Here is a 56503-nt window from a genome sequence, read left to right on the forward strand (position 1 = left end):
TGACCGTCTGCTCGGTGCCCGGCACCTTAGAGCCGAGAAACTGGTCGAGAATGGTTTTTGGATCGATCATTCAGATGCTCCTCAGTCCAGGGGAAGTCGGCGTTTCGATTGCAGATGGGCACGCTGGCCGCCGGTTGCAAACCGGAATGTGTCGGCTGGGGCACTATTTGTCGGTCGCGGAGACCTAATCAGCCAGAGCGCTGGCTTCTCGTGCCAGTTGCTCGATGCCGCTCCAGTCGCCGGCCTCGACCATCTCCGTAGGCGCCACCCATGAGCCACCGACGCAGATGACATTCGGCAGCGCCAGGTAATCCTTCGCCTTCGCCAGCGTGATTCCACCGGTCGGGCAGAACAACGTGCCGGCCAGCGGCGATGACAGCGATTTGAGATAGGCTGCGCCACCAGCCTGCTCGGCCGGGAAGAATTTCATCACGCTGTAGCCTTCTTCGCGCAGGCTCATCACCTCGCTTGCTGTTGCCGCGCCGGGCAACATCGGCACCTTTGACTTGCGCGCCGCCTGCAGCAGTTCCAGCGTCGTGCCCGGGGAGACGACGAACTGCGCCCCGGCATCCTCGCAGTCCTTGTAATCCGATCGCGTCAGCACCGTTCCAGCGCCGACGACCGCGCCTTCGACCCGCTCGGCCACGGCGCGGATCGCCGCAAGCGCGACCGGCGTTCGCAAGGTGATCTCGATCGCTTTCAACCCGCCCGCGACCAGTGCCCTGGCCAGCGGCACAGCCGCTTCCAGGTCGTCGATGACAAGCACCGGCACCACCGGCTGCAGTTTCAGAATAGCGCGAAGCTCGGCGGTCTTGTCAGCCATTGCGACTGTCCTTTCGGGCCTTTTGTCTTGCGCTTTCGAATAGCCGCTCGCCTCGCCCTTGTCCATCGCCCCGCGCCGCGGGCACCGCGTGAGCGGGCAGGAACTGCCTCAGCGGGCTTGTCTGGTCGATTGCCAGTCTGACGAAGACAGGCTATTGCGCAAAGCAATGAGTGACAAACCTTTAAACCCTGAATCCACGCCGCCGGTCGTCGTCGCAGCGCTGTATCATTTCGCCCCGCTCGATGATCATGCCGCCCTGCAGGCACCGCTTCTGAAGGTGTGCACGGACAACGCCGTCCGTGGGTCGCTGCTCCTTGCCGCCGAAGGCATCAACGGCACCATTGCCGGCGCCCGCACCGGTATAGACAAGGTGCTGTCGCATATCCGCACCATCCCAGGTCTCGCTGAACTCGACCACAAGGAAAGTCATGCCGCGACACCACCCTTCCGCCGCATGAAGGTGAGGCTCAAGAAGGAAATCGTCACTATGGGTGTTGCGGGCATCGATCCTCTCCAGGCGGCCGGCACCTATGTCGACCCGCACGACTGGAACGCACTGATTGCCGATCCGGACACGCTGGTAATCGACACGCGCAATGCATACGAGGTCGAGCTCGGCACCTTTCGTCGCGCCATCAACCCGCAGACCGAAACCTTTCGCGAGTTTCCCGCCCGGATTGCCAACTCGGACCTGCTTGGCGCCCCCGAACAGCTCGCCGGCAAGAAGATCGCGATGTTCTGCACCGGCGGCATTCGCTGTGAAAAAGCCACGGCCTTTCTCCGCCAACAGGGCCACGACAACGTCTTCCATCTCAAGGGCGGCATTTTGAAATATCTCGAGGAGATCCCCGCCGAAGACAGCCTGTGGGAGGGGAACTGCTTCGTTTTTGACGAGCGCGTTTCCGTCGGCCATGGCCTCCAGATCGGCCCGGAAATCCTTTGTCGCGCCTGTCGAATGCCCGTCACGCCCGATCAGCGCAATTCTCCGCTTTACGAGGAGGGCGTCTCCTGCCTGCGCTGTTACCATCAGCGCAGCGCTGACGATCGGAAGCGCTATCGCGCCCGGCATCGGCAGATGCTCAGGGACGCGGCAAAGACCGCCGCGCCGGAAGAGGTGCGATGAGCATCCCGCGCCGTCACTGCCTGGTCATTGGCGGTGGTGTTGTCGGCGTGCACATTGCCGCTCTGCTGGCGGAAGCCGGTCATCAGGTCGATCTGTTCGACCCGGCCGGTATCGCCGAGAGGACCAGCCGCGGCAATGCGGCGGCGCTGGCTTTCACCGATATCATTCCGCTGGCGACGCCCGGAATTCTCTGGAAGGCGCCACGCTGGCTGATCGACCCGCTCGGGCCATTGTCAATCCGCCCGGCCTACCTGTTCAGGCTGGCGCCCTGGCTGCTTCGTTTCGCCCTCGCCAGTCGACCCGCCCGGGTGGAAGCCGCCACCATGGCCCAGGCGGAACTGATGCGCATTGCCGAGCACGAGACACTGACGCTGGCCGAGCGCGCCGGTATTGCCGCCATGATCCGCCACGATGGCTGCCTCGAACTCTACGAATCGGAGGATGAACTCGCCGCCAGCCAGCCTGGGTGGGACCGCAAGGCCGCTGCAGGGATTGCCTATACCCATCTGCGCGGCGCAGAACTTGCCGCCTTGCAGCCCGGATTGAGCCCAAGATTTGTTGCCGGAACCTTCGTGCCCGCCTGGAAAACTGTCACCGAGCCGCAGCATTACGCGCGCGCTGTCTGGGCATATGCTGAACGCCTCGGCGCCCGCCTCGACCGCTGCCGCGTCACCCGGCTCGACCTCAGGCGCGAGCGCCCTGCCGCACATCTGTCTGATGGCCGCCGCATTGAAGCGGACCGCATCATAGTTGCTGCCGGTGCCTGGTCGAAATCCGTCCTTACCGGCACCTCGGCCGCCGAGTTACCGCTCGACACCGAGCGCGGCTACAACACGACACTGCCATCCACGGCCTTCGATCTGAAGCGCCAGTTGATCTTCCCCGGGCATGGCTTTGTCATAACGCCACTCGAAAACGGCATCCGCGTCGGCGGCGCCGTCGAATTTGCCGGACTGAAGGCACGGCCCAACTTCGACCGCGCCACGGCCATGCTCGACAAGGCGCGCCAGTTCCTGCCCGGCCTCGATCCCGCCAATGGCCGCCAGTGGATGGGGTATCGCCCGTCCCTGCCGGACACGCTGCCGGTGCTGGGTCGCCTGAAGGAACACCGCGATGTGATTCTCGCCTTCGGCAATGGCCATCTCGGCTTGACCCAGGCCGCCGCCATGGGTCGTCTCGTCACTGACATTGTCAGTGACCAGCCGCCGCCGCTCGACCTCGCTCCGTTCCGGCCGGACCGGTTCTGAGCCTGCGGCGCGCAAGCATAGCCGGCGCCATGCTCAAGACTGCGGCAATTGCTCGACGAAGGCGCGAATGATCTCCGACAGCTCCACCGGCTTTTCAACGCAGGGCAAATGCGCCGCTCCGGGGATCGGCTGATAACGCGCCCCGGGAATGAGCTTGGCCATGCCGCCGACCTGCTCGGGCGGTGTCGAGCCGTCCTCCGCACCGACCACGCAAATCGCTGGTTTTGCGAGCCCTGCCGCAATCGCCGTGAAGTCGGTATCGCGTATGGCTTCGCAGGTGCCGAGATAGCCGGGCACGGGGCAGCGTTCCAGCATCATTCGATAGCCGGTGAACTCGGCATTGTCGGCGCGGCGAAACTCCTTGGTGAACCAACGCTCCAAAATGGTGTCCGACAGCGCCGCCATGCCGCCTTCGGCAATCGCCGCGATGCGCGCATCCCACATGTCCTCGGTGCCGATGCGCGGCGCGGTATCGCACAGGATCAGGGCACGCACGAGATCCGGACGCCTCTCGGACAATCCAAGCGCGATCTGGCCGCCGACTGACAAGCCGCAGAGAATGACATCCTTGGCGCCGTAATGATCGATCACTGCCGCCAGGTCGGCGACATGGTCATCCATCTTCAGGCTGGCGCCGGTCTCCGACAGGCCGTGCCCCCGCTTGTCATATGTGATCAGCCCGTATTCACCCGCCAGCCGGATGATCACATCACGCCAGATGCGGAAATCGGTGCCAAGTGCATTGATGAATACTACTGTCGGGCGGTCCGGCTTGGCGCCGATGACCTGGTGGTGCAGCGTGACGCCGTTCAGGCTTGCGAATTGCATTGCGACCTCCTTGGGCACTGAGCTGGTCTCTGGCGGCACTCCGGGATGCGCCGCGACTTCCGCCCCGCTATAACCGCCACCAACGCGCTTGCCCATCCCCTCACCGGCTCCGGCCGCCCACGAGGCCTCGGCCCGATACTTGACGTGCGCAGGGCAATATGGCCTAACGCGCACCAAATTCCCGGATGCCGGTCAGACGCGTGATACGGCACCGCCGCAACGGCCGCGCACGTCAGGCGGCCGCAGAAAATCGAGCGACGATCGCAATGACAGACATCATCCCACGGGTGCGCATCGCCCCCTCCCCGACGGGCGAGCCACATGTCGGCACCGCCTATATCGCCCTGTTCAATTATCTCTTCGCCAAGAAGCATGGCGGCCGGTTCATCCTGCGCATCGAGGACACGGACGCCAGCCGCTCGACCCGCGAATACGAGACCAAGGTGCTCGATGCGCTGCGCTGGTGCGGCCTGGAATGGGACGAGGGACCGGACAAGGGCGGCGAATACGGGCCTTACCGGCAGTCCGAACGCAAGGACATCTACCGCCCCTTCGTGGATCGCATCGTCGACAATGGCCACGGCTTTGCCTGTTTCTGCACACCGCAGCGCCTCGACGAGATGCGCGCCGCCCAGCGCGCCGCCGGCCAACCGCCGAAATATGACGGCCACTGCCTGCATTTGGCGGCCGAAGAAGTCAAAAGCCGCATTGCCGCCGGTGAACCGCATGTCGTGCGCATGAAGATCCCTTCCGAGGGCAGCTGCAAATTCACCGACGCCGTTTACGGCGAGGTCGAGATCCCGTGGGACGCCGTCGACATGCAGGTGCTCTTGAAGGCGGATGGCATGCCGACCTATCACATGGCCAATGTCGTCGACGACCATCTGATGCGCATCACGCATGTGGCGCGTGGCGAGGAATGGCTGGCTTCGGTCCCCAAGCACATTCTCATCTACCGCTATCTCGGCCTCGAGCCGCCGGTGTTCATGCATCTTTCGCTGATGAAGAATGCCGACAAGTCAAAACTGTCGAAGCGCAAGAATCCGACGTCCATTCCATATTACGCCGGCCTCGGATACCTGCCCGAGGCGCTGATGAATTTCCTCGGCCTGTTCTTCATCCAGATCGCCGAAGGCGAGGAACTACTGTCGATGGACGATCTGATCGCCCGGTTCGACACCGACAATCTGTCGAGAGCCGGAGCCATATTCGACATCCAGAAGCTCGACTGGCTCAACGGTCGCTGGCTGCGCGAAAACCTTTCCGAAGAGGAGTTTCTCGCCCGCGTGCGCCAGTGGGCCCTGCAGGGCGACCGGCTTACCGAGGGACTGCGTCTCGCCCAGAGCCGCATTCAGACGTTCGGCGAACTGCCCGATCTGATCGGTTTTCTGCTGAAATCCGACCTCAAACTGACCGCGGCGCATTTCGACCGGCTCAAACCCAAGCCCGCCGACTGCCTGGCGATCATCAAGGAGGTCGCCCCGGCGCTCGAGACCCTGCCCGATTGGACCGCGGAAGCGATCGAGGCCGAACTGCGCGCCATCTCCGAGCGCATGGACAAGAAGCTGCGCCTCTTCCTGCCGCCTCTGTTTGTCGCCGTCAGTGGCTCGGCGCGATCGCTGCCCCTGTTTGATTCCATGGCACTGCTGGGCCGCGCCGCGGTACGCCAGCGCCTGAAAACGGCGCGTGAGGTGCTGCAAGCGTCGATCGAAGCCTGACCCTTTTAGACCGAGCGGATAACCAGATGACCCAGAAGCAGCCCGAGACCGGCCTGTCCTCCAACGCCACCGAAGTGCGCATGCAAAAGCTCGAGCAGTTGCGCGAGAAGCTTGAAACTGTTTATCCGGCGCACTTCCACCGCACCATCACCAACCGCGAACTGGCGGAAAAATATGAGGGCCTGGAGGCCGACAGCGAAAGCGGCGACATCGTCACCGTCGCCGGACGCGTGTTTTCATCCCGCAATTCCGGCATGTTCATGGATCTGCACGATGCCTCCGGCAAGATCCAGATCTTCACCCACAAGGACTATGCCGACGAGGACGCCCGCGATCTTCTGGCGTTGATCGACATCGGCGACATCATCGGCGTCACCGGGATGGTGCGTCGCACCAAGCGCGGCGAGCTGACCGTCAACACCCACCAGATCACCATGCTGACCAAGTCGCTGTTGCCGATGCCGGAAAAGTGGCATGGCCTGGCCGATATCGAACAGCGCTATCGGCGCCGCCATCTCGACATCATGACCAACGAGGATTCCAAGCGTCGCTTTCAGCAACGCTCGCAGATCATCTCCGGCATCCGCCGCTTCATGGAGAGCGAGGCCTTCATGGAGGTCGAAACGCCCATGCTGCATACGGTCTATGGCGGCGCCACGGCGGACCCCTTCCGCACGCATCACAACACCTTGAAACTCGACATGTTCCTGCGTATCGCCCCGGAGCTCTATCTCAAGCGGGCGCTGGTCTCAGGCCTTGCCGACAAGGTCTTCGAGATCAACCGCAATTTCCGCAACGAGGGTGTGTCGACGCGCCACAATCCCGAATTCACGATGATGGAGTGCTACTGGGCCTACGCCGACTACGAGGACATCATGGGCCTCGTCGAACGGCTGTTTGAAAGCCTGGCGCTGGCCATCCACGGCGCAACCGAATTCTCCTATGGCGAGACGCAAATCTCCTTCAAGGGACCGTTTCGCCGCGTGCCGATGCCCGACGCCGTCAAGGAGGCGACCGGCATCGATTTTCGTGCCATCGGGAGCGACGAGGACGCACGCGCGGCAACCCGCGCCGCCGGATTCACGATCGAGGATGACTGGACCTGGGGCGAATGCCTGGCTTTCGTTTTCGAAGAAAAGATCGAGCCGACGCTCATCGAACCGGCGCATGTCACCCATTTCCCGAAGGATATTTCGCCTTTCGCCAAGGAAGTGCCGGGTGAGCCGCGTCTCGTCGAGCGCTTCGAGACCTATTGCAACAGCTGGGAGATCGGCAACGCCTTCTCCGAACTCAACGATCCCGTCGAACAGCGCGCCCGGATGGTTGAGCAGCTCGAACAGGCGCATGGCCGCGGCGAAAGCGCCAAGCAACTCGATGAGGATTTCCTCGATGCCATCGACCAGGGCATGCCGCCGGCCGGCGGACTGGGCATCGGTGTCGACCGGCTGGTCATGCTATTGACCGACGCGCCATCGATCCGCGACGTCATTCTGTTTCCGGCGCGCAAATCGAAGGTTGAGTAGAAGCGGCGTGAATGCCGTGCAGCCAAGCCGGTAAGCGGCGTCTCAGTCGCTTGCGGCTGCAACCTTTTCCTCGCCGCAAGCATGAACAGTCTCGACCTCTTGCAACGCAGCCGCGATGGCCGGTTCATCGAGGCTGCGCCGCGGCCCGAAATAAAATCCCAGTTCGGTGGGCCGGGCATCGAGATATCGCACCTCCCAGACCCGGTCCGTCGCCCGTGTCCGGTTTGGATTGGCGGCATAGACGATCTCCGTGCCGATGGTCGGACCACGCAATTCGGCGCGGTTTTCCGGGCCGTTCAGCGCCACGAGCTGCAGCGTCACGAGATCGGGCTGTTCAACCTCTGCAAAGTGCTGAGCAAGCCGAAGGCCTGTCCGGATTCGATCTTCCGGAGAGGTCGACCCGGTGCGGATGATCGCAATCAGCCGCCGCTCGCCGCCGCGCGTGAACCGTGCCTCATGAACCGTTTCGCAATAGTCGATATCGGCTTGCGAAAAGGCTGCCTCGAACGGACCCTTGACGATCAGCGCCGCGGTGCCGGATGCCCCGAGAAGCATGAGGACGCCGCCGGTGATCAACACCAGCTTGCGCGACATGCGGAAGACAGCAAACAGTCGATACGTGGCCTTGGCCATGATCGGTACACCGGAATTAACTCAACAACTGACCAGTATGCCGAGAAGGCCTTTCGGTTGGGTTAAGCTGGCGGGCGAATGCGATGCGGCCGACATGGGCAAATTCGACACAGTGGCCGACCAACCTCCCGATCAGTCTTTTTTTGTCGGCTGCAACGCTTTCAATCCAAGCGCGCAGCGAGTAAGAGCACTGCCGTTGGAAACAGAGACGGCCTGCAATGATCAGCGAAATCGCCGAGCTTCTCACCCCCGTCTGGGGACCGATGAGACTCCTCAACTCGTCGTTCCTGCTTGCTGCGATGGGCGCTCTCGTTGCGGCGATGTCCGCCATGGTGCTGTTGCCGCTCTTGTGGAAATATCTGCCGACCGACCAGGGCCGCGCCCATGCTGTTGGCTCGGCGGCAAGTGTTGGCAAGCCCATGTCCGCCGGCATCATCATGATCGCCATCATCATTGTGTGTGCGATCATCTTTGTGCCGGCCGATGTCCGCATCTACGGCTCGCTCCTGCTCCTCGCCGCCGCATCCGCCCTCGGTTACATTGACGACAAGTCAGGCGGCCTCAGCGAACTGACGCTTGGCGCCTGCGACTTTCTGCTGGCCTGTGCTGCCGCGCTGCTGATCTTCGGGTTCGAGCCGGCCCGCGCCTGGCTTCCGTTCACCGCCGAGATCTTCGAGGTCCCGGCCTGGCTGCATATCCCCGTGGCGGTCGTCGTCATCTGGTTTTCGATCAATGCGCTCAACTGCAGCGATGGCGTCGACGGACTGTCCGGCACCCTGGCGCTGATTTCTATAGCGGTACTCGGACTGCTGTTCTACATCGCCGTCGGCAACATCGAGATGGCCCGCTATCTCCTGCTCCCCTTCGACGGCAACGGCTACAAATGGGCCATCCTCTCGTCGATCGCCTGCGGCTGCCTCGCCGGCTATTTATGGTACAATGTTCCACCCAGCAGCGTCATGATGGGCGACGCCGGGTCGCGACCGATCGGTCTGCTCATCGGTATACTCGTCATGGTCAGCGGCAACCCCTTCCTGATCATCGTGTGTGCCGGTCTGATCCTCGCCAATGGGGCCACCGGACTGTTCAAGGTCGCCATGCTTCGCTTCTTCAAGCTTCGCCTGTTCTCCGACATCCGCTTCCCGTTGCACGACCATGTGCGCAAGAATTATCAGTGGTCGAACAGTCAGGTTCTCGCGCGCTTTGCGATGGTGCATATGGCCATCACCTTGGCCCTGGTCTCGATGCTGTTGAAGGTGCGTTGAACAGTGACAGGCTGCGGCAACCCGGCTCGGCGCTTTTCTTCCGCGACAAACGGGCTGTGTGCGCTATTCTCTGGTTCAGGATTCGTTTTTTGAAGACAGCTCAGCAATTTCCAGGGACAACTCATGCGCGATAGTGATGACAAGACGAGCGCCGGAGGCCGGCCAGAAGACATTTCCCGGGTAGAATACGGGCTCACGCGGATGGTCCGTCTGCTTGAAGCGCTGGCGCGCCAACGCGATGATCCCCTCGACCGCGCGCACTATCTGATGCTGCGCCACCTGGAAAAGGGCCTGATCCGCATCGGTGACCTGTCGGAGGTTCTTGCCCTCGACGCGACCACCGTCACGCGTCAGGTGACCGCCATGGAGGAGCGCGGCCTCGTCGTGCGCCGGGTCAATGAACTCGACCGGCGCAGCGCGTTGGTTGAACGCACCGAAAAAGGCGCGGAACTGGTCGAAGATATGCGCAAGAGCCGCATTCAGCGCCTCGATGAACTGCTCGCTGACTGGCCCGAGCACGATGTTACCCTGTTCGCTGCAGCGCTCGAACGGTTTGACACTTACCTCTATGCCGAGTTGCGCGCCTACCGGGAAGGCACTGCCGGATAGACGAGCGCGCCAGGCCGGCTGGCAAAGAAAACCCGGCGTTTGCCGGTCTGCCGGACAGCGCAGCGGCGGCCAACCATGGATTTTGCAGATTGAAACGAGTAAAGCTGATGCACCAAGGGTATGCAGCGCGCCCCACCCGTTTGTGCAGATAGGCCGTTTCATACAGCACCCACCAGATCGCGGCCGGCGCCGGATCGCGTTAGAAACGAGCCGCCGAGTATGTTTCAGATTTTGTCAGGTGCCGATACGCAGTGCATTCGCAACCATCTTCGGCAGGAAACACGTGCCGCGCATGCTGCAGTGGACCGCATTTTCCCGCGTCAGCAGATCGTTACGCCCGTCGGTTATCTGCATTTCCTCAACGTCCATGCGTCCATCGTTCCTGCCGCGGAAGCCCATATCTGCGCCAGCGGTCATGCCGATGACCTGCCCGATCTGAAAAACCGTCTGCGCACCGATGCATTGCTGCACGACCGGCGTGCCATGGCGGGCGATGAGATAATCGCCGCCGAGGTGTCTTTTTTACATTCGCGGTCAGCCGTCGCCGGCCTATTATATGTTCTGGAAGGCTCCCGCCTCGGAAGCAAGATCATTGCTTCGTGGCTCTTTCGCCATGAACCGAAGTGCGACTTCCCGACTGCCTTCCTTGCCCATGGCGACAGGCAGAATTATTGGTCGTCCTATCTGGCCTGGCTCGAAGCGCAGGAGTGGTCGGCAACGGATCGCGCCGAGATGGCCGATGCGGCACTGGCTGTTTTTTCGGCCTATCTGACAGCCCACGAAAGGCAGCTCGCGCATGGTTGGTGAAGACCCGCATTCATTTCAGGTCGATCTGACCAATTGCGACCGCGAACCGATCCATCGTCTTGGCAGGGTGCAGGGATTCGGCTTTCTGATCGGCTTGTCGGCGGATTGGATCATCTCGCATGTCTCAGAGAACGCCGGAGCATTTACCGGTCTGGAGCCGCAAGCTCTGCTCGGCGAGCCGGCAACGCGGCTTTTGACCCCGGATGCCATTCACGCTTTGCGCAATCGGCTTCAACATGTGCGCCCGGGTGGTCATCCGGAAATCGTTCAGTCGCTGGTCGTCGAAAATGCTGTCTATGACGTCAGCATTCACGTTTCGAACGACACGATCATTCTGGAGTTCGAGCCGAACGACAAGCGCGATGACATCACCCGTCACATTTCCGACGTCCAGCAGGCCATCACCCGCATGTCCCGGCTGCCGACCATCGATGCAGTTCTGAAATTTTCCGTGCGCTTTGCGGCGGCCATATCGGGCTTCGACCGGGTCATGGCCTATGTCTTCCGGCCCGATTTGAGCGGCGAAGTCGTCGCCGAGGCAGCCGTGGCTGGTCTCGACCCTTTCCTCGGCCTGCGTTATCCGGCCAGCGACATCCCCGCGCAGGCGCGCGAATTGTATGTCCGCAATCCCGTGCGTTCGATCGCCGATGTATCCGAGGATGGTTACCGGATCCTCCCCGTTGCCAGCCGCCCGGATCAGATGCTGGATCTGTCAAATGCGGTGTTGCGCAGCGTCTCGCCAATGCATCTTGAATATCTGCGCAACATGGGGGTGGGCGCCTCCATGTCTGTGTCGCTGCTCATCAACGGCAAATTGTGGGGACTGCTGGCATTGCACAACGCCGATGCCCGGGCGCTCCCCCAGGCCCAGCGCAATGCCGTGTTGCTGTTCGGACAGATGCTCTCTCTGCTGATCGAAGGGCGGCTCGCGCAGGAAGACAACCGCTTCCAGGAGGAAGCCGCCGACCTGCTGAGCGCGGTCTCGCGCTCGGCAGCCTCGCGTGCCGGCGTCAACGAGATGATCATTGCGCGCGCCGAGTATGCGTTGAAGATCATGTCTGCGGATGGTCTTGCCGTGATCACCGCCGGCCATGTCGAGACCACCGGTACAACTCCCGATTCCGAAGCTTTGCGGCTGATCGCCAAACGCTTGAACACACTGCCATCAAGCCGCGTGCATGCGACCTCGGAGCTGCAATCGCTTGTCCCTGAGGCCGAAACTTTCGCCGAACGCGGCGCCGGCATGCTCGCTATTCCGATTTCGAAATCGCCGCGGGATTACATCCTGTTCTTTCGCCGCGAGATCAAGAAGACGATCTCATGGGCCGGCAATCCGGAAAAGCCGGTCATCGCCAGCGGCCCCAATGGAGCGCGGCTGACACCGCGTGCCAGTTTCGAGGTCTACAAGACCACCGTAAAGGGACAGAGTGAGGAGTGGTCGCCCTCGCAGATTCGCGCAGCCGAGCAGTTTCGCATCACCGTATTGGAGGTTGTCCTGCGGCTGGCCGACGAAGCTGCGGAAGAACGCCGGCGTGCGAGCGAGAAACAGGAACTGCTGATTGCCGAGTTGAATCACCGGGTGCGCAACATCCTCAATCTGGTGCGCAGCCTGATCGCCCAGACCAGTCCCGGCCAAATCGATACCGCCGAATTTGCCCGCGTGCTTGAAGCGCGAATTCAGGCCCTGTCGCGGGCCCATGACCAGATCACCCGCGAGAACTGGTCGCCGGCACCACTAAAACGTCTGATTGAGACTGAATCCGAGGGATATCTGCTCGACCGGGCCGACCGTCTGCTGATCAATGGCGACGACGTCATGTTGGCCCCGGCGGCCTATTCCAACCTGGCGCTGGTCATACACGAACTGATGACCAATTCGGCGAAATATGGCTCCCTGTCCGACCGCCGCGGTACGGTTGTGGTGCATCTCACCAGACGCAGTGATCAATCTCTGGACATCCACTGGTCGGAGAAGGGCGGACCGGTCGTCAAGGCGCCGACACGGCGCGGCTTCGGCACAACGATCATCGAAAGATCGATTCCCTATGAGCTCAACGGCACCGCCGACGTCGAGTACCGTATGGAGGGCGTGGTGGCGCGGTTCTGGATACCGGCGCCGCATATCAAAGGCACGCCAAAAGCGGCGCCCGAGACCAAGAGCTTGGCCGAGCCGTCCGACGCAGCGCTTGCGCTCGAAATGCCTGATCGTCTCTTGCTGCTTGAAGACAATCTCATCATTGCACTGGATGTCGAGGAAGTGCTCACCGACCTCGGGATCAAGAAGGTCACGGTTTGTGGCGAGGTCGCTTCGGCACTGGCGGCGGTCGATGAAGGCGTCGACTGCGCCATGCTCGACATCAATCTAGGCTCGGAGACGAGCTTTCCGGTTGCTGAAGCGTTGCTTGAGCGCGGAATCCCCTTTGTCTTCGCTTCCGGATATGGCGATGCGACCAGCCTTCCGGCTTCCCTGGCCGAAACGCCGATACTCAGCAAACCTTATGATCGGGAAGCCATCGTGCGCAGCATCCGTTCGGTTATGCCAGGCTCCGCGCCATCGCGCCCGCCGCAGTCTGATTGACGAGCTCGCGCGCCAGTTTGCCATAATCGACCGGCTTGCCGTAAATGCGTGCCGCCGTCGGTATGCGGTTGATCAATTCGGCGTGATCCCGGCCTGAAACCACGGCAAAGGGCCGCCCGCACTGGCTGAGTACGTCAGCAACTGGCACGCTGGTTTCGCCGCCGAGATCGAAATCCAGCAGCGCACAATCAATCCACGACGCAGCCAGGACGGCCAGCGCGGTGCGCGGATCATGCGCCACGAGACATTTGAATCCCTGCTCCTCGATGCTTTCGAGGGCATCCAGAGCGATGATCGGGTCGTCTTCGACCAGCAATACTGTCTGTTTTTGGGTCATGTTGATCATGCTCGGGTAACGGACCGCTTCCGATTAGGTTGCGCCAATGGCCGCATTTCCGGCCTTCAGAGTGGCAGTTTGCAGGATCGTGGTTAGCAACCGGTAAATTTCGCTCTTCGTGCATCTGAAAGGGAAATGGGCAGAAGCCGGGACGGCCCCCTGGGAACCCCGAGACCCCTTTACCGGTTAAGACCTGATCAGATCTGACGCGCTCCGGCGACGGTGGGATGACCGGGTGAGGATGCGGAAAAGGACCCTATGCCACAACGCCCTATCGATGCCGACCTGCAGGACGAACTCATCCGCCGTTTCGGGCTGGTACGGGGAGCGCTCGAAGATCTGACCATCGAACGACGGCGGCGCGGAAAAGGCTTCTCCTATCACCATGGGCAGCAACTGCTGCGGCGCGAGCGCGACATTGCTCGTATTGCTCAGTTGGCGATCCCGCCGGCCTGGTCGCAAGTGCGCATCGCACCGCTGCCCGAGCTACATTTGCAGGCGCTGGGCAAGAGTCCCACCGACCGGCTGCAATATCTCTATCACCCGCGTTGGAGCGACATTCGCGAAACCCTCAAATTCGAACGACTGAAGCGTTTCGCCAGCGCCTTGCCGGGCATCCGCCGGACGGTGCGCCGCGATCTGCGCGCCCGCACGCTGTCACCGGATTTCATGTGTGCAGCGGCGATCCGTCTGATTGATGAAACCAATATCCGGGTCGGCTCTTGGGTGCATAACGAGCAGACCGGCACCCGCGGAGCCACGACATTGCTCACCTCCGATATTGATGAGGGACCGGGCCGCAGCGTCGCCCTGAGCTTTCGTGCCAAGGGTGGAAAGGAGGCCGAACGCCAGATCGATGACAACACGCTGGCACGCATCCTGCACAAGCTCGCCGACTTGCCCGGCCGTTATCTGTTTGACGTCACGCTCGATGGCGATCGCTTTCGCCTGACTGCCGGCCAGCTCAACGCCTATCTGCGTGCCGCCGGTGGCGCCGCCGTCAGCGCCAAGGACTTCCGCACCTTTGCTGCCTCGTCCCAGGCTCTTGCCGAACTGGCACCAATTGCGCCGCCAGCCAGCCAGCGCGCCCGCCAGCGGCAGATCATGGATGTTGCGCGCCAGGTCGCCGCCCGGCTCGGCAACACACCCGCCATGGCGAAGAACAGCTATATTCATCGCAGTATCCTCGAGCGGTGGGAGAAGGGGCAACTGTCCGAACGGCTTATACGGGGACGCCGCCGGGCAGAGCTGTCGCGCGAGGAAACCGCGCTCGCCCGCTTCCTGGACGAGTTCGACACCTAGCGACCTAGCCGCCGGTCATATCGCTCCGCGCCAAAAGACCGAAAGCGTGCAGCGCATAGGACGTGTCCACCCTCTGCATCTGGTTCAGTATCGTCGCCTCCCGCATCAACATGCTGCGAAAGTGATCCAGCGCCGCACCGCCGCTCAATTGCCCGGCTCCGGTATCCCCCAGCCAGACCACCACCACGCACAGGCCGCCGGGCTTGAGATCGTTTGTCACCCGGCCTGCCAGCGCCGCGATCTCTTCCTCGCTGAGAAAATACAGGATCTCGGAGAGCACGATCAGATCATAGGCCCCGGCCGGCCATTCAGCCGGAACTTCCGCACAACGCACGCTGGCATGAGGAAAGCGGGAAAGTCGGCTGGATGCGAGTTCCACGGCCCGCGGATTGAGATCGACAGCCACGAACTGGCTGCAGCGCTCTGCCAGCGCTTCCGAAAGAACACCGACCGAACAGCCGATTTCGATTCCAAGGTCAAACCGCCGCCCCGACAAGGCGGCAAGTGTTGCCGCATATTTTTCCTGCTCATACGAACTCTCTCCGAGATTCCACGGATCGTCGCTTGTCTGGTAAAGACGTGCCAGATGCTCCCGCCGGTTTCTCATGGGCGCGTCGCATCGCTGAATTCGCGTATGAAGATCTCGGGCGTTCCGATGAAATGCGCCTGCATCTCCCGTTCCATCACGAAGCCATCCGGGTCGTCATCGATCAGGTCGCTCATTTGCGTTCGATGCTGAGACAGCGCTTCGGACTTGCGCAGCTTGTGGCAGGTGCTGTCGAAGAGCCGCAATCGTGTTCTCTCGGGCAAGCTGCCACTGTCGATCTCGGTGTCGAAACGTCCCCAGATCGGATAGCTGAACCACAGGAGTTGGGGACAGTGACGGTGCAGCGCTGCAGCGATCTGCGCCGTCGCCGCATGATCGCAATGCGGATCTTTGCCCCAGCTGCTCCAGAGTGCGGTGATATGCCTCCGCCGGACCAGATCAGCCAGTTGCCCGGCCACCTCGGCGCGGGCCTGTGCCCTGGTCGGCGCCTGCGTATCTTCAAAGCCCAGCCACACCAATTCGCCACTGCCATCGGTCAGCACCGCGAGCGCTCGGCATGCCTCGCGGTACCGCTCGGCTGCCAGGCGTTTGGCCGGCCATCGGCGCGAAGCCCGGTGCGACCGGGAGCCATCCGTGACGACCACCACCGTTACAGTGCGGCCTGACGCCCGGGCCGCGGCAATCGCCGCGCCACAGCCGAGAGTTTCATCATCGGGATGCGGCGCCAGGACCAAGACGCCGCCGCGGCCCGTCAATTCGGCGATGCCGGCATGACGCGCAGCTTGTGCCGCATCCAGCAATGCGCCTTCGCACTTCACCATTGCTCTCCCATGGCGGTTGGCGTTTCGATGACGTGCCGTGCCGCCTTTTCGAGCTTGCCGTCGAGATTCGCCTGGCGAAGGAAAAAACCCAGATCACGCCGGATCCGTTCGATCGGATGGCCCGAGAAATGCGATGCAGTTCCCGTCAGCCTGTCGGCAATCGCCATGGCCTGGACGGCATTCTGCTCGAAGCTTTCACGCGCAAGCAGCCCGTATGCGACCGCCGCCTCGCCGGCATCTGCCCGCTCCACCAGCTGCGCAGCCTGCCGCGACCACAGGCGGGCGTTTTCGCATGCGATAGCGATCTGTGCGACGCGCGCCTGGTTCAGAACGCTGCCCGCCAGCCCCGGCTTTACTCGCACATGCTGACGAGCTGCCTCGCACAGCGCCTCAAGCCCGCCGAGTTGCACGGCCACATAGCGCCACACACCCCCTTCAAAATGCGGTTCCTGCAGATAGGCTCCGGGAGGACCGAGCAGCGCATCTTCAGTTATGGACAGCCCCGTGAAATCGTAGTCTCCAGACAGCGTGGCGCGCATTCCGTCGGTCTGCCATGCCGAAGGATCACCGCGGTCGGCATCGTCCACATCGATCATCAGCAACTGCAATGCCTCGTCCTCGTCACGCGCCGTCACCACGGCGCACCCGACACTGCCGAGGCCGGAAGCGAAGCGCTTGCCTCCCGTCAGGCGATAGGAGTCCGCTGCCGTCCTCACCAGCCGAACCGGTGCCGCCGCATCGGCCCCCCAGACACCGAACAGACCATGCCGCTGCGCCGCGAGAAAAGCACTGGCGCGCTGCGCTGCAGTGCCATAGAGCCCGATCAGCCGCACCGCGTTGAAATGCCCCTCAAGCAGACGTCCGAGCGAGAGATTGGCGCGCCCGACCTGGCGCAGGAAGTCGAACACGGCGTCGATATTCGCCTTTGGCGCTGCATCTTCGGCGCCCTTGGAAACTGGTACCGTTCGCTTATCGGTATGCGCGGACATCAGTCCGCCATAGATGATCGCCAGCTGAGCACCGCCCGCTGCCAGCAGCAACTTGACATCGGCCTCCAGCGTCGCCTCTCCCGCATCAGCTGCGCCGGCGCGTGCTGCTACGGCTTCAAGCGCCGCAGCAAGAGTATCCGGCACCCGCTGGGCCGGACCCGCCCCAGTCGCGCAATCCTCTTCACACCGAGTGGACCGGCCCTTCGACGCGACGTCAGCGTTCTGCGCACCCGGCTTTTGCTCATCGGCCATATCCGCCGTGTGATGGCCCTTCATCGGCTTGCTCCGGTGCGGCAGGTGAGAATCATGTCCTCAAGCATGTCCGCGGTAACCAATCTGGCGCCGGCAGAGCGCAGCCGCATCTCCAACCGCTGCAGCACGAAAAGTTCACGCGCCACCGTCCGCATCGTCAGGCGCGTGCGCTGCAGACGCGGGCTCAACGTCTCGACCCGATGCCAGAACGCACCGAATGGCTCCCGATCGAGGCGACCAACCGCCTGCGGGTCGATCCCCAGGGCAGGCAGGACAGTGCTGGCGACCGAGGCATTTGCACTGCGCCGCAGCCGGCCCCGCGCCCACAATCGCCTGATGGCGGTTTCCGCCGGTTCAAGATCCTGGTCGCAGATCGGATCACAATTGTGGATTCGCTCCCGCAGCGTGTCGGCCATTCCGCCTCTGGCCCGCCCGAAAAGGCGTTGCGAGGTTGCGACCCGGGGGGCCGCTGAAAACACCACCTTGCAATCGTGACGTTCGGCGGCACGCACGAAGGCGCGATCCTCGCTGCAGGCCAGCGGCGGCAATCCGCCGACCGCCTCGTATGCCTGACGGCGAAAAATCAGATTGGCGCCCCCGACGAAGTCATGCGCCGGCCGCGGATCATGTTCCCGGCGGTCAAGCAGCCGCGAAACTTCGAGTGTCAGCGGGCGATAAGCCAGTTCCGGCGCGCATTTTTCAGCCAGGCCAGCGGGCAGGCCCGCGCCATTGTCAGGCGGGCCGATGGCGCCGCAAACCACATCGGCGCGCCAAGCAATTTCCCGCAGCCCTTCGCGGATCCAATCGCAATCGACGACGCTGTCGGCATCCGTTGAAAAGAGCGCGGCGTCTTGCCGGGTCTGACCGAGGGCAAGATCAAGCGCCAGCCGGCGTGGTGGTCCGGCGCCCTTCTGATCCGGCTTCATCGTCACCTCGACGAGACGGTACGGCAAACCGGAGCGACCGAGCCAATCGATCGCGCGCGCCGCTGTCAGATCAGTTGAGTTGTTGACGACAAGCACCACGCCGATAGGGCGGCGGGCCTTGCGAATGCTGTTCCCGACGGCAGAGAGACACGCCAGAATGTGATTGGCCTCGTTGCGTGCCGGAATGGCCACCGCCGCCTGCCAGGCCGCCTGGTCGCAGCTGGTGTGCATCTGATGCAGCTCCGCGACGGAGCCGGCAGCCGCCACCTCGTCTCCCAGCCGTGCGAGCGGGTCGGGGCGAAGCCGCAGGTGATCCGTCGCGACAAGGGCCATCGTCATGACAATCCCTGGCCTCCAGCGTGCCATAGCGGTGGGGGGTATTGGCGCCCGAACAGTGCCGTAGAACTCGAGCCACCCCTAAATGTCATAACCTCACCTTTATTCAGCAAGGCATGCCAGACCGGAATGTCGGTACCGCCCGCCCTCTGCCGGACGGGGCGCCTTGGTGTCAGCCGATTGCTCGATTGAAGTCAGAACGCCGGACAGCCCCTGGCGTTCCATGCATTGGTCCGCTCAGCGGACAAACACTCTCGCCTGCGGCGTTGCGCGCATGGTCTCCGCAGCGCAGATCAGCACAGGCATTGCGCAGGGCCTTGGGGCCACCATGCGGGGCGCAACGGACTTCTGCAGACTCTAGAGCCCGATATAGCCGTGCACCAGTTCGGAATCGCGATCGAGCGCAGCACTGTCCCCCGACCAGACGGTGCGACCTTTCTCGACAATGTAGTGCCGGTCGGCGAGCCGCTTGAGAACGCTGAGATTCTTGTCGATCAGCAGAATCGACTGCCCCTCGCCCTTGAGCGCTTCGATGCATCCCCAGATCTCGCGGCGAATGACCGGCGCTAGGCCCTCGGTCGCCTCGTCGAGAATCAACAGTTTCGGATTGGTCATCAACGCTCGCCCGAGAACCAGCATCTGCTGTTCACCGCCGGACAGCGTGGCTGCGGATTGGTCTACCCGCTCGCTGAGCCGCGGAAAAAGCTCATACACCCGTTCCAACGTCCAGGCGTCGCTGCGCCCCAGACGGTTGGCGGCCGTTGCCACCAGGTTCTCCCGCACCGTCAGTGTCGGGAACACCTGCCGGCCTTCCGGCACAAGTCCAACGCCGCGGCGCGCCACGGATTCCGGGGTGGCACCGCGCACGTTCTGCCCGCAAAACAGGATCTCGCCGGCAAGCGGCTTCAAGAGGCCCATGATCGATTTGACCGTCGTCGTCTTTCCCATGCCGTTGCGGCCAAGCAGCGTCACCACCTCGCCCTCGCCGATCGTCAGTTCGACGTCGAACAGCACCTGGCTCCGCCCGTAGGCCGTCTGCAACCCGCTGACCTTCAGCATCCCGCATCTCCCTCGCCGAGATAGGCCGTGCGGACATCGGGATCATCCCGGATCTCATCGACGGTCCCCGAAGCGATGATGCGGCCATAGACCAGCACCGAGATCCGATCCGCCAGGGCAAAGACCGCATCCATGTCGTGTTCAACGAGAAGCATCGAGACCTGGTTCTTCAAGCCGCGCAACATCTCGATCATCTGCAGGCTCTCGGCATGGCCAAGCCCGGCCATCGGCTCATCAAGCAGCAGCAGCCGCGGCTCGGTCGCCAGCGCCACCGCAAGCTCCAGCTGCTTTTGCTCGCCGTGCGACAGATTGGCGACCAGTTCGTCAGCGCGCTCCGCAAGCCCGGTCGCTGCCAGATAGGTCTCCGCCTGCCGACGCAGGGCCTCATCCTTCGCAACCGGTTTCCAGAACCTGAAACTGTGCCCCTGCCGCACCTGTACGGCCACAGCAACATTGTCCCGCACCGTGTAGTCGGGCAGCAGGCAGGTGATCTGGAACGTGCGCGCCAGCCCTCTTTCCACCCGGCTGGCGGTCGACAGGGCATCGATCGACTGCCCCTCCACCTCGATCGTGCCGGCATCCGGCGTCAATTCGCCCATCAACTGCGAGATCAGCGTCGTCTTTCCGGCTCCGTTGGGACCGATCAATGCATGGATCTCGCCGGGGCGCACCGTCAGGTCGATATGGTCGGAAGCAATCAGGCCGCCGAAAGACTTGACCAGGCCGCGCACGGCAAGGCTCGGCGTTGCCGCCGCCTGTTCCGGCGCTTTTTCTGCAACTGCACTCATCAGCGCCTCCCCGGCAGGCGCGAGAACACCGCCTGCACGCCGCCTTGCGTATAAAGCACGACCAGCAACAGGATCAGGCCGAGGCCGAGCTGCCAGTGCTCAGTCCACGAGGCCAGCAGCGATTCAAGCACGATGAACACCGCCGCGCCGATAAACGGCCCGAACAGCGTGCCGACGCCGCCCAGAATGACCATCACCATGAACTCGCCGGATTTCGTCCAGTGCAGCATGTCGGGGCTGGCATAGCGCAGGAAATTCGCCATCAGCGCCCCGGCCAGACCGCACCCCATCCCCGAGATGATGAAGGCAACCAGCTTGTAGCGGTACGGCGATAATCCGATGGCCGCCATGCGCCGCTCGCTTTGCCGTAGCCCGACAAGAATTTGCGCGAAGCGGGAATGGACCAGCCGGTATAAGAGAGCGAAGAACGCCACCGTGACCGCCAGGCAGACATAGTAGATCGTATGTTTGTCACGCATGTTCAGACCGGGCAGTTCATTGGTCCGGCGGATGATCAGCCCGTCGTCACCACCATAGGTTTTCAGCGAAACGAACAGGAAGAACAGCATCTGCGCCAGCGCCAGCGTGATCATGATGAATTGCACACCGCCCGTGCGCAGCGACAGGGCGCCGATTGCCGCGGCGAGAATGCCGGAGACCAGAAGCGCCGCCGGCAGCGTAATCAGCATCTGGTTGGTCCCGGGGATTAGTCCGAGCAGCGGCTCTTCAAGCGCAAAATGCTGATAGAGAATGCCCACGACATACCCGCCGATACCGAAAAACGCCGCATGACCGAAACTGACCATGCCGCCATAGCCGAGGACGAAATTCAGGCTGGCGGCGGCAATTCCATAAATCAGAACGCGGGTCGCCAGCGAAGTCACCGCATTGTAGCCGCTTGCCTGGGCAACGCTCGGCAGGGCGATCAGCGCCACGAGCAGAGCGATCAGGAGGACGGGTCGCATGTAGGAATGTGCCATGGGCCGTTCAGCGCCTTGATCAGGATTTCGGGATGAAAAGGCCCTTCGGCCTGATGAGAAGAACGATCGCCATCAAAAGGTAGATGCCCATCGACGAAATGCCGGCGCCGAGCGCGTCCGCTTCCGGACCCACCATGATCTGCCGCAGCAGACCCGGCAGATAGGCGCGCAGCGCCGTGTCGATGACGCCGAGCAGCAGACTGGCAAAAAAGGCGCCGCGGATCGAGCCGACGCCGCCCACCACGACGACGACGAACGTCGTAATCAGGATCTGCTCGCCCATGCCGACCTGAACCGCCAGGATCGGTCCGGCCATGAAACCGGCAAGACCGGCGAGGAGCGCCCCCAGGCCGAAGACCACGGTGTAAAGCAGGCGCACATCGACCCCGAGCGCGCGCACCATGTCGCGATTGGTCGAGCCGGCACGCACCAGCATGCCGATCCGCGTCTTGTTGATCAGCAGATAGAGACCAAGAGCCACCGCCAGCCCGACGACGATGATGGCCAGCCGGTAGGCCGGATAGAGAAGTCCGGGCAACACTTCGATCGAGCCGGAGAGGAATTCCGGCGTGGCGACGAACAGCGGTTGCCGTCCGAAAATCAGGGTGATCACCTGATTGAAAATCAGGATCAGGCTGAAGGTGGCCAGCACCTGATCGAGATGATCACGCTGATAAAGCCGCCGAATGACGAGGAATTCCATCGCCGCGCCGACGAGCGCCGCCGCCGCCAGGGCTGCCGGAATGCCGAGCCAGAACGAGCCGGTCTGCGTGGCCACCACCGTGCCGGCATAGGCGCCCACCATGTAGATCGAGCCATGCGCCAGATTGATGACGCCCATGATGCCGAAAATCAGCGTCAGTCCTGCAGCCAGCAGAAACAGCGTCACGCCGAACTGCAGTCCATTCAACATCTGTTCGATAAAAAGCGTCATTGCCCCTCATTCCGGTCGCAACAGGCAGATGCGACGGGCGTCAAAATGGCGCGCCCGTCGCAGAGTGGTCCTTGCCTTACATCTGGCACTCGGCGGCATAGGCGTCGCTATGCCCGCTCAACACCTCGCCGATGGTTTTCAGCATCGGCGTGCCATCTTCGCCCTTCTCCACTTTCAGCGCATACCAGTTCTGAACCGGATGCTGGTTCGGTCCGAAGGAGAAATCGCCGCGCACGGAAGTAAAGTCGGCCTTGCGCAATGATTCCCGGAAGGCATCGGCATCATCGATATTGCCGCCGGTCGCCTTCAGCGCCGAGGCATAGGCGAGCGCAGCATCATAGCCCTGGCTCGCATAATAGGTCAGCGGGCGATCATAGGCTTCCTTCCAGGCGGCCACGAACTCCTTGTTGGCCTCATTGTCGAAGTCGGAGTTCCAGTGCGCGGTCACCGTCAGGCCCACCGCGGAATCGCCGATGGCCTGCAGGATGACCCCATCGAGAGAAGGCGCGGCCAGAACCATCGGGATGCTGTCGGCAAGTCCCGCCTGCTGATACTGTTTAAGAAAGGTGATGCCCAGCCCGCCCGGGTGAAACTGGAACACGACATCCGGCTCGGCGGCACGCACCTGCGCCAGTTCGGCCGCATAGTCGGTCTGATCGAGACGCGTGTAGATTTCGCCGGCAATCTCGCCCTTGAAGAAGCGCTTGAACCCGGAGATGGCATCCTTGCCCGCTTGGTAGTTCGGAGCCAGGACGAAGGCATTCTTGTATCCCAGTTCGGTCGCGTATTGCCCGGCACTCTCATGCAGGCTGTCGTTCTGCCACGAAACCACGAAATAGTTCTCATGGCAGCCCTTGCCCGCAAGGTTTGACGGTGCCGCATTCGGGCTGATGTAGAAGGATCCGCTGTCGACAATGTCCGGCACGGTCGCTCCGGCCACATTCGAAAAGACGATGCCGGTGAACAGCTTCACGCCCTCGTCACTCTGCATGCGCTCGAAAATCTGCCGGCCGTTGCCGGGCTTCAGCCCATCGTCCTCGACGATCAGTTCCACCGGTACACCGCCGAGCTTGCCGTCATTCATCTCCATGGCCAGTTTGAAACCGTCACGGATGTCTTGGCCGAGATAACCGGCCGGACCCGACAACGTCGTGATCATGCCGATCTTCACCTCGTCCGCGGCCCCTGCCGACATGACCGACAGCGCGGAAAGTCCGGCTGCGAGAAATGGGATCTTCATATTCATATTCTTCTCTCCTCTGGATGGCGCATCATCGATACCCCCTGTTGTTTGTCGGCTACGCGGTCGCGTCAATCCCAATCGGACAAAACCGATACGTCCCCCCTTCTGCCTTCAGCCGACCGAAGACAGGGGCGGGAAAATGATAGGGCGCCAGCACCATATCGCGCGCGGCGACCCGGGCAAGCAGCGCCTGCCGGGTCTTTTGTGCTTCTTCCGGGTCGGTGCAGAAATTGCATACGATATGCGGATCGCCCAATTGCAGCGGATGATGGATCGTATCGGCGGAAAACATCACCTCGCCGGCATCGGTGGCAAGCCGGACGCTCACCATCCCCGGCGAGTGACCGAAGGCGGGTTCAAATACCAGTCCGGGAGCAATCTCGGCATCAGCGGCCACGCAAGCATAGCCAGGACCATCGAGTATCGGCTGGATGCTGTCAGCAAAGGCGCCATGCAATGTCTGGCCATCACCCTGGCGCGCGTGCACCTGACGCCAGTGATCGAGCTCGATCTGGGTTACGACATAGCGGGCATTCGGAAATGTGGGCCGCCAGCGCCCGTCCTGCAGGACCGTGTTCCAGCCGACATGGTCGGCATGCAGATGCGTGTTGACGACGATCGAAATGTCGTCCGGCGCCACTTCGAGCGCTGAAAGCGCCTCGAGAAAATCGGGTGGACGGCAATGCCAGGCTGGACGGTCCGGTCGGTTCTTGCCCGCCCCGACGCCTGCATCAATCAGCGCCACGTAACCGGGCGTCTGGATCAGGTAGCAATTGAAGCTGAGTTTGACAGTTCGCCCTTCCGGGTCGACCGTTCCCTCTGGCGACCGCGTTGCCGCGATCGCCAGATCGTCCTGGGACAGGGTGGCAAAGATGGCCTTGGCCGGCCACGCCGCATCAGCCAGATCGGGAATGCACGTTATCGCGACATCCCCGATGATCAGCTGCTCGAGCTGCCGGCCATCAGGCGTGCCGACCGGCACCATCTGCTTGCGCATTCCCCGCACGCCGCGTGTCCTAGTAGCTGCAATCTGCGGCAAAGGGATCACCGTGCTGCTCAAGCAGCTTCTTGCGCGTTTCCAGCTTCAGCTCTCCATCTTCGCCACGTACCACCTGCATGGCGTACCAATCCTGCACCGGGTGCTGGTTCGGACCGAAGTGGAAATCCCCGCGCGTCGTCTCGAAGTCCGTCTTCAAGAGCGCCTGACGGAAGCCTTCCGTGTCCTCGACATTGCCATCCGTGTGCTTCAACGCCGAAGCGATTGCGAGTGCCGTATCATAGCCCTGCGCCGCATACATGGTCGGCGTACGCTCATAGGCTTGCTCGAACTTCGCAACGAATTCCCGGTTCGTGTCATTGTCGAGATCCGTGTTCCAGGCACCGGAAACATTCAGGCCTTCGGCGGCATCGCCGACCGCCTTCAGGATGGCGTGGTCCATGGACGGCTCGGAAATCACCATCGGGATGGTCCCGAGCAGGCCCGCCTGCTGGTATTGACGCAGGAAGGCAATGCCCAACCCGCCCGGCTGGAACTGGAACACCACATCCGGTTCCGCCGCTCTGATCTGCGCCATCTCGGCGGCAAAATCGGTCTGGTCGAGGCGCGTGTAGATCTCGCCGGCAATATCGCCTTTGAAATACCGCTTGAAGCCGGTGATCGCATCCTTGCCGGCCTGGTAGTTCGGCGCCAGCACGAAGGCCTTCTTATAGCCCAGATCGCTGGCATTCTGGCCGGCGCTGCCCTGCATCGTGTCGGTCAGCCAGGAGAGAACGAAATAGTTCGGATGGCAGCCCTTGCCGGCAAATTCCGAGGGGCCGGCATTGGGGCTGACGAAGATCGCTCCGGCATCGACGATTTCCGGAACCGTGGCGCCGGCGACATTGGAAAAGACGATACCGGTGAACAGCTTGATCCCCTCGTCTGTCAGAAAGCGGTCGGCGATCTGGCGCCCGTTGCCCGGCTTCAGACCGTCATCCTCGACGAGGATCTCCACCGGCACGCCGCCGAGCTTGCCCTCCTCGATCGCCAGATTGAAGCCGTCCCGGATGTCCTGACCGAGATAGCCGGCGGGACCGGAAAGCGTCGTGATCATGCCGATCTTGACCGCTTCCGCCGCCTGTGCCGGCAGCGAAGTAAGGCCGGCCGCCATGGCAAAAGCCGAGAACCCTGCGGCAATTGCCGCCATCTTCATTTGCATCGTCCACTCCTCTGGGGGAACCCCGTTACATTGTTATCCATTAGCCCGGCTCCTATCAAATCTGATGGGATCGTCGCGGCTGATCGACGCCGATTGCGCGCCGCTCGATCAGCCTGCCGGCACGACCTAAGTGAGAACCCTATAGTGTCACCCATCCTTCCGGCGGGGTCTTGCCGGGATGAAGCGCACCGCAATTGGGGCAGGTGCGCGCTTTCTCGTCGGCATAAAAGGCCTGATAGATCGGCGGCAGATCCTTGACGATGCTCTTCAGCGACACCTCGACGCGCTTGACCAGCGCATCGCATTCGAAGCAGTACCATTCGAAGGCATCCATCTGGTCGGGCTGTCGCTTCGGCTCGACGATCAGACCGATCGATCCTTCCTGCGGACGCTGCGGCGAATGTCTGACATGCGGCGGCAACAGGAAGATCTCACCTTCGCGGATCGGCACGTCGTAGAATTCACCGTTGTCGACGACCTTTAAAAGCATGTCGCCCTTCAGCTGGTAAAAGAACTCCTCGACCGGATCATCGTGGTAATCGGTGCGTTTGTTGGGGCCGCCGACCACCATCACCATCATGTCGGCATCCTCCCAGATCTGCTGGTTGCCGACCGGCGGCTTGAGCAGATGCTTGTGCTCATCAATCCAGTTGGAAAAGTTGAATGCTGATAAACGTCTGCTCATGACCTTTTCTCCTGTCTACTCGCACCGCCATGCCACGGCATGGCCGCGCCCGGCTCAGCCGGTTGTTCACAGACCGCGCGCCTCGAATGCAGCGCGCGTCGCTTTCATTTCGTCTTCATTCAGTTCAAGCAGTGGCGGGCGCACCCGGCCGCCGGTCTGCCCAAGCAGATCCTGCCAGTATTTCTGGTGCGCATGCGGTTTTTCCGCCGGCCGCGTGGATTTCAGCGCTTCGCGTACCGGATCGAGACTGTCGCGCACCGCGCGCGCCTTTTCCGCCTCGCCGGCGAAGGCCAGATCGGTGTATTCGCGCATCCTGAGGTCATTTTTCGTCTGGAGAAGAAACGGCGGCGACGAGCACAGATACAGTTGCCAGCCAAGCTCGAGGATATTGTCGAGCCATTCCTCCTCGGAGGCGGTGCTGACCAGGATGCGATCGCCGGCCAGCGCCGTCAGTTCCTTGTACAACGGCCGTGGCACGGAGTATTTTATGGCCACCACATTCTCGATGTCGGCCAGCCGGTTGCACAGCTGCGGGCTCATCAGATAGCCGCTGTCCGGATGGCTCCAGAGTGCAATGCCGATATCCACCTTCTCGGCGATGCGCTCGTAGTAGCGCATCACCGTTTCATCCTGCGCCTTGTGAAAGTGCAGTATCGGTGCATGCACGACGATGTAGTCGGCGCCGCAGCGCTCGGCGTGCCGGGCAAGATCGATCACCACATCCATATTCTGGTCAGAACAGGACATGATCGTCTGGGCCCGGCCGTCGCACGCCTCGACCGCCAGCTCGAAGCTCTGCTTGCGCTCCTCGACGGACATCGAGAAAAATTCACCCTGCTTGCCGGAGATGAAGAACCCATCGATCTTCAGATCATCGATCCAATGCTGCACATTGGCGCGGAAGCCGGCCTCGTCGATTGAAAGGTCCTCCTTGAACGGCATCAGCGCCGCCGCCCAGATCCCCCTCATCGTTGCTCGTGCGTGGGCTTTGGCATCTTTCTTTGCATACTTCATCGCTCGTTCACCTGCATATCTGCTCCATCGAGGCCATTGATCGCGCGCCAGACCTTTTCGCTGGTCAGGGGCATTTGAAGACTGGGCGCCCCGAACGGCGTCAGCGCGTCGCTGACGGCGTTGACCAGGGCGGCCGGAACGCCGATGCAGCCGGCCTCGCCGACCCCCTTGACGCCAAGCGGATTGGACGGTGACCAGGTCTCGAGCTTGTCGATCTCGACCTGCGGCACATCATCGGCGCGCGGCACCGCATAGTCCATCAGGGATCCGGTCAGAAGCTGGCCGTCATCATCATAGACCAGCCGCTCCATCATGGCTTCCCCGAACCCCTGCGCCATGCCGCCGACCAGTTGCCCCTTGACCAGCATCGGGTTGAGCACCCGGCCGGCATCGTCGATCCAGACCAGCCGCTCGACAGCCACCGTGCCGGTGTCACGATCGATGGCAACCGAAGCCAGGCAGCAGCCGCTTGACCAGGCCTCACCCTCGGCATGATAGACAGCTGAACTTGTCAGCGCCGGCTCGTCCGCCGTAGCCCCCGCTCCCGCCACCTGCCGGCCCAGCGCCTCCCAGGACAAGGATTGCCCGCCCCCGCCGCAAAGGCCCTCCTCGCTCAGGACGATCTCTGAGGCGGCGCATTGCAAAACCTCGCCGGCTGCATCACTGACCTTTGCACGCAGGGCCTCGCAGGCGCGGAGCATGGCCCCGCCGCCGATCGCCGTACTGCGGCTGGCCAGCGCCCCGATGCCCTCTGCCACCGCCTGTGTGTCACCGGATCGGATGCTCACCCGCTCCGGAACCACCCGCAATGTTTCAGCGACGATCTGCGCAAAGGCCGTTTCCCTTCCCTGTCCCTGCGCGCTGGAACCGGTGGCAGCGACGATCGAGCCGTCCCGGCACAGCGATATGCTCGCGCTCTCCCATCCCTGGCCGCACGGTTCGATGTAAAAGCCGAGCCCAAGGCCGACGATCTCGCCGGACTTACGTCGGGCATCCATTTCCGAGCGCAGCCGGTGATAGTCGACATGCGCGTCCAGTCGCTCGAGCAGCGCCGCGTAATTGCCCGAATCCAATGTCTCGCCGGTGGGTGTCCGATAGGCGAAGGCGTCGCTCGCCACGAGATTGCGCCGCCGTATCTCCAAAGGGTCGATGGCAAGACGGCGCGCAGCCGCATCCATCAGCCGCTCCATCAGCATTGCTGCCTCCGGCCGCCCGGCGCCGCGATAGATGCCAACTGCCGCGCCGTGGCTCAGAAACCCTTCGACGCTGACGTCGATGGCTTCGACACGGTAGGGTCCGGGCAGGATGCGACCGGCATTGCGCGCTGGCGCTGCCGCACTGAACGGCATCCACCCCCCATGCGAAAACGTCAGTCTGGCCCGCAGGCCGAGCACGGTGCCGGCCGCGTCGAGCGCCAGTTCGCCATGCAGCCTGCCGCCGCGCCCATGCGTTGCGGCCAGCAGATCCTCACTGCGGCTAGCCGTCCACTTGACCGGGCGGCAAAGGTCTTTCGCCGCCCAGGCGACCATCACATCCTCGGGATAGATCGACGCTTTGCCACCGAATGCGCCGCCCACATCCGGGGCGATAACGCGCACCTTGTTCACCGGCAGATCGAGCATGCGCGCCAGATCATCGCGGGCGCGATGCGGCGTTTGCGTCGACAGCCATGCGGTCAGCCCGTCAGCATCAAAGCACGCCAGCGCAGCCCGCGGCTCGAGAGTCATCGGCGCCAACAACGCGTGCTCGACGCTGGCGCTGACCGTTGCTGCCGCCGTCTTGAAGGCGCTGTTCACATCGCCCGCCGCCCATCGGTGGCGCAGGACCGGCTCCCGATCCTCAACACCAATCAGGGGCAGCGGATCGATTTGAACCTCGACCAGTTGCGCCGCATCGGCGGCCGCAGCCGCCGATGTCGCGGCGATCGCAACAATTGGCTGCCCCGCGGCGGTCACGATATCCCGGGCGAGAACATGCATCGGTGTCGCGGTGATGCCGGGCAGCAAGCGATTGATTGCCGCCTCGCCAAGTCCAGCAAGATCTGCGGCGACATACACTGCGACAATGCCCTCTGCCTGACGTGCCGCCTCACGATTGATGGCGACGATACGGCCATGCGCCAATTCGCTGCGCACGAATGCAAGATGCAGGCAGCCTTCGGGTTGATGGTCGTCGACGAAAGCTCCGCCGCCCGTCACCAGGCGATAATCCTCGCGGCGCCGCGGACTGTGACCGATCCATGTACCGGCTTCCGCGCGCCTGCGGCGAGTTTCCCCGATGTCAGCCTCTGCCTGCAAACCCACCTCCGAGCCGGAATCTTGCCGGCCGATTTCCGACAAAACCGCGTGCAATGCATCGCGGCCCACCAGACACCGCAGGAAAACGCCTTTGGATCTATATGACAATCTGGCTTTATTGTATTAATTGATAAGTTATTCTGATATATAACTCTGTTCCTAGCGGCGAGAGGAGACACGGCCTGTATGAAAATCACCCTCAAACAGATCGAAGCCTTTCTTGCCGTTGCGGAATTCGGCAATTTTTCCCGCGCCGCGGCCCGTCTGCATACGACGCAACCGGCGCTCTCCCAATCCATCCGGGACCTGGAGGCTGAACTGGCCGTAAGGCTGTTTGACCGCACCACCCGCCGCGTCGAACTGACCGATGCCGGGCGCGAATTTCGCCATCCGGCAGCCAAGGCGCTGGAGGAACTGGAACATGCCGTCGATGGCGTCGTCGAACTGGCCCAGCGCCGGCGCGGCCGCCTGCGCATTGCCGCGCCGCCCTTGCTGGCCGCGGTGGTCCTGCCGCAGGCCCTTGCCGAGTTCTCACGGCGCCATCCCGGTATTTCCGTGGAACTGGCCGACGTCGGAACCGAGCAGATTATCGAGCGCGTGCGTTCTGGCCGCGCCGATTGCGGCCTCGGCACCTTTTCGCCAGGTGAAGAAGGGCTTGACCGCCTGCCACTGGTCCGCGACAGCCTGATGCTGTTCTGCAGCCTCGGAAGCCGGTTCGACGCGGTCAGCTCCGTGTCCTGGACCGACATTGCCGCCGAGCCGCTGATCACCCTGACCCGCGACAGCGGCATCCGGCGGCTGGTCGAGGTCGGCTTTGAGTCTGCCGAGATCGCCGTCAAGCCAGCCTATGAAGTCGCGCAGGTCACAACAGCGATCGCCCTGGTCGAAGCCGGTCTCGGCATCGCTGTCCTGCCCACCTATGCCCTTGCCGCCGCCCGTCACCGCAAGGTCGGCGGCAAGGTTCTCACCGCACCGACAATTGCGCGTGAAGTCGTGTTGATCAACGCCTCCGGCCGTTCCATATCGCCCGCCGTGTCGGCATTCGCGACCATCGTTCGGCAGTATGCGCAACGGTTGACGCCAGGGTGAACGGCGCGTCCCCGCCGAGCCAGGGCGACCGCTTAGCGATTGATCATCCCGATCAAGGCCCGCGACAGCTCGCTGTCCGGATCCATCAGATCAAGCGGCAGATCGAAGTGGTTTCGCCCCTCCACCTCGACCAGCTGTGCCGGAAAGCCCGCCTCTTGCCACAGCCGCGCATAGGCTTGCGACTGGCGCTTGAACCCCGCCGGCTCGCCCTGCGCATAAGCGATGAAGAGAGGGCAACCCGCATCCGGCAGCAACTCGGCCGGGCTCAGTTGCTCGACTGCGTCAGCGTCCAGCGACAACCATTCCTGAACGAACGAATGCGCGATCGGCCCCAGGTGAAACAGACCGCTGAGCGGCATCGCACCCTTGACGACCGTGCTCGGAACGTCGAACGCCTCATGCCAGCCGCCACTCACCACCGCCGCTGCAAGATGGCCGCCAGCCGAACTTCCCCCGACATAGATGCGTTCGGGATCCAAGCCGTAGCTGCGGCCCTGATGCCACAGAAAGGCAATTGCGGCGCGCACTTCGCGCACAATCTCATGCAGGCTGACCGCCGGGGCGAGCCGGTAGTCGACCACCGCGGTCGCGATGCCCTGCTCGTCCAGCATCGCCGCCATGAATGCTGAATCCTGTTTCGACAACAGTCGCCAGTAGCCCCCATGAATGAACACGAAGACCGGTCTCAGACCCTCCGCCTGCGCGCCGTCGGTTTTCCCCGCCCCGTAGATGTCGAGGGTCTGACCGCTCTCCTCGTCGTAAACGACATCGCCGAAATCAAGGTGCCCGGCGACCTTCTCGCTGTCGCTGCGATAGCGGCCGATCGCCTCTTCGAAAACAGCGGGTGGCACCGAGGCGCGCGCATTGTAGTCCCGATCGAGGATCTCGCGCGGCCAGGTGGCTTCATCGTTTAGAGAGGGCATGGCGGCTCCGTGGTGCACCGGGGTTGCGAAACAAATGTCAACGTCTGAAACCTGTTCGGCTGCGCCTGTCAACCGCCGCCCGCCCTCGCTTATTCTCGCGCCGCCCGCTCGCGCAGCTGCTTGCGGATGATCTTGCCGGTCGTCGTCATCGGCAGCGCCTCGACAAAGGCGATTTCGCGCGGATATTCATGCGCCGCAAGGCGCGTTTTCACCCACTCCTGGATCTCACGTGCAAGGTCGGCGCTCGCCGATGCGCTATCGTCGAGCACGATATAGGCCTTGACGATTTCGGTGCGGTGCGCATCCGGCTTGCCAACCACGCCGGCCATGCGGACAGCCGGGTGGCCGATCAGACAATCCTCGATCTCGCCCGGGCCGATACGGTATCCCGAGGAGGTGATGACGTCGTCGTTGCGCCCGACGAAGCGGATCCAGCCATCCTCATCCTGCACACCGCGGTCGCCGGTCAGCATCCATTCACCGGCGAATTTTCGCTCCGTTGCATCCGGATTGTTCCAGTAACCGAGGAACATCACCGGGTCCGGGCGGCGCACGCCGATATGGCCGGCTTCGCCAATCGGCGCCGGCGTGCCGCTGTCATCGACCACGCTCACCTGATGACCGGGGACCGCCCGCCCCATCACCCCCGGACGCGCGGCCATCAGCGCTGAACAGGAGGAGACGACCATGTTGCACTCGGTCTGGCCGTAGAATTCATTGATTGTCACACCAAAAACCCGCCGCCCCCAATCGAGAAGCTCCGCGCCCAGCGTTTCGCCGCCGCTCGCCACGGTGCGCAGATCGAGGTTCCAGCGGTCGCTGGCATTCGGCACCGCGCGCATCATTTTCAGTGCCGTCGGCGGCAGAAACGTGTTGCGGATCTTGAAATCCTGAAGATGCTGGAACGCATCCTCCCCACTGAATTTGCCGAAACGCCGCGCCACCACCGTGACACCGTGGTGCAGGGCCGGCATCAATACGTCCAGCAGCCCGCCAATCCAGGCCCAGTCCGCCGGTGTCCACATGCGGTCCCCGGGCCTGGGAAACAGATCGTGACTCATCTCGACCCCTGGCAGGTGCCCGAGCAGCACCCGGTGCGCATGCAGCGCCCCCTTCGGGGGCCCGGTTGTACCGGAAGTGTAGTTGATGAAGGCCGGATCATCAGAGCTTGTATCCACCGGCGTGAAGTGATCGCTCTGCCCGGCCATTGCGCCGGAGAGAGCTTCGCCGCCCTCTACCGGCCCGTCGGTCACCAGGATGCGGCGCAACGCCGGCAGACTGCGGCGCAGCCCGGCCAGCTTGCCGGCCCCGTCCCTGTCCGTGATGACCACCGAGACGCCCGCATCGCCGAGCCGGTATTGCAGAGCCTCCGGCCCGAAAAGAGTAAACAGCGGCACCGCGATGCCCCCGGCCTTGAGGACAGCAATATGCCCGAAAGCGGTTTCAGGCGCTTGCGGCAGCAAGATCCCGACCCGGTCACCGCGCCGCAGCCCGTCGCCGACAAGTGCATTCGCCAACCGGTTTGAAAGCGCCTGCAGATCCGCGAAGGAATAGGTGGCGATACTGCCGCTCTCTGTCACATGGATCAGCGCTTCACGGTCGGGCTCGCGGTCCGCCCATTTATCGCAGACATCGACGCCGATATTGTAGCGCTCCGGCACCTTCCAGGAAAATCCCGAAGCCAGTGCTGCATAGGTTTTGGCTTCTGGCAGCACTGCCGCTCCCCCGTGCCTTTGGATCCAGTCTCGCCCGGCGCCCGTCACTTTTTGATCATGCCACAAGCGCGGCAGACAGGTCGATGCCCGCGACGCGATTGGTCACGACTGCGCCTTGCCGGCGGGTTTAAGACATCGCCAGGTTCAGGCCGCCTCCATCATCGCCGTCACGGCTTCGGCGGTCGCCGCCGACAGGGTCCAGCCGAGATGGCCATGTCCGGTGTTGTAATAAACCCGCGGATTCGCCCCTCTTCCGACCTTCGGCATCATGTTCGGCATCATCGGCCGCAAACCCGCCCAGGGAACGACATCGCGCGTACTCATCTCTGGGAAATAGCGCCGGCACCAGTCGGTCAACTGAGCGATGCGGGCCGCACTGATGTCGCGATTGTCGCCGTTGAATTCTGCAGTGCCTGCCACCCGGAAGCGGCCGGCGCCGAGCCGGCTGGCGACAATCTTCGCATCATCATCAAGCAGGCTGGTCCACGGCGCAGCGCGGCGGTCGCTCTCCCCTGCAAGATTGACGGTGATCGAATAGCCCTTCACCGGGTAGATGTTGACCCGATCGCCGAGCCGGCGTGCCAGCTGCCGCGACATGACGCCCGAGCAGATCACGATCCTGTCGAAAGCCTCAACCGTCTCAGCACCGCTGCAGCCCTCTGCGATTCGCGTTTCGACCTGCACGCCATCGCGCCCGCTTCGCACGTCGATGATTTCGGTGCCGAAGCGCAAGGTTCCGCCGTTGCGCGCAAAAGCCTGCGCCAGGCCCGTGGTGAAGGCATGGATATCGCCGGTGAAATCGGATTCGGTGTAATACCCGCCATAGAACGTACCCTGCAGCGCCGGTTCGATGGCGCTCATCTCGGACGGCGTCACCGCCCGCCGCTGCAGCCCGCCGCGCGCCAGCAGCTGCGTCACGTTACGTGCCACCTCGAAATCGTCCCGCGATCGGTAAAAATGCAGAATGCCGCGCCGCTCGCAGGAGAAATCGATGTTCTCCTCCTCGGCCCATTTGCCAAGATGGTCACGCGCCGCCAGCGCCAGCTTGACCGTTGCCACCGTGTTGTCTTCATAGTGCGGTATCGCGGCAAGGAACTCCGCCATCCACGACAGCTTGTGCCAGCTGGGCATCGGGTTGATGTGCAGCGGTGCGCCTGGCCGCAGCATCCAGGTCAGGCCTTTGCGTACTGTCCGCCACGAGGTCCAGACCTCGGCGTTCGAGGCGGACAATTGCCCGCCATTGGCATAGCTGGTTTCCATCGCCGCGAACGGGTGGCGATCGAACAGGGTTACCGCATGCCCCTGCTTGTTCAGACGATAGGCGGTTGTCGTGCCGGTGATGCCGGCGCCGATCACGGCGATGCGAACATGTTTTGAAGAAGACGTCATCAGGCAATCCTCCTGCTCGCTGCTTGCGAGACTGTGATTGCCCCCTCTGTCATTGGCCTGAGAGTTTCAAGACCCGGAAGTCGATCCGCGTCACTTGCACCTTGGGCGGAGGGGCTGACCCTCACTTTCCAGAGTATTTCACTGCAGCGGTCCTTGGGCCTGAGAGTTTCCGGGGCGGTTGCTCCTTCGGCGGCACGGTCGAAACCACACCTCTCCCACTGCAAGAACCGCTATACGCCGCCTCTGATCCGCTGTCCAGCAAAGCCTGCAGCATGCTTCAAAAAGGGTAGGCGATGCGCAGGCTTGCACGCATCGATATGATTGTTTAACAATCGGACAAAATAACATTGGAAGTATCGCAACGTGTCGGAGACCCGTCCCCTCGCCAGGGAAGACATCACCTTGGGCGCGCGCTTGGTGCGGGCGATGCGCGAGGCCATTCTCGATGGCACGCTCGCCCCGGGTGAAAATCTCAGCGAGCGCCGACTTCTGCAGATGTTTGGTGTCAGCCGGGGCCTTGTGCGGGAAGCGATCAAGGCCCTCGCCGCCGAGGAGCTGATCACCCTGGTCCCGCACAGGGGACCCACGGTCTCCCGGCTTGATCGGCATGCCGCCCGCGAACTGTATCGCGTCCGCGCCGCTCTCGAGGGCCTTGCCTGCGCCGATTTCACGCGCAATGCCGACACGCAGCACCATGCTGAACTGCAGCGCATCAACACAAGGCTTCACGAACTGCCGGAAAACGCAGCTTCGGATGAGCTGATCAGTGTGAAAAACGAGTTCTATCGCTGCCTGATGAACGGTGCCCGCAACCGGGTACTGGCGCAGATGTTCACCCAGTTGAACAACCGGATCACCCAGCTGCGCCGCTTCACCCTGTCGCGCCCGGGACGACTGACGACGACCCGCGCCGAGATCAACGCCATCGTCACGGCTATCGCCCAAGGCGACGCAGATGAGGCGCGGCATCTCGCCGAGGCACATGTCGCCTCCGCCGCGAGCGCTGCCGACGCGCGCTTCGACGAAATCGAGAACGTGAACACCGACGCGAAAGGAACATGATCCATGGACAAGACCACCTATGAGAAGGGCCTGCAGATCCGCCGCGAAACACTTGGCGACGCCTATGTTGACAAGGCGCTGGCCAATGTCGACGACTTCAGCCGCGACCAGCAGGACCTGGTGACCACCTATTGCTGGGGCGAGGTCTGGGGCCGCGAGGGACTGGACCGCAAGACGCGATCGACCATCAACATCGCGATGATCAGCGCCCTTAACCGTCCGCATGAGCTGGCGGCGCATATTCGCGGCGCCATCACCAATGGCCTTACCCCCGACGAGATCAAGGAAATCCTTTTGCAGGTCGGCATCTATTGTGGCGTGCCGGCCATGGTCGACAGCTTCCGCACCGCGCGCACGGTTCTGGAGGACATGAATGAGATCTGACCCCGACCTCAGGCTCGGCTTCATCGGCATCGGCACCATGGGTGCGCCGATGGTGCAATGCCTGGCCAAGGCCGGCTATCGCCCGACGCTGCTCGACGCCAATCGCGATGCAGCGCGGGCCGTCGCCGCAAAAGCCGAGCTCGATATAGCCGCTTCCGCCCCGGAACTGGGCCGCTCCAGCAACCTCGTCATCCTGATGTTGCCGCGTTCGGATATCGTCCGGCAGGTTTGTCTTGGAACCGCCGAAGGCGGCAGCGGGCTCGCCGCGGGTTTGCCGAAAGGCAGCACCATCATCGACATGAGTTCGTCCGATCCGATGGAAACCCGCCGGCTTGGTGCCGAATTGGCGCAATTCGGCATTGCGCTTCTTGATGCTCCAGTCTCGGGCGGCGTCCGCAAGGCCGTGGCCGGAACTCTGGCCATCATGCTCGGCGGCGACGACGAAGCGCTGATGTCTCGCGTGACCCCGGTCCTTGAGGCCATGGGGTCCATCCATCGCACTGGCGGCCTCGCCTCCGGCCACGCCGCCAAGGCGCTGAACAACTATGTCTCGGCAGCCGGGCTGGCTGCCGCTTGCGAAGCCGTGATCGTCGGCCGCAGATTCGGTCTCGACCCGCACACACTGGTGCGGGTGATCAACGCCTCGACCGGACGCAACAACGCGACTGAAAACAAGCTCGAGCAGTTCGTCCTCAATGGCGATCTCGGCAAGGCCGGCTTCATGCTCGACCTGATGGCCAAGGATGTCGCCCTGGCCGCCGCACTCTCGGACGGGCTTGACCTGCACTTGCCCGGACTTGCCGAGGCACGCCGCCTGTGGTCGGAGGCCAGCCGGCACCTGCAGCACGGCGCCGATCATACGGAGATCTTTCGCTATCTCGAAGCCGCGGCGGACGACGGTGCCGCTTGACCCGGCGCAATTGAAAGGGCAGCAGAGTGACGAACCCCGCCTCCACCTGAAGCAGCGCCCGGCGCCGCACCCTGCACCGGTGAAAGAGTCCCAATAGTAAGCATAAGCTTACGTTCGGTGAATGCCAGGGCAGCGCGTGACGAGCCGGGGGATCTGCCGCTTTCAAGCCCTGTGCTCCGGCTATGAAATCACTGGCGCAGCAGGATCTTTCCCATATGCGTGCTGCTTTCCATCAGCCGATGTGCGTCGCTGGCCTGCTCAAGATCAAAGCTCTTGCAGATCACCGGCTTGATGTCGCCGCTTTCCAGCGCCGGCCAGATCCGTTTGCGGATTTCCGCCACCAGCCGCGCCTTCTCCGCATCCGACCGCGCCCGCAGCGTCGAGCCCGTCATCACCTGCCTTCGCATCATCACACGCGCAAAGTTGACGGTCGCCTCGCTGCCTTCGAGAAAGGCAATCGACACATGCCGTCCCTCGACGGCCAGGGCCTTCAGATTGCGCGGAATATAGCTGCCGCCAACCATGTCGAGCACCACATCGACACCCTTTCCGCCGGTCATCTCCTTGATCACCGCGACAAAATCCTCGTTCCGGTAATTGATCGCCTTTTCGGCGCCAAGCCTCTCGCAGAGCTGGCATTTTTCATCACTGCCGGCGGTCACGATCACCGAGGCTCCAAGCCAGCGGCCGATCTGGATTGCCATCGTGCCGATGCCGCTTGAACCGCCATGCACCAGCAGGGTCTCGCCCGCCTTCAGCGCGCCGCTTTCAACGACATTGGCCCAGACCGTGAGGATGGTCTCCGGCAGCGCCGCCGCCTTTTCCAGATCATATCCCTGCGGAACCGGCAGGCAATGCGCTGCCGGTGTGACGCAGTAGTCGGCGTAACCCCCGCCCGGGAGCAGCGCACAGACCCGGTCTCCGACCGACAGCGCCGTCACGTCGGTGCCGATCGCGACAACCTCTCCCGCGCCCTCGAGGCCGAGCAGGTCGGTCGCCCCCGGCGGTGGCGGATAGGCGCCCATGCGCTGCAGAATGTCCGGCCGGTTGACCCCCGTCGCAGCCAGCCGGATCAGCACTTCACCGGCCTCAGGGCGCGGCACCGGACGCTCTTCGACGCGCAGGACCTCGGCTCCGCCGGGACCGGTGGTCGCAATCACCCGCATCGTCTCGGGAACGGTCTCGTTCATTGCTCGATCTCCTGTCGTTTGATTGCACGTTCCACATTCGCGCTCTTGCTCAGCTCAAACCCTTCTCATCGAGCCAGCGCGTGTGGATCTGCGCCGACTGGAAGGCTTCGTTGTGCAACAGGTCGAGATGGAAGGGAATGGTCGTCGGTATTCCCTCGACCTCGAACGCTGCAAGCGCATGTCGTGAGCGTTGCAGCACCTCATCGCGCGTGGCGCCGCTGACGAGCACCTTGGCGATCATCGAATCGTAATGCGGTGGCACCGCATAGCCTTCGTAGACATGACTGTCGACACGGGTGTGGCCGTTCACCGGCGGCCGCCAGCGCGAAATGCGTCCCGGTCCCGGCGCAAAGCCGCGCGCCGGATCCTCGGCGCAGACCCGCCATTCGATCGCCGCCCGCTGCGGCAAAGTTGTCATCTGCGCAAACGAAATCTTCTCGCCGGCGGCCACACGCAACTGCTCGACGACCAGGTCGAGGCCGGTAATCAGCTCCGTTACCGGGTGCTCGACCTGAATCCGGGTGTTCATCTCGATGAAGAAGAACTTCTGGCTGTCGACATCGAAAATGAACTCGATCGTGCCGGCATTCTCGTATTTGATCGCCTCGATGATCGTCACCGCTGCCTCGGTCATCTCGCGCCGGATCTGGTCGCTGACTACCGGCGAAGGCGCCTCCTCGACCAGCTTCTGATGCCGCCGCTGCACGCTGCAATCGCGTTCGAACAGATGCCGGTGATTGCCAAGCCGGTCACTGAAAACCTGCACTTCGATGTGGCGAACGTTTTCAAAGAACCGCTCGAGATAAATTTCACCATTGCCGAATGCAGAGGTTGCCTCCGCCGAGGCCTGTTCGAACATGCTGCGAAAGGCGTCCTTGTCGCGCACCACGCGCATGCCGCGCCCGCCACCGCCGGCACTTGCCTTGAGAAGCAGAGGATATCCGACTTCGTCGGCGAACGGCGCCGCCGCCGCCACCGATGTGAAACCCTCCTTCGAGCCGGGTACCACCGGAATGCCGAGCGACTGCGCGGTGCGTCGCGCCGCCGCCTTGTCACCCATTGTCGCGATGATTTCCGCCGATGGCCCGATGAAGACCAGACCCGCTTCGCAGCAGGCATTGGCAAAGCCTTCGCGCTCGGAAAGGAAGCCATACCCCGGATAGATCGCATCGCAGCCGGTGCGCTTTGCCACCTCGATCAGCAGGTCGGCGAGCAGATAGCTGGTTGTCGCGGAGGCCGGGCCGATGCAGATGGCACGATCCGCAGCAAAGACATGCGCCGAGGCGGCATCGGCCTGCGAATAGACCGCCACGCTTTCCAGGCCGGCCTTGCGACAGGCGCGGATTGCCCTGAGTGCGATCTCGCCTCGATTGGCAATGAGGACTCTCTTCATGTTGGCACCAATGCCTCCCCTGCGATGAAAATGTTCAGTTTGCCGCTGCTTCAAACGGACGCGAGCGCCCCCCGGAAGCCGTCGGTCAATTGGGCCTCAACCCGCTTTGCGGGCGGTCAATCCGGCAAGTTCCGCATCGATGGCCTGGCCAAGGTTTTCGTGCTGCCGGACATATCCGATGCGGCGATGGATTCCGTCGTCGACAATCTCCGGTACCACGCCGAACAGCTCTTCAATTTCGCCATCCGAGATTTCAAAGCGCGCCTGCGGCAACCGCTCGGCGACAAGATCGCAGTAGGAGCGCATCGTCGCAAAATCGCCCGCCAGGTTGTAGAATGGCACCTCGCGCAACAGCGCCGCGTCGGCATCCGCGAGCGCCAGCAGGGCCCCGACGACATCATCGATATGAATGGCCTGAAAGGCGGCGCGCCCGTTGGTCACGACAACCGTGTCACCGCCGGCTGCCGACGAAACGATGTTGGCCAGCGCTTTGGCGCGCCCGTTAAAGCGTGGGGCGCCGATCACCGCGCCCGGGCGCAAGCCGCCAATCACCATGCCGTGCTGGCGCGTGTAGTGGCGGGAAAGGATTTCCAGATAAACCTTGCCGCCGCCATACACCGATATGCCGCGCGCGCCGGGTTGGGCCGCCTGGTCGCCCAGCGGCAACTCCCGCGGCGCATAATCGGCCCGCGATCCGAACACGCTGATCGAACTGGCTGACAGCACCCGGCCGACCTTGGCCTCGAGGCAGGTCTGCAGCATCTCGGTGCCGCCAAGCGTGTTGATGCGCGCCGCAGCGACCGGATCATGATTGGCTTCCTCGCCCATCAGGTAAGCGAGATGATAGACGATATCGCACCCGGAAAGGACGGACTGCAAAGTCTCGCGATCGCCGATATCGGTCGTGACATGGCGAACTCCCGGCACATGCGCCGCTTCCGGCACGCTCTGCCGATCGATCGCCGTGACAGTGGCGCCCTGCTCGGCAAGGCGCGCCACCAGCCGACTGCCGATCGCTCCGGCGCCGCCGGTTACCGCCACACTTGCGCCGCTGATGCTGCCTGTCACTGCTAGACACCCATCAGGTGAACGGTGCAGGCGCCATTGTCGACGCCCCAGATGCCGCCGCCGGTACAATGGGCCAGCCCGACCTTGGCGCCCTCGACCTGATGACCCTCGGCCCTTCCGGTCAGTTGCCACAGCATCTCGACCGCTTGTGCGACACCGGTTGCGCCCAGTGGATGGCCGCGGCACAAAAGACCCCCGCTTGGATTGACGGGGATCTTGCCGCCAATCGCCGTATCGCCGGCCGCGAGTAACGCCAGGCCCTCGCCCGCTCCGCAAAAGCCGAGCGCTTCATAATAGACGACTTCGGCAATGGCTGCCGCATCGTGGACTTCCGCCAGATCGACGTCCTCCGGCCCGAGCCCGGCCATCTCGTAGGCCTTCTTCGCCGCTTCGATCGTGATGTCGGGAACCGTCAGATCGCGGTGGCCCTGGGCGAACCGTCCGCTGGCCACCACCGAGCCCAGCACCTTGACAGATTTGCCCGACGCCGGCGGCTTCGACGAGACGATGAGCGCCGCGGCCCCGTCGGCATTCGGACACATCTGCAACAAGGTGATCGGATCGGCCACCGGGCGCGATGCCAACACCTCTTCGACTGTGCAGGGATCGCGGAACTGCGCGTTCTTATTGCCGGCTGCATGCCGGCGATTCTTCACCGTGACCTGCGCAACGCCTTCGATCGAGCCGTCATATTTGTCGAGATAGGCGCGCGTGCGCATCGCGTAAAGCGCCGGCATCGTCAGGCCCTGTTCGATTTCAGGATCGCCGGTGCTCAGGGCCAGCGGACCACTGCCGCGCGTGCTGAGCATTTCCATCCCCACCACGAGTGCCGTTTCAACCTGGCCGGCAGCCACCGCCAGACACGCCTGGGCCAGTGCCGTGCCCCCACTTGAGCAGGCATTCTCCAGATTGTAGATCGGCACGCCGGTCATGCCGAGATCTTTCAGCACCCGCTGCCCGGCGAGACTGCCCTGAAAAACGCTGCCGACATAGGCCGCTTCGATGGCATCGCGGCGAAGACCGGCGTCGGCCAGCGCATCAAGAACGGCCCGTTGCGCCAGGCGCTCCGCCGTCTGGTCGGGGTGTTTGCCAAACGGCGTCATGGCGCCGCCGATCACATGGACTTGAGATCCACCGTACATGTTCAATCTCCTGTTACGAGGGTCTCAATCGGCTGCGGGCCGAAACACGAAACTCACGCGCTTGCTGCCATCCGGCTCGGTGGCGATCGGTGCGTGATCGATCTGCATCTTCATCCCCTGCTTGAGAGGCTGCCGATCCCAATCGACGATCTGCCCGAGCACCCGCACGTCGCCTGGCAAATCGACATAGCCGACCGCATAGGGCACTTCGAAGATCTTTGGAGCGATCTGGACGATGGCGTGCGAATAGAGTGCACCCGGCCCTTCGATCGCCACATCGGCCATTGCGCCGTCACTGCCGCATTCGGTGCAAACAGTGCGCTTGGGGAAATAGCGTCGCCCGCAATGGCCGCATTCACAGCCAGCCAGCGCATCGCTGCGCGCCACATCGTCCGGTTCCGCGTGCAGGGTCATCGCCGCCTCCTTGCTCATGACACCACCTTCTGTTCTTTCAGCGCAGTGATCTTGTCCGGCGCGTAGCCGAGCAGCGAGCCGAGGACATCATCGGTGTGCTCCCCAAGCTTCGGTGCAGATCCGGTGCGCACCTCGCCCATTTCCGACATGCGCACCGGCGCCCGCGCCAGCCGCAAGGTCCCCACATCCGGGTCTTCGACCTCGACCAGCGCCTTGCGCGCCGCTAGATGCTCGCAATTGACCAGGTCCTCGCCGGTCTGCACCTTGCCGGCTGGCACGCCGAACTTGTCGAGCGCCTCGACCACCTCGGCAGAACTGCGCTCGGCCATCCATTGTTCGACGAACGGCTCCCAGACCTCGGTGTTGCGCGCCCGCAGCGGCCCGGTCTTCAAGGCCGGTTCTTCGATCCACTCGTCCTTGCCGATTGCCTTGCAGAAGCGCGCCCAGATGAAATCATTCGGCGTGATCAGCGCCACGTAGCCGTCACTTACCGCAAAGGTACGGTAGGGCGCCTGATAGGTATCCCGGCCGCGCGACAGAACCTCGCCGGCAAAGGTGTAGAGCATGACGCTCTTTTCATTCAGCGCCACGAGGCTGTCATACATCGCCGCGTCGATATATTGCCCCTTGCCGGTCTTCTCGCGCATGTAGAGCGCCAGAAGCACCTGATATCCGGTCATCACGCCGGTAAAAAGATCGCCCATGGCCAGCGGGCTGACTTCCGGCGGCCCACTTTTCTCTCCGAACAGATTGGTGATCCCCGACATCGCCTGAATTACCGGATCGAATGCCGGGCGCCCGCTGTAGCTGCCTTCCAGACCCGCACTGCGCCCATAGCCGCTGATCGCCGCATAGATCAGCCGCGGATTGATGGCGCTCAGCGCCTCATAGCCAAGACCCTTCTTGTCCATCGAGCCGGGCTTGAGATTTTCGATCACCACATCGGCGGTCCGCACCAGGTCGAGATAGACCTTTCGCCCTTCGGGCGACTGCAGATCGAGAGCAACGCTCTTCTTGTTGCGGTTGTAGGTGACGAACCCGCCATAGACCGTTTCACCGTTCGCTCCGGTGATCGCGGGCTGATAGTCGCGCCGCGGATCGCCGCCGTCAGGACGTTCGACCTTGATGACCTCGGCGCCACAATCGGCAAGCCACATCGTGCAATAGGGTGCGGCAATATATTGCTCGAGGGCGACAATGCGCACACCGTCCAGGGGATAACTCTTCATAACGTAGCCTTTATGGGTTCAGTTGCACTGGCGCAGTTGCAGGCCGCCCTTGTTCAGCTGAACGCTGACTCCCGGGCGCCGGGCAAGTTCCTCGACCAGGCCGACCAATGGCGAGGGCACGTCGCCGCGGGTGACCGGCTTTTGCGCCAGCCGGTATTTGCCGACGGCAACCTTGCTGTTGAACATTTCGAGCAACATCTGCTCATCGGATTGAAACGGTCCGTTGGCGCGGATGTAGTCGGGGACCATCTCCCGGCCGAAAACCGCCTTGGAATCGAGCCGGTCCTCATCGCCAACCACGCGATCGAGAATGTTCTGATCGATCGGTCCCGGTGCCTTGCCGTAATCGCCGCGCATATAAAGCCGCAGCTCTTCCGGCACCGTGTTGTAGCGCTTGCCTTCGAGCACGTTGAACGTCGCCTGCACCGTGACCAGCTGCGAAAACGGCGTCACCATCACCGGGAAACCCATCTCGGCGCGCACCCGGCCGGTCTCTTCCAGCACCTCATCCAGCCTGTCGAGCAGGTTGAGCCCCGCCAGCTGGCTCTCCAGATGCGAGCGCATTCCGCCAGGCACCTGGTGATGGGCAAACACGCGGAACGTTTCTTCATTCGGCTCGATCTTGCGGCTGAACGGCCTGTTCTCCTGATGCGCCACCCAGAGGAAATAGTCATCGATGCGCCGCAGGTTTTCGGCATCCAGCTGGTTGCTCCAACCTTGCTCCTCACCGATAAGCCGCAAATCCATCGTCGCCGGAATGGATTCGCCATAGGCCAGCGGACGCGCAGCCGAATACAGACCGTCAACGCCGGCCTTGATCGCTTCCTCGTAGCAGGAGAGCGAGTGGCCCGTGGCGTCATGTCCGGAAAATTCCAGCATGGTGTCGGGGAACGCCTTGCGCAGCGCTTCGAGATTGAGCCGCGCCGTTTCGGCCTTCAGCAACCCGCTGGCATCCCCGAAGACAATACCGTCGGCACCGGCATCGATGAATTCACGGCTTTTTTCGACGAAATGCTCCGGCGTATGCACCGGGCTGATCGCATAGGTGACATAGCCGAGCACCCCCATGCCAAGTTTCTTGGCGCATTTGACGTGAAAGGAGACATTGTCGACATCGTTCAGCGCGTCGAAGATCAGCACCCAATCGATACCGATTTCCTTCAATGTGCGCATGAACAATTCGACGACATCGTCGGAGTAGCGCTTCCAGCCGAACAGGTTGCGGCCGCGCACCAGAATGATCGTATCGGTTTTCTTGATCCGCTTGCGCAGGTGATGCAGCCGTTCCCAGGGATCTTCCTGCAGATAGACCACGGCCGTTTCGAAGGCCGATCCGCTGATCAGGTTGATCCGGTCAAAACCGCATTCATCAAGCAACGGCGCCGCATCCAGCATCGACGCGGTGCGCATCCGATTGGCCCAGACCGACTGCGGACCATCCCGGAAAGTTTCATCGGTAAAGCGCAGGCGGCGGCCTGTCGATCCAGCGGCGGGGAGGTGTGAGGCACTCATGACAAAGTGGCCTCACTATCCGTCTTGACGTAAAACAGCGTCTGATCGAACTGCACCAGTTCTTCATTGTCGACGCAGATCTCGGCGATCACGCCATCGGCGCCGGCGCGGATGTTGTTCATCACCTTCATCACCTCGACAATGCCGACCACGGTCTCTGCACTCACCGTATCTCCGACTTCGACGAAGGCCGGTTCGCCCGGCGCAGGGGCGCGATAGAACACCCCGGCAATCGGCGAGCGAACCGCACTGACGCTGCCTTCGGGCGAAGCTGGCTCGGCTGCCGGCGCAGCGCTCGTCGGCGCGGCGCTCGCAGCAGCATCGGCGGCAGTTGTTTGCGGCGCTGCCGCGGTTGTTTTTGGTGCCGGCCGGGCAGCCTCCGAAACCGGTGCGGCCTTCCCGGCATCCCTTTTGATATCGATCTGAAAGTCGCCGATTGCCAGCGACAGCTTGCGCGTGGTGGCTGACGTGTCGACCAGCCGCAGGATCTCAAGCGCCTCGGCATAGCTCAGCTCGTAGCTGATGCGATCGCCTTCCCGTGCTTGCGCCGCGGACGCTTCGCTCAGACCGTTCCAGTTCTTGGTTGTATCGTCCATTTCCATATCCTTCCGCGACTGGGCCTATTGCCAGCGCAGCAAACGTTTCTCGACCATGTTCATTGCGCCGATCAGCCCCGTCCCGAGAATTGCCAGGATGAACAGCACGGCGAACACGCCGCTGATCTGAAAGCTGCCGGCAAGGAAAGAAAGAAGCTGACCGAGGCCGCGCTGCGCCGCGATGATCTCGCCGCCAATCACGCCAAGAAGGGCGTAGATCAGCCCGAGCCGCAGCCCGGAGAAAATCGTCGGAACGGCACTTGGCAGCGTGACCTTGGTGAAGATCTGCCCCTGGCTGGCGCCGAGCGTGCGCGACAATGTCAGATGATCGGTGTTGGTGCTGCGGATGCCGGCGACGGCGCTGCTCAGCACGATGAAGTAAGTCAGGCTGGCGCCCAGCGCCACTTTCGACCAGATCCCCAGACCGAACCAAAGCAGAAACAGGGGCGCCAGGGCGATGCGCGGCAGCGCGTTCAGCGCCGAAAAGAGCGGATCGCTGAACCGTTCGAATGCCGGCCAGGTGATGAAGATCAGGCCGGTGACAATTCCGGCGATGCTGCCGATGCTGAAGGCCAGGAAGGTGCTCCACATCGTCCACAACATGTCCTTGATCAGCGTGAACTCGACGAACAGGCCTTTCCAGAGAAACAGCGCTATCTTTGAGGGCACACCGATAAACAAGGGATCGATGATCCTGTTCTGCGCCACGTATTCCCACAGCATGAAGAACACGGCGAGGAAGACGATGCGCGCCACGTTGACGACAATCGTCTCGTACAATTCGTAATTCCGGTCTTTTGCAGCTTGGCTCATGATTGCAGTCCCATTTCCAGCTTTTCCCAGACCTGGCTGTAAAGCTTGTGATAGGCAGGGTCCTTCTGCAGCGCCGACACCGAACGGGGGCGAGGCAGGTCGATCGGGATATCGGCGATGACCCGGCCCGGGCGCGCGCTCATGACGATGACGCGGTCGGACAAGGTGATCGCCTCCGCCAGATCGTGCGTGATGAACACCACGTTGCGGCGTTCCTTCATCCACAGCGACAACAGGACATCTTCGAGCTGCATCTTGGTCTGCGCGTCGAGCGCCCCAAACGGCTCATCCATCAGCAGGAGCGGAGATTCGAGGCAGAAGGTGCGCGCCAGCGCCACCCGCTGACGCATGCCGTGCGACAGCGCCTTGGGATAGTTCTTCTCAAACCCCTTCAGGCCGACGGCCTCGAGCAGATCGCGCGAGCGCTGGCGGCGAACATTGCGATCGACATGCCGGACCTCAGCGCCGAATTCGGCGTTCTGCTCGGCCGTCAACCAGGGAAACAGGCAATCGCGCGCCAGCATGTAAGCCACGTCATGGCGTCCGGCACGCGGCGGCGAACCAAAAATCGACACCGTCCCTTCCTGCACCGAAAGCAGACCCGCGAGCAGGTTGAGCACGGTGGTCTTGCCGCAGCCGGAAGGTCCGACGATCGAGACGAACTCGCCGGGCGCAAAAGTCAGTGAGATATCCGCAGCAGCATGCACCGTTTCGCCAAAGCGATGATTGAGGCCTTCAATAATCACGCTGTCGCGCGGGCTGCCGGCCGCTGCCGCAGCAGCTTCGGGTGAAGCTGCTGCGGTCGTTCCGGCCGACGCGGGTGCAATCTGGCCGGTCGCGTTCATGGCTTGGGAGCCTCGGCATAAACGAAGGTGTCGGCGCTGACCGGATCCTCGATCAGTTCATTGTCGATCAGGTAGTCGGAAAACGCATTGACCGCATCCCGGTCGATCTCGACGCCGTAGAGGGGCGCGGTACGGCGCACCAGTTCGTCAAGCACCTTGTCGGCATCAGGAATATCGTCGCCAAGCTGGAACCGGCCCTTGACGATTTCCATGAGTTCCTCGTGATTGTCCGGATCCTTGACCCAGTCGGTCGCCTCGCTCATCGCCTGAATGAAAGCACCGACCACCTGCGGATTTTCCTCGATGAAATCACGCCGCGCCGCATAGGTCTCGAAGGCGCCGTTCAGCGCCGCGATGTCCTCGGGACCTTCGCCAGCAGCCAGATCGACCACGTCGACACAGGTTTCCTGCAGCCGGCAAAGGGTGGCGAAAGGTTCGAACATCATACCGGCATCGATCTGCCGCGCCAGAAAGGCGGGATAGGACGTGCCCGGCGCCCCGACGCCGATATAGGTGACATCATCGCCCGACATGCCGGCGCCGATGAGAAGCGCGCGCGCCTGCAATTCCGTGCCAGCGCCGCGCGCTGTCACGCCGATATTCTTACCCTTGAGGTCCTCCATGACTGCCGGATAGCCCTTGTCCTTGTTGGGCAGTTCGACGTCCTTGTGCACGCTCAGCGTATAAATGTTGTTTGGCGAGTGACCGACAATCAGCTGCACGTCATTGCCACGCGAGGCGGCCTGCATGGTGACTTCCGTGGAGGCGAAGCTCACATCGAGACTGCCGGCAGCCAACGCCTGCAGACCGACCGGTCCGCTCGGGATCTTGACCATCTCGCACTTGATGCCGTGATCCTCGCAAAAGCCGTGGTCGGCGGCGGCCCACTGCGACAGGTGCAGGATGGTGCCAGGATATTCCTGGATGCGCACGGTTTCGCCTTCGGCGACGATCTTCTCTTGCGCCGAGACCGCCGATGGCGTGATGGCGATCGCAGCTCCTGCGATCAGCAGCGCGGCAACGCCGTGCGGTTTGAATGAGGCGTTAAGGGTCATTTTTTCTCCTCCCGGGAACGATGACTTGATCACGACCTGCGCGCCCGCCTCCCATTTGCGGACACCTCAGGGATCGATAAAAATGAAACATACAGGTATGTTCTAGGCAAGAATTTTCTTGTTTTTCGGAATAGAATTTGTATTTTTTGGAATTAACTTTTCATTTTTTTCATGGGAGAGGTCATGCCGGCCCGCAAACTGCAAACTGCGCCCAACGGGCGGCCCCGCTCGGACGCCGGATCACTCGGTCGCGGGCTGGCAATCATCGAGAGCCTGATGGAGGCGGCCCGGCCCTTGAGCCTGCACGAGATCTCGGAATCGGTCGGACTGACCGACAGCACGGTGCACCGCATTCTGCAAACGCTGCACGATGCCAACTACGTCCTGAAGGATCCGAGCGGCAAGCGGTACTTCGCCAGCGCCAAGGCGATGTCGCCTTTGACGATGTATCATCCCCTGCATATCCTGCGGCGCGATGCTTTCGAGCCATTGCGCACCTTGCGCATGCGCTCCGAACTGACCTCCTCGCTGGTTGTCTTTGTCGGTCTCGAGCGTCTGGTGGTCGACATATCCGGTGCTTTCGGTGTGCTGACGCCCTATTACGAGACCTGCCTGCGCAATCCGCTGCATGTCGCCGTCTCCGGCAAGCTGCTGCTGCTCAGCCGCAGCGCCGATGAGCGCCGCGAGCTGCTTGGCGATGGCCCCTATGAAGCTCTTACCCCGAGCACGATCACCGATCCCGCCGCGCTCGAAGAGGAGCTTAGTGAAGCTGCGCGGCGCGGCTATTCCACCAATCTCGACGAAAACTTCAATGGATTTTCCGCCATCGGCGCACCGGTCACCTGCGGTCCCGGCCAGACTTTGGGATGCGTCATGCTGGCAGGCGCCAGCAAGGAATTTTCCGGCGCGGCCATGGCGCAGTGGAGCCGGGCGCTGCAGGAACAGGCGCGACTGATCTCCTTTTCGCAAGGCGCCCGTGCCGCCTACGCCATGTGGCACCAGTGAGCAGCGCTCTGTCGCAAAGGCGGCGTGACAGCAACACGCAGTCAGTCTTCTCTACGCTCGCCCCCCTCGCGTCAGGCGGTCGTTACCGGCCTGGCTCCGCGGCGCATCTCGCCAATAGGCTCGACCATTCAGGCCTCCGTCGATGACCAGGTGCTGTCCCGTGATGAAGCTGCTTCCCTCACCGGCGAAGAAGAGGGCCGCTTCAGCCACATCGCGCGGCGTTCCAAGCCGCCGCACCGGCACCGTCTGGGCAAGCTCATTGAGCGTGTCCCCGGCAATCTCCTCAAGCATGGGTGTCCGGATCGGGCCCGGCGCCAGCCCGTTGACGGTGATTCCTTCGGGCGCCAGCTCCTGTGCCGACGCCTGCAAGAGACCGAGCACGCCGGCCTTTGAAGCACTGTACGCGGCCATGTTGCCCGCGCCCCTGGTCGCCAGGACCGAGGCCATCATCACGACGGCGCGATGCCCGGCGGCTTGGCGGAGCGCCGGAAGAAAGGCCTGCAGCGTGTTGAATGTGCCTGTCAGATTGACGGCAATCGCCGCCTGCCAGGCCGAAAGATCAGTATCGGCCAGGCCGCCCGACGGCCCGATGCCGGCATTGGCAATTACCACATGCACGCCACCGAACCGGGCGAGCGATTCTGTTGCGGTCGCAGCCAGGCTGCCGGGGTCGCAGACATCCGCGGCAAGCGCGATGACATCGTCTGCGGCGCACGGCAGGTCGGCGATCTCCGGCGCAGTGCGGTCGATCAGCACAAGGCGGTACCCGGCCTCGGCAAAACGATGCGCCAGCCCCTGTCCGATTCCGCCGCCAGCGCCGGTCAGCACCGCAACCCTCTCCGCCGCTCCCGCCATCACCGATCTCCTTTTCTCAGCACCTGCTTCTGCAACCCCTCGCTGGCGCGACAATCGGTGCGACCGGCACAGGGGACTGGCAGAGCTTAGCGGGGCCGGCAGTCGGGAAAAAACGAATAATAGAGAAGTTGATCATCGGAAGAATTGCATCAAACGGCGGGCCGGCCCTTGAGCATCCGGGACATCAAGACCTTCCTTGCAGTGGTCGAGACCGGATCCTTCGCCGGTGCGGCACGGGCTGTGCGGCGTACCCAATCCTCCGTCACGGTGCAGATCCGATCCCTGGAGAACCATCTTGGGGTCGAATTGTTCGATCGCTCGAAACGTCCGCCGGTGCTCAGCGATGCCGGCCGCCGCTTTGTCGACAAGGCACAGGCCGCAGCCGATGCCTACGACCGGCTGTTTCACGGCAATGCCGTCGCTCCGGTCGAGGGTCATCTCGTGCTCGGCGTTGTTCCCAGCGCAATCACCGGCATCATGCCGAAGGCGCTGACCGCATTGCGGGCCAAATATCCCCAGCTTCACATCCAGCTGTCGATGGGACTGTCTGCAGATCTCGTCGAACGGGTGCGCCAGGGCGGACTTGATGCCGCCATCGTCAGCGACCTCGTCCAGGGCGGCGCCGGTCTTGAGTGGGAGCCCTTTCTAAGCGAGCCGCTTGTGCTGATTGCCCCCACCTATGTGCCGACCCGCTCGGCCGAGGAGATCGTGACGTCCTACCCGTTCATCCGCTATTCGCGGCAGGCCTGGGTTGGCGAACTGATCGATGAGTTTTTGCGCAAGCGTCGGCTGCGGGTATCCGAACTGATGGTTCTGGACACGCTGGAAGCGATCACCACCATGGTCCATCACGGTCTTGGTGTCTCGGTCGTGCCGCAACGCGGCGCTTTCGATCCCCTTGGCCTGCCGGTCCGCCGCTTTACCTTCTCGGGTCAACCCACCCACCGCACCATCGGCCTGGTCCGCCTCAGCGAAAACCCCAAGGCCGCACTGGCTGCGACGTTGCTTGGCGAATTGCAGAATCTCAGCAAGGACGCCGGCTGATCGCGCCCCGCCGCATCGGCTTCCTTGCGAATGGCCTTGCATCTCACATGAAAGAATTTGCCATGGATAAAGCGCCATGCGATCATTTTGTGTAAGAAATCTTTTAAGGAAACTCCCGCGTGTCCATTCGTCAATTGCGCACCCTGGTTGCCGTCAAGGAGCATGGGACATTCTCAGCCGCCGCCGAAGCGGTTTTCCTGACCCACGCCGCCGTCAGCCAGCAGATGAAAGCGCTTGAGACTGACTGGGGCATAACCCTGTTCGACCGCAGCCGGCGACCGCCGGAACTGACACCCGTCGGGCGGGCGCTCGTCGCACAGGCGCGCGAAGTCATCGCCGCCTATGACGGCCTTGTCCCAGCAGCCACCGGTGAAGAAAGCCTGCGCGGTGTCGTTCGTCTGGGCGCCGTGCCCACCACCCTGACCGGATTGGTGCCACTGGCGCTGGCGCCACTGATCGATGCTTTTCCCGATCTGAAGGTGTCGGTGGTCCCGGGACTGACCAACGATCTGCTGCCGCAACTCGAACGCGGCGCTCTTGACGCTGTTCTGATCTCCCGGCCCGGTGTCATGCCGCGCAACATTTCCTGGCTGGAGATCGCTGATGAGCGCCTTGAGCTGCTTGCCTCGCGCCAGCTCGAAAGCAACGATCCGTTTGTCCTGTTGCGCTCAACGCCATTCATCCGCTTCTCGCGCGACGCCGTGGTCGGCGAAAAGATCGAGCGCTGGCTGCAGGAACACCGGATAGAGGTCAATGAGAGCATGGAGCTCGAGAGCCTAGAGGCGATCTCCAGCATGGTGCTCGCCAATCTCGGCGTCGCCATCGCCCCGCGTCCGTGCGTCGCCAATGTGACGCCGCCGCCGCTCAAGTATCTTTCCCTGGATGACGCCAGCCTGTTTCGCACCATTGGGCTCGCCAGCCGCACGGACAATGTGCGTCCGCGCGCCATCCGCGAAATCCATCAGCGGCTTCTCAATGCCGTCACGTTGCGCAGCTTCAGTCCGGACACGTTGCAGCGCGCCATCGCCATGTGAGCCGGCTCCGCAGCCGCTCCGGCGGCGATCTCAGGGAACCGTGAAGAACGGTGCCGGGATCAGGAGCTTGTTTTCAACGCTCTGCACCAGCGGCCGCATCTCTTTTGCATAGGCCTGCCATTCCGGTGACGCGAGCAGTTCCTTGCGGCGCGCAAAGCGGTCATCGAGACTGTCATAGCCCCACATGTGAACGATCTGGTTCAAGGGACCGAAATCAGTCGAATAGTAGCCGACCATCTTGCCGAGGATGCGCACCTGGCACGCCATCCCCTTCTCCTCGTAGAGTTTCAGAAACACCGGCACATTGCCGGCTTTAAGCGTGTAGATGCGTTCATCAACGAATTTGCTCATTCGGATTCCAATCTGAAAAATAGCGTTGGAGTGAGTGGTGATCGCTCAGCAATCACAAGGGCCCGACGACCACCTGCACCTTTTGCGCGGCGTTGTTGCCAAAGCCGGCCAGATCCCACGGTGGCTCGAGCGGTTGCTTATGGCCCTCGGCGTCCGTGGCACGGCACCGCAGCACATGGAAACCCGTGGTCGCTTCCCAGACACAAGACCATTTCGTCCATGCATAGGTTTCGCCTGATGGTTCCAGGCGCGCCGTCTTCCAGGCTCCGTCAAGCTCCACCTCGACCTTGGCGATTGGAACCCCGCCGCCCGACCAGGCGCGTCCGACAAGTTCGACCCTGCCGGGGTCAAGATAGCGCTGGCGCGTGCCCCAGTCGGGCACGCCGGGCGGCACCATCAGCGATTTGACCCGCAAGGTCGTGACAGGCCGTCCGGGCTCGCCAGCTGCGTCGCGGAAGCGGTAGACTTCGATTTGCTGAAACCCCTCATAGGGCTGCGTCAGCGCCTCGATCTCCGTCAGCCACTTGACGCTCGCCATGCCATACCACCCCGGCACGATGAGGCGCAGCGGCGCACCGTGCTGCGGCAGCAGCGGCTGACCGTTCATCGAATGCACCAGCATGACATCATCAAGCTGGTCACGGGTCAGAGAGCGGCCGAAATGATGTCCCACACCCTGATCGAAACCGAAATCGGCTCCGAGAAAGGAAAATTCGACGACATCGCCCGACGGGTCGGCCTTCTCGATCAGCGGCTTGAGAAGCGTCCCGGTCCAGTGCGAGGTTCCGACCGCCTCATACATCCACGGCATGGAATGCGACCGCGGCGACACGTTGGCCCTGCCGTTGCCGGCGCATTCCAGGGTGACCGCCCGGGTCACCGTTGGCAGGGCGAGAATGTCGGCCATGCTCAGTTCGAACGGCGCACTGAAGGCACCGGAAAACCGCAGGACATGCGTGTCGGCATCCAGCATCGGCACATCGAAGTGGTTGAGCAGGTAGTGCAGGCCGGTCGGGGTGATGTCCTTGCTCAGGCTTTCCAGAAGAACGCCGGAATTGCGGTTGGCAAGACGCACCTCATCCTCGGAGTAGAGCCCGTCCTCTGTCTCGATGCGCGCGCTCGGGCCGACGAATGCGTTTCTCCGGGTAGTCATGGTCTACCCGATCACTTCATCGCTGCGATCGTCGGTTTCGCCGAACCGCTTCAGGACCGCTGGTTTGGTGCCCTCGTAGACACGCTCCAGATTCTTGGCGATCTTGGCATTCTCACGTTCGAACAGGGAATTGCCGTCCCTGTCACTTTCGACGATGAACGGCCCCATATTCTCGGCTTCGATCACCCACATTGCCTGCGCCAGGCCAAGTTCCTTGCGCCAGTGCAGGGTCTTGACGGATTTGATGCCGCGTCCGAGCAACGCGCCGGTGCCGTAGCCGACCGTGGTCAGATAGATGGCATTGTTCGGCACGAAATGGGTCTTGTAGTCGCGCGACGTCATTCCGCCCTTGCCGATGATCAGCCGCGCGCCCGACAGGCGGAACCACTCGCCGATCCATTTCGCGAACCGGAACGAGGCGGTGGCGGTCACCGCCCCCATCTTGAACGACCCATCCTCGTTGACCGTTGCGGCGGGCGAGCAATGGAAATTGGCCGCGCTCTCTGCCGGAAGATCCATCGGCAGTGCCACACCCTCTTCGCACGCGCGCATGTAAACTCCCTCGCGCGCGGTGTAGATCAACCCGTCGAGATAGACGATGTCACCAAGCTTCAGCTTGGCGAGATCTTCAACCGACGGTGTGGTGCTCAGGCGGATTTGCTTTGGTTTTGCGGAGGATTCCATTCCACTGTCTCCCGTCTTTGGTAGTCGGTGAACCAGTCCGGGTCGGTGCGGAATTCCACCCGGCCATCGGCATGAAGGCGCGCAACCGCACGGCGTGAGGACAGGCAGAAGGCGTGCACGCTCATCTGCATTCCTCCGGTGTGACAATATCCGACTTCGATATTGCAATCGACAACCATCGACTTGCCGACGAAACCCATCGCCCCCATTCCGATCGAATTGCCCAATTCCTTGAATTCGTCCTCCAGGGCTGCAATTCGCGGATCGCTGTTGCGGCTGCCGACCGTGCGCAGACAGGCAGCCCGCTTGCCAAGAACCATGCAGGCATCCTTCGACCCGCCGAGCCCGATGCCGATGATCGCCGGCTGGCAGGCAAGTCCGCGCTTGCCGAAAGCCACAAGGCTGTCGAGAAAGAACCGCTTGATGCCGGCAATGCCGTCCGAGGGGAACAGCATGCGATAATCGGTTCCGAACAGGCCTCCCTTGTGCACGGCGATGAGATCGACCCATTCGCCATCCGGCTCGAAACCATATTCGATTTCCGGCGCGCCGATTCCGACATTGTTGTCGTGATCGGTCCGCCACAAGGGATGCACGCGGTTCGGCCGCAGCGGAATATCATGCGTCGCCTGTGCCGTGGCACGACGCAAAGCCGCCTCCAGCGCCACCGGACCACCCTCGATACGCGCTTCATTGCCCATTTTGACATACCAGCGCGGACAGCCGGTATCACCGCACATCGCCCGCCGGTCTTCCTTAGCCGCCTCGTAATTCTCCAGCATCGCCTGCAGCACGAAAGACGACAGATCGCCATCCTCCACCGAGGCGGTTGTCTTCAGCCCATCGAGGTAATCCTCGGGAATCTCGATGGCCGCCTTGTCCATCAGCTTCTCGGCGGTCTCTTCAATCAGTTTGATCGGGATCATTCCGCTGCTCCCACCAGTGTTTCGGGTTCGCCTTCCGGCAGCACTGACTGCCCTGGACGCACGATGGTGAATTCCACCGGCGCCCGCTCGATCTCCACTCCGTCGCCGCTGCGCTTGGCGACTGTGAAATAGGACTGGTCGAGGTCGCCCTGCTCGGGAAAATCCTCCCGGAAATGCGCGCCGCGCGAGTTCTCGCGCGCCAGGCCGGCACGGGTGATGACCTCGGAAATATCACACAGCGACCGAAGGTTCAGCCAATCGTGCCACGTCAGGTTGAAAGCCAGATCGTCCCCGGCGACCCCCATCTCCATCAGTTCACCACCGATTTCGCTGAGCTTGGCCAGGCCCCGCTTCATGCCCGCGCCGGTGCGGGTCACGCCGGCATGGTCCCACATCGTTTCCTGCAGCACATCGCGCAATCCCTGGATGTCGCCAGGCTTGCGTGACAGCGGATGCATGACCCGGTCAATTTCAGCGTCGAGCACGCTGAGATCCGGATCGCGCAGCGCCTTGATGGCGGCAACATCCCGGCCCATCACATCGCCGGCCACACCGCCGTAAACGGTCGAATTGGCCACACCATTGCCGCCCAGCCGGTTCGAGCCATGCGCGCCACCCGCATCCTCGCCCGCCACATACAGGCCTTCGAGAGCCGTTCGCGTGTCGGCATCAACCACGACCCCCCCCATGAAATAATGCGCCGTCGGCACCACCTCGACCTTGCCGGCAGCCAGATCAAAGCCGCTGTCGGCACAACGCTTGACCATGCCCTTGAACTTCTGCCGCACGAGGTCCGGACCCAGATGCGCCATGGAGATGAACATGCCGCGATGCGGTGCCTGGTTGCTCTTGCGCATCTC

The 56503-nt window shown here is 62.6% G+C and carries 55 protein-coding genes and 1 riboswitch (2 of these 56 only partly in view); of the genes, 16 read left to right on the top strand and 39 right to left on the bottom strand.

Features of this window, described 5'->3' with window-relative positions:
* Together KY465_RS03765 and KY465_RS03770 are read right to left on the bottom strand one after the other, a co-directional pair.
* Positions 1-70, bottom strand: the 5' portion of a protein-coding gene (locus KY465_RS03765; protein WP_219200043.1) for a tellurite resistance TerB family protein. It extends 635 nt beyond the left edge of the window; 70 of the gene's 705 nt are visible here — the first part of the coding sequence; its start codon is at positions 68-70; its stop codon lies beyond the left edge, outside the window.
* Between the two features lie 114 nt (positions 71-184).
* Positions 185-823 carry a 2-dehydro-3-deoxy-phosphogluconate aldolase gene (locus KY465_RS03770; RefSeq protein ID WP_219200045.1) on the bottom strand — a complete coding sequence of 213 codons (639 nt, stop codon included), beginning with the start codon at positions 821-823 and terminating at the stop codon, positions 185-187.
* A 166-nt stretch (positions 824-989) separates the two neighbouring features.
* On the opposite strand from KY465_RS03770, the gene trhO reads away from it, so the two are divergent.
* Together trhO and KY465_RS03780 are read left to right on the top strand one after the other, a co-directional pair.
* Positions 990-1946, top strand: a complete 957-nt coding sequence (trhO, locus tag KY465_RS03775; protein ID WP_219200047.1) for an oxygen-dependent tRNA uridine(34) hydroxylase TrhO — start codon at positions 990-992, stop codon at positions 1944-1946.
* Entirely contained in the window at positions 1943-3193 is a 1251-nt protein-coding gene (locus KY465_RS03780; protein ID WP_219200049.1) for an NAD(P)/FAD-dependent oxidoreductase, read from the top strand. Before trhO ends, KY465_RS03780 begins: the two co-directional genes overlap by 4 nt.
* 33 nt (positions 3194-3226) lie before the next feature.
* On the opposite strand, the gene pcaD is transcribed toward KY465_RS03780, so the two are convergent.
* The gene (gene pcaD / locus KY465_RS03785) at positions 3227-4021 is read right to left on the bottom strand and encodes a 3-oxoadipate enol-lactonase (RefSeq protein ID WP_219200051.1); all 795 of its coding nucleotides are present in this window, start codon (positions 4019-4021) and stop codon (positions 3227-3229) included.
* 266 nt (positions 4022-4287) lie between these two features.
* On the opposite strand from pcaD, the gene gltX reads away from it, so the two are divergent.
* Together gltX and lysS are read left to right on the top strand one after the other, a co-directional pair.
* A complete protein-coding gene (gltX, locus tag KY465_RS03790) occupies positions 4288-5739 on the top strand; it encodes a glutamate--tRNA ligase (protein WP_219200052.1) in 1452 nt (483 codons plus the stop codon).
* 26 nt (positions 5740-5765) lie between these two features.
* Entirely contained in the window at positions 5766-7262 is a 1497-nt protein-coding gene (gene lysS / locus KY465_RS03795; RefSeq protein WP_219200054.1) for a lysine--tRNA ligase, read from the top strand.
* 42 nt (positions 7263-7304) lie between these two features.
* Here the strand turns inward: lysS and KY465_RS03800 are convergent, their stop codons facing one another.
* Positions 7305-7895, bottom strand: coding sequence for a hypothetical protein (locus KY465_RS03800; protein WP_219200056.1), 591 nt, complete (start codon positions 7893-7895; stop codon positions 7305-7307).
* Between the two features lie 218 nt (positions 7896-8113).
* On the opposite strand from KY465_RS03800, the gene KY465_RS03805 reads away from it, so the two are divergent.
* From KY465_RS03805 to KY465_RS03820, 4 genes are all read left to right on the top strand, one after another.
* On the top strand, positions 8114-9160 hold the full coding sequence (locus tag KY465_RS03805) for an MraY family glycosyltransferase (RefSeq protein ID WP_219200058.1): 1047 nt from the start codon (positions 8114-8116) through the stop codon (positions 9158-9160).
* A 123-nt stretch (positions 9161-9283) separates the two neighbouring features.
* Positions 9284-9769, top strand: coding sequence for a MarR family winged helix-turn-helix transcriptional regulator (locus KY465_RS03810; protein ID WP_219200060.1), 486 nt, complete (start codon positions 9284-9286; stop codon positions 9767-9769).
* A gap of 219 nt (positions 9770-9988) precedes the next feature.
* Positions 9989-10576, top strand: a complete 588-nt coding sequence (locus tag KY465_RS03815; protein WP_219200062.1) for a biliverdin-producing heme oxygenase — start codon at positions 9989-9991, stop codon at positions 10574-10576.
* Positions 10566-13154, top strand: coding sequence for an HWE histidine kinase domain-containing protein (locus KY465_RS03820; RefSeq protein WP_219200064.1), 2589 nt, complete (start codon positions 10566-10568; stop codon positions 13152-13154). Before KY465_RS03815 ends, KY465_RS03820 begins: the two co-directional genes overlap by 11 nt.
* Here KY465_RS03820 and KY465_RS03825 read toward each other — a convergent pair.
* The gene (locus KY465_RS03825; protein ID WP_219200066.1) at positions 13111-13491 is read right to left on the bottom strand and encodes a response regulator; all 381 of its coding nucleotides are present in this window, start codon (positions 13489-13491) and stop codon (positions 13111-13113) included. The genes KY465_RS03820 and KY465_RS03825 overlap by 44 nt on opposite strands.
* 258 nt (positions 13492-13749) lie before the next feature.
* On the opposite strand from KY465_RS03825, the gene KY465_RS03830 reads away from it, so the two are divergent.
* Positions 13750-14793 carry a DNA topoisomerase IB gene (locus tag KY465_RS03830; protein ID WP_219200068.1) on the top strand — a complete coding sequence of 348 codons (1044 nt, stop codon included), beginning with the start codon at positions 13750-13752 and terminating at the stop codon, positions 14791-14793.
* Positions 14794-14797: 4 nt separating this feature from the next.
* On the opposite strand, the gene KY465_RS03835 is transcribed toward KY465_RS03830, so the two are convergent.
* From KY465_RS03835 to KY465_RS03900, 14 genes are all read right to left on the bottom strand, one after another.
* Positions 14798-15400 carry an SAM-dependent methyltransferase gene (locus KY465_RS03835; RefSeq protein WP_219200070.1) on the bottom strand — a complete coding sequence of 201 codons (603 nt, stop codon included), beginning with the start codon at positions 15398-15400 and terminating at the stop codon, positions 14798-14800.
* Positions 15397-16158, bottom strand: a complete 762-nt coding sequence (locus tag KY465_RS03840) for a PIG-L deacetylase family protein (protein ID WP_219200072.1) — start codon at positions 16156-16158, stop codon at positions 15397-15399. The genes KY465_RS03835 and KY465_RS03840 overlap by 4 nt, the downstream gene beginning before the upstream one ends.
* Positions 16155-17426, bottom strand: a complete 1272-nt coding sequence (locus tag KY465_RS03845; protein WP_219200074.1) for an acyl-CoA dehydrogenase family protein — start codon at positions 17424-17426, stop codon at positions 16155-16157. The genes KY465_RS03840 and KY465_RS03845 overlap by 4 nt, the downstream gene beginning before the upstream one ends.
* On the bottom strand, positions 17423-18667 hold the full coding sequence (locus KY465_RS03850) for a glycosyltransferase family 2 protein (protein WP_219200075.1): 1245 nt from the start codon (positions 18665-18667) through the stop codon (positions 17423-17425). The genes KY465_RS03845 and KY465_RS03850 overlap by 4 nt, the downstream gene beginning before the upstream one ends.
* A gap of 354 nt (positions 18668-19021) precedes the next feature.
* Positions 19022-19723, bottom strand: coding sequence for an ABC transporter ATP-binding protein (locus KY465_RS03855; RefSeq protein ID WP_219200077.1), 702 nt, complete (start codon positions 19721-19723; stop codon positions 19022-19024).
* The gene (locus tag KY465_RS03860) at positions 19717-20511 is read right to left on the bottom strand and encodes an ABC transporter ATP-binding protein (protein WP_219200078.1); all 795 of its coding nucleotides are present in this window, start codon (positions 20509-20511) and stop codon (positions 19717-19719) included. Before KY465_RS03860 ends, KY465_RS03855 begins: the two co-directional genes overlap by 7 nt.
* Positions 20511-21491 (bottom strand): branched-chain amino acid ABC transporter permease, encoded by a 981-nt coding sequence (locus tag KY465_RS03865; protein ID WP_219200080.1) that lies wholly within the window; start codon positions 21489-21491, stop codon positions 20511-20513. The genes KY465_RS03860 and KY465_RS03865 overlap by 1 nt, the downstream gene beginning before the upstream one ends.
* A 19-nt stretch (positions 21492-21510) precedes the next feature.
* Positions 21511-22425: a branched-chain amino acid ABC transporter permease gene (locus KY465_RS03870; protein WP_219200082.1), complete on the bottom strand. Its 915-nt coding sequence runs from the start codon at positions 22423-22425 to the stop codon at positions 21511-21513.
* A gap of 76 nt (positions 22426-22501) precedes the next feature.
* Positions 22502-23665, bottom strand: a complete 1164-nt coding sequence (locus KY465_RS03875) for an ABC transporter substrate-binding protein (protein WP_428982943.1) — start codon at positions 23663-23665, stop codon at positions 22502-22504.
* Between the two features lie 58 nt (positions 23666-23723).
* Entirely contained in the window at positions 23724-24665 is a 942-nt protein-coding gene (locus tag KY465_RS03880; protein ID WP_219200086.1) for an MBL fold metallo-hydrolase, read from the bottom strand.
* A gap of 19 nt (positions 24666-24684) precedes the next feature.
* Complete coding sequence (locus KY465_RS03885) at positions 24685-25866, bottom strand: ABC transporter substrate-binding protein (protein WP_428982922.1); 1182 nt, start codon at positions 25864-25866, stop codon at positions 24685-24687.
* Between the two features lie 139 nt (positions 25867-26005).
* The gene (locus KY465_RS03890) at positions 26006-26551 is read right to left on the bottom strand and encodes a 3-hydroxyanthranilate 3,4-dioxygenase (protein WP_219200088.1); all 546 of its coding nucleotides are present in this window, start codon (positions 26549-26551) and stop codon (positions 26006-26008) included.
* Between the two features lie 66 nt (positions 26552-26617).
* Positions 26618-27565 (bottom strand): dihydrodipicolinate synthase family protein, encoded by a 948-nt coding sequence (locus tag KY465_RS03895; protein WP_219200089.1) that lies wholly within the window; start codon positions 27563-27565, stop codon positions 26618-26620.
* A complete protein-coding gene (locus KY465_RS03900; RefSeq protein WP_255561422.1) occupies positions 27562-29862 on the bottom strand; it encodes a xanthine dehydrogenase family protein molybdopterin-binding subunit in 2301 nt (766 codons plus the stop codon). The genes KY465_RS03895 and KY465_RS03900 overlap by 4 nt, the downstream gene beginning before the upstream one ends.
* Positions 29863-30048: 186 nt before the next feature.
* Here KY465_RS03900 and KY465_RS03905 point away from each other — a divergent pair, with 186 nt between their 5' ends.
* The gene (locus tag KY465_RS03905; protein WP_219200091.1) at positions 30049-30951 is read left to right on the top strand and encodes a LysR family transcriptional regulator; all 903 of its coding nucleotides are present in this window, start codon (positions 30049-30051) and stop codon (positions 30949-30951) included.
* A 32-nt stretch (positions 30952-30983) separates the two neighbouring features.
* On the opposite strand, the gene KY465_RS03910 is transcribed toward KY465_RS03905, so the two are convergent.
* From KY465_RS03910 to KY465_RS03920, 3 genes are all read right to left on the bottom strand, one after another.
* Entirely contained in the window at positions 30984-31874 is an 891-nt protein-coding gene (locus tag KY465_RS03910; RefSeq protein ID WP_219200093.1) for an alpha/beta hydrolase, read from the bottom strand.
* Positions 31875-31963: 89 nt separating this feature from the next.
* Positions 31964-33589, bottom strand: a complete 1626-nt coding sequence (locus tag KY465_RS03915; RefSeq protein ID WP_219200095.1) for an acyl-CoA synthetase — start codon at positions 33587-33589, stop codon at positions 31964-31966.
* Positions 33590-33733: 144 nt separating this feature from the next.
* Positions 33734-34978 (bottom strand): D-amino acid dehydrogenase, encoded by a 1245-nt coding sequence (locus tag KY465_RS03920; RefSeq protein ID WP_219200097.1) that lies wholly within the window; start codon positions 34976-34978, stop codon positions 33734-33736.
* A 137-nt stretch (positions 34979-35115) separates the two neighbouring features.
* A riboswitch (glycine riboswitch) is annotated at positions 35116-35206 on the bottom strand.
* 135 nt (positions 35207-35341) lie between these two features.
* Here KY465_RS03920 and KY465_RS03925 point away from each other — a divergent pair.
* From KY465_RS03925 to KY465_RS03935, 3 genes are read left to right on the top strand one after another with little or no spacing between them, the layout of a single operon-like run.
* Positions 35342-36040: a GntR family transcriptional regulator gene (locus tag KY465_RS03925; RefSeq protein ID WP_219200099.1), complete on the top strand. Its 699-nt coding sequence runs from the start codon at positions 35342-35344 to the stop codon at positions 36038-36040.
* A 3-nt stretch (positions 36041-36043) separates the two neighbouring features.
* Positions 36044-36424, top strand: coding sequence for a carboxymuconolactone decarboxylase family protein (locus KY465_RS03930; protein WP_219200101.1), 381 nt, complete (start codon positions 36044-36046; stop codon positions 36422-36424).
* Positions 36414-37334, top strand: coding sequence for an NAD(P)-dependent oxidoreductase (locus KY465_RS03935; protein WP_219200102.1), 921 nt, complete (start codon positions 36414-36416; stop codon positions 37332-37334). The genes KY465_RS03930 and KY465_RS03935 overlap by 11 nt, the downstream gene beginning before the upstream one ends.
* Positions 37335-37522: 188 nt before the next feature.
* Here KY465_RS03935 and KY465_RS03940 read toward each other — a convergent pair whose 3' ends face one another.
* From KY465_RS03940 to KY465_RS03990, 11 genes are all read right to left on the bottom strand, one after another.
* A complete protein-coding gene (locus tag KY465_RS03940) occupies positions 37523-38524 on the bottom strand; it encodes an NAD(P)H-quinone oxidoreductase (protein ID WP_219200103.1) in 1002 nt (333 codons plus the stop codon).
* Positions 38525-38573: 49 nt separating this feature from the next.
* Positions 38574-39917 carry an acetyl-CoA carboxylase biotin carboxylase subunit gene (locus KY465_RS03945; RefSeq protein WP_219200104.1) on the bottom strand — a complete coding sequence of 448 codons (1344 nt, stop codon included), beginning with the start codon at positions 39915-39917 and terminating at the stop codon, positions 38574-38576.
* Positions 39918-40013: 96 nt separating this feature from the next.
* Positions 40014-40985 carry an NAD-dependent epimerase/dehydratase family protein gene (locus KY465_RS03950; RefSeq protein WP_219200105.1) on the bottom strand — a complete coding sequence of 324 codons (972 nt, stop codon included), beginning with the start codon at positions 40983-40985 and terminating at the stop codon, positions 40014-40016.
* A gap of 2 nt (positions 40986-40987) precedes the next feature.
* A complete protein-coding gene (locus tag KY465_RS03955; protein ID WP_219200106.1) occupies positions 40988-42127 on the bottom strand; it encodes a thiolase family protein in 1140 nt (379 codons plus the stop codon).
* A 24-nt stretch (positions 42128-42151) separates the two neighbouring features.
* On the bottom strand, positions 42152-42559 hold the full coding sequence (locus KY465_RS03960) for a Zn-ribbon domain-containing OB-fold protein (RefSeq protein ID WP_219200107.1): 408 nt from the start codon (positions 42557-42559) through the stop codon (positions 42152-42154).
* The gene (locus tag KY465_RS03965) at positions 42556-43770 is read right to left on the bottom strand and encodes a CaiB/BaiF CoA transferase family protein (protein WP_219200108.1); all 1215 of its coding nucleotides are present in this window, start codon (positions 43768-43770) and stop codon (positions 42556-42558) included. Before KY465_RS03965 ends, KY465_RS03960 begins: the two co-directional genes overlap by 4 nt.
* Positions 43771-43788: 18 nt before the next feature.
* Entirely contained in the window at positions 43789-45282 is a 1494-nt protein-coding gene (locus tag KY465_RS03970; protein WP_219200111.1) for a hypothetical protein, read from the bottom strand.
* A complete protein-coding gene (gene accB / locus KY465_RS03975) occupies positions 45279-45878 on the bottom strand; it encodes an acetyl-CoA carboxylase biotin carboxyl carrier protein (protein WP_219200113.1) in 600 nt (199 codons plus the stop codon). The genes KY465_RS03970 and accB overlap by 4 nt, the downstream gene beginning before the upstream one ends.
* Before the next feature lie 24 nt (positions 45879-45902).
* Positions 45903-46691, bottom strand: coding sequence for an ABC transporter permease (locus KY465_RS03980; protein WP_219200115.1), 789 nt, complete (start codon positions 46689-46691; stop codon positions 45903-45905).
* Positions 46688-47536 carry an ABC transporter ATP-binding protein gene (locus tag KY465_RS03985; RefSeq protein WP_219200117.1) on the bottom strand — a complete coding sequence of 283 codons (849 nt, stop codon included), beginning with the start codon at positions 47534-47536 and terminating at the stop codon, positions 46688-46690. The genes KY465_RS03980 and KY465_RS03985 overlap by 4 nt, the downstream gene beginning before the upstream one ends.
* The gene (locus KY465_RS03990) at positions 47533-48591 is read right to left on the bottom strand and encodes an ABC transporter substrate-binding protein (protein ID WP_219200119.1); all 1059 of its coding nucleotides are present in this window, start codon (positions 48589-48591) and stop codon (positions 47533-47535) included. The genes KY465_RS03985 and KY465_RS03990 overlap by 4 nt, the downstream gene beginning before the upstream one ends.
* A 183-nt stretch (positions 48592-48774) precedes the next feature.
* Here KY465_RS03990 and KY465_RS03995 point away from each other — a divergent pair, with 183 nt between their 5' ends.
* The gene (locus KY465_RS03995) at positions 48775-49596 is read left to right on the top strand and encodes an IclR family transcriptional regulator (RefSeq protein WP_219200120.1); all 822 of its coding nucleotides are present in this window, start codon (positions 48775-48777) and stop codon (positions 49594-49596) included.
* A gap of 51 nt (positions 49597-49647) precedes the next feature.
* Here KY465_RS03995 and KY465_RS04000 read toward each other — a convergent pair whose 3' ends face one another.
* A complete protein-coding gene (locus KY465_RS04000; protein ID WP_219200122.1) occupies positions 49648-50451 on the bottom strand; it encodes an SDR family NAD(P)-dependent oxidoreductase in 804 nt (267 codons plus the stop codon).
* A gap of 168 nt (positions 50452-50619) precedes the next feature.
* On the opposite strand from KY465_RS04000, the gene KY465_RS04005 reads away from it, so the two are divergent.
* Positions 50620-51495, top strand: coding sequence for a LysR family transcriptional regulator (locus KY465_RS04005; RefSeq protein ID WP_219200124.1), 876 nt, complete (start codon positions 50620-50622; stop codon positions 51493-51495).
* Positions 51496-51614: 119 nt separating this feature from the next.
* The gene (locus tag KY465_RS04010) at positions 51615-52529 is read left to right on the top strand and encodes a LysR family transcriptional regulator (RefSeq protein ID WP_219200126.1); all 915 of its coding nucleotides are present in this window, start codon (positions 51615-51617) and stop codon (positions 52527-52529) included.
* Positions 52530-52559: 30 nt separating this feature from the next.
* Here the strand turns inward: KY465_RS04010 and KY465_RS04015 are convergent, their stop codons facing one another.
* The 5 genes in view from KY465_RS04015 to KY465_RS04035 are tightly spaced (at most 52 nt apart) and all read right to left on the bottom strand, a layout consistent with a single transcriptional unit that may run on beyond the window.
* The gene (locus tag KY465_RS04015; RefSeq protein ID WP_219200127.1) at positions 52560-52880 is read right to left on the bottom strand and encodes an NIPSNAP family protein; all 321 of its coding nucleotides are present in this window, start codon (positions 52878-52880) and stop codon (positions 52560-52562) included.
* Between the two features lie 52 nt (positions 52881-52932).
* Positions 52933-54033 (bottom strand): molybdopterin-dependent oxidoreductase, encoded by a 1101-nt coding sequence (locus KY465_RS04020; RefSeq protein ID WP_219200128.1) that lies wholly within the window; start codon positions 54031-54033, stop codon positions 52933-52935.
* A 3-nt stretch (positions 54034-54036) separates the two neighbouring features.
* Complete coding sequence (locus KY465_RS04025) at positions 54037-54717, bottom strand: fumarate hydratase C-terminal domain-containing protein (RefSeq protein WP_219200129.1); 681 nt, start codon at positions 54715-54717, stop codon at positions 54037-54039.
* Positions 54681-55643, bottom strand: a complete 963-nt coding sequence (locus KY465_RS04030; RefSeq protein WP_219200130.1) for a fumarate hydratase — start codon at positions 55641-55643, stop codon at positions 54681-54683. The genes KY465_RS04025 and KY465_RS04030 overlap by 37 nt, the downstream gene beginning before the upstream one ends.
* Positions 55640-56503, bottom strand: partial view of an L-aspartate oxidase gene (locus KY465_RS04035; RefSeq protein WP_219200131.1) — the 3' end only. The gene runs 903 nt beyond the window's last position; the window shows 864 of its 1767 coding nt (coding positions 904-1767); the start codon falls outside the window, past its right edge; its stop codon occupies positions 55640-55642. Before KY465_RS04035 ends, KY465_RS04030 begins: the two co-directional genes overlap by 4 nt.

Origin of the sequence: Neohoeflea coraliihabitans (assembly GCF_019334345.1) — a bacterium.
Classification (GTDB): domain Bacteria; phylum Pseudomonadota; class Alphaproteobacteria; order Rhizobiales; family Rhizobiaceae; genus Pseudohoeflea; species Pseudohoeflea coraliihabitans.

What these genes read in the sequence shown, in the direction of transcription:
- KY465_RS04020 (WP_219200128.1), bottom strand. Translation starts at nt 54,033, where the DNA reads ATGACTACCCGGAGAAACGCATTCGTCGGCCCGAGCGCGCGCATCGAG.
- KY465_RS03860 (WP_219200078.1), bottom strand. Translation starts at nt 20,511, where the DNA reads ATGAGTGCAGTTGCAGAAAAAGCGCCGGAACAGGCGGCGGCAACGCCG.
- KY465_RS03880 (WP_219200086.1), bottom strand. Translation starts at nt 24,665, where the DNA reads ATGCGCAAGCAGATGGTGCCGGTCGGCACGCCTGATGGCCGGCAGCTC.
- KY465_RS03835 (WP_219200070.1), bottom strand. Translation starts at nt 15,400, where the DNA reads ATGAGAAACCGGCGGGAGCATCTGGCACGTCTTTACCAGACAAGCGAC.
- KY465_RS04000 (WP_219200122.1), bottom strand. Translation starts at nt 50,451, where the DNA reads ATGGCGGGAGCGGCGGAGAGGGTTGCGGTGCTGACCGGCGCTGGCGGC.
- KY465_RS03905 (WP_219200091.1), top strand. Translation starts at nt 30,049, where the DNA reads ATGAAAATCACCCTCAAACAGATCGAAGCCTTTCTTGCCGTTGCGGAA.
- KY465_RS03995 (WP_219200120.1), top strand. Translation starts at nt 48,775, where the DNA reads ATGCCGGCCCGCAAACTGCAAACTGCGCCCAACGGGCGGCCCCGCTCG.
- KY465_RS03805 (WP_219200058.1), top strand. Translation starts at nt 8,114, where the DNA reads ATGATCAGCGAAATCGCCGAGCTTCTCACCCCCGTCTGGGGACCGATG.
- KY465_RS03970 (WP_219200111.1), bottom strand. Translation starts at nt 45,282, where the DNA reads ATGAGTGCCTCACACCTCCCCGCCGCTGGATCGACAGGCCGCCGCCTG.
- KY465_RS03815 (WP_219200062.1), top strand. Translation starts at nt 9,989, where the DNA reads ATGTTTCAGATTTTGTCAGGTGCCGATACGCAGTGCATTCGCAACCAT.
- KY465_RS03960 (WP_219200107.1), bottom strand. Translation starts at nt 42,559, where the DNA reads ATGAGCAAGGAGGCGGCGATGACCCTGCACGCGGAACCGGACGATGTG.
- KY465_RS03935 (WP_219200102.1), top strand. Translation starts at nt 36,414, where the DNA reads ATGAGATCTGACCCCGACCTCAGGCTCGGCTTCATCGGCATCGGCACC.
- pcaD (WP_219200051.1), bottom strand. Translation starts at nt 4,021, where the DNA reads ATGCAATTCGCAAGCCTGAACGGCGTCACGCTGCACCACCAGGTCATC.
- lysS (WP_219200054.1), top strand. Translation starts at nt 5,766, where the DNA reads ATGACCCAGAAGCAGCCCGAGACCGGCCTGTCCTCCAACGCCACCGAA.
- KY465_RS03780 (WP_219200049.1), top strand. Translation starts at nt 1,943, where the DNA reads ATGAGCATCCCGCGCCGTCACTGCCTGGTCATTGGCGGTGGTGTTGTC.
- KY465_RS03930 (WP_219200101.1), top strand. Translation starts at nt 36,044, where the DNA reads ATGGACAAGACCACCTATGAGAAGGGCCTGCAGATCCGCCGCGAAACA.
- KY465_RS03825 (WP_219200066.1), bottom strand. Translation starts at nt 13,491, where the DNA reads ATGACCCAAAAACAGACAGTATTGCTGGTCGAAGACGACCCGATCATC.
- KY465_RS03920 (WP_219200097.1), bottom strand. Translation starts at nt 34,978, where the DNA reads ATGACGTCTTCTTCAAAACATGTTCGCATCGCCGTGATCGGCGCCGGC.
- KY465_RS03895 (WP_219200089.1), bottom strand. Translation starts at nt 27,565, where the DNA reads ATGAAGTATGCAAAGAAAGATGCCAAAGCCCACGCACGAGCAACGATG.
- KY465_RS03810 (WP_219200060.1), top strand. Translation starts at nt 9,284, where the DNA reads ATGCGCGATAGTGATGACAAGACGAGCGCCGGAGGCCGGCCAGAAGAC.
- accB (WP_219200113.1), bottom strand. Translation starts at nt 45,878, where the DNA reads ATGGACGATACAACCAAGAACTGGAACGGTCTGAGCGAAGCGTCCGCG.
- KY465_RS04030 (WP_219200130.1), bottom strand. Translation starts at nt 55,643, where the DNA reads ATGATCCCGATCAAACTGATTGAAGAGACCGCCGAGAAGCTGATGGAC.
- KY465_RS03965 (WP_219200108.1), bottom strand. Translation starts at nt 43,770, where the DNA reads ATGAAGAGTTATCCCCTGGACGGTGTGCGCATTGTCGCCCTCGAGCAA.
- KY465_RS03885 (WP_428982922.1), bottom strand. Translation starts at nt 25,866, where the DNA reads ATGCAAATGAAGATGGCGGCAATTGCCGCAGGGTTCTCGGCTTTTGCC.
- KY465_RS03850 (WP_219200075.1), bottom strand. Translation starts at nt 18,667, where the DNA reads ATGACGATGGCCCTTGTCGCGACGGATCACCTGCGGCTTCGCCCCGAC.
- KY465_RS03870 (WP_219200082.1), bottom strand. Translation starts at nt 22,425, where the DNA reads ATGACGCTTTTTATCGAACAGATGTTGAATGGACTGCAGTTCGGCGTG.
- KY465_RS03910 (WP_219200093.1), bottom strand. Translation starts at nt 31,874, where the DNA reads ATGCCCTCTCTAAACGATGAAGCCACCTGGCCGCGCGAGATCCTCGAT.
- KY465_RS03770 (WP_219200045.1), bottom strand. Translation starts at nt 823, where the DNA reads ATGGCTGACAAGACCGCCGAGCTTCGCGCTATTCTGAAACTGCAGCCG.
- KY465_RS03830 (WP_219200068.1), top strand. Translation starts at nt 13,750, where the DNA reads ATGCCACAACGCCCTATCGATGCCGACCTGCAGGACGAACTCATCCGC.
- KY465_RS03820 (WP_219200064.1), top strand. Translation starts at nt 10,566, where the DNA reads ATGGTTGGTGAAGACCCGCATTCATTTCAGGTCGATCTGACCAATTGC.
- KY465_RS03945 (WP_219200104.1), bottom strand. Translation starts at nt 39,917, where the DNA reads ATGAAGAGAGTCCTCATTGCCAATCGAGGCGAGATCGCACTCAGGGCA.
- KY465_RS03980 (WP_219200115.1), bottom strand. Translation starts at nt 46,691, where the DNA reads ATGAGCCAAGCTGCAAAAGACCGGAATTACGAATTGTACGAGACGATT.
- KY465_RS03955 (WP_219200106.1), bottom strand. Translation starts at nt 42,127, where the DNA reads ATGTACGGTGGATCTCAAGTCCATGTGATCGGCGGCGCCATGACGCCG.
- KY465_RS04015 (WP_219200127.1), bottom strand. Translation starts at nt 52,880, where the DNA reads ATGAGCAAATTCGTTGATGAACGCATCTACACGCTTAAAGCCGGCAAT.
- KY465_RS03865 (WP_219200080.1), bottom strand. Translation starts at nt 21,491, where the DNA reads ATGGCACATTCCTACATGCGACCCGTCCTCCTGATCGCTCTGCTCGTG.
- KY465_RS03990 (WP_219200119.1), bottom strand. Translation starts at nt 48,591, where the DNA reads ATGACCCTTAACGCCTCATTCAAACCGCACGGCGTTGCCGCGCTGCTG.
- KY465_RS03800 (WP_219200056.1), bottom strand. Translation starts at nt 7,895, where the DNA reads ATGGCCAAGGCCACGTATCGACTGTTTGCTGTCTTCCGCATGTCGCGC.
- KY465_RS03985 (WP_219200117.1), bottom strand. Translation starts at nt 47,536, where the DNA reads ATGAACGCGACCGGCCAGATTGCACCCGCGTCGGCCGGAACGACCGCA.
- KY465_RS04025 (WP_219200129.1), bottom strand. Translation starts at nt 54,717, where the DNA reads ATGGAATCCTCCGCAAAACCAAAGCAAATCCGCCTGAGCACCACACCG.
- KY465_RS03890 (WP_219200088.1), bottom strand. Translation starts at nt 26,551, where the DNA reads ATGAGCAGACGTTTATCAGCATTCAACTTTTCCAACTGGATTGATGAG.
- gltX (WP_219200052.1), top strand. Translation starts at nt 4,288, where the DNA reads ATGACAGACATCATCCCACGGGTGCGCATCGCCCCCTCCCCGACGGGC.
- KY465_RS03855 (WP_219200077.1), bottom strand. Translation starts at nt 19,723, where the DNA reads ATGCTGAAGGTCAGCGGGTTGCAGACGGCCTACGGGCGGAGCCAGGTG.
- trhO (WP_219200047.1), top strand. Translation starts at nt 990, where the DNA reads ATGAGTGACAAACCTTTAAACCCTGAATCCACGCCGCCGGTCGTCGTC.
- KY465_RS03845 (WP_219200074.1), bottom strand. Translation starts at nt 17,426, where the DNA reads ATGAAGGGCCATCACACGGCGGATATGGCCGATGAGCAAAAGCCGGGT.
- KY465_RS03875 (WP_428982943.1), bottom strand. Translation starts at nt 23,665, where the DNA reads ATGAAGATCCCATTTCTCGCAGCCGGACTTTCCGCGCTGTCGGTCATG.
- KY465_RS03940 (WP_219200103.1), bottom strand. Translation starts at nt 38,524, where the DNA reads ATGAACGAGACCGTTCCCGAGACGATGCGGGTGATTGCGACCACCGGT.